This is a genomic window from Maritimimonas sp. 2205BS37-2 (genome assembly GCF_056591755.1).
The window spans coordinates 288358-346028 of record NZ_JBWQOI010000003.1 but is presented as its reverse complement, the minus strand read 5'-3'; the positions used below and the strand labels follow the sequence as shown (position 1 = coordinate 346028).

The window sequence follows — 57671 nt, the reverse complement described above, 5'->3', positions numbered from 1 at the left end:
GCGAAAAGGTGGTTCGGTAAATTTTAATAATATTCGTTTTAATCCACATGCACACGGAACCCATACTGAATGTGTTGGCCACATTACAAATGAATTTCATTCTATCAATCAAAATCTCAAACAATTTTTCTTTTTATCAGAATTGATTACGGTTGCGCCAGAAAAGAATAATGAAGACTTTGTAATATCAAAAAAGCAAGTTCAGTTTGCGTTAGGTAATAAGAAAAGAGAAGCAATTATTATTAGAACGATTCCGAATACAAAAGAAAAATTAAGTAAAAAATACTCGAATACGAACTGGCCATATTTGTTGGAGGATGCAGCAATCTATTTACGAGAAAAAGGAATAAAGCATTTACTAATAGACTTACCTAGTGTAGATAAAGAAAAAGATGACGGAAAATTAGCCTCACATAACGCTTTTTGGAATACTAAAGGTAAACTACGGAAAGATGCCACTATTACTGAGCTTATCTATGTTCCTAATAGTATAAAAGATGGTATTTACTTTTTAAACTTGCAAATTGCTCCATTTGAAAATGATGCCTCCCCAAGCAAACCAATTCTTTATAAAATAGAGAATTAATATGATAGAAATATCAATTGATAAAGAGCGACTTGATCTTGAGGTAATCCATGCTTTTTTAACCAAATCTTATTGGGCAAAGGGAAGAACATTAAGTGATGTAAAAAAAACAGTTAACAGTTGTCTTTGTTTTGGAGTTTATTTAGAAAATAAGCAAATTGGTTTTGCTAGAGTTCTAACGGATTATGCTGTTTTTGCATACTTAATGGATGTTTTTATTTTACCAGAACATCGCGGTAAAGGATATTCGAAACAATTGATGAAAGCAATGATGGAGAATGAAGATATAAAGACCTGCAAATGGATGCTAAAAACCAGCGATGCACATGGCTTATATGAACAATTTGGATTTAAGTTAGCACAGCAGCCTGAAATAGTGATGGAAAGAAATTGAAAATGAATATAGAAGAACTTCGAGATTATTGTTTAAGTAAAAAAGCTGCATCTGAAGATTTTCCTTTTGATGAGGAAACATTGGTCTTAAGAGTATTAGGTAAAATATTTGCTATTATTCCGCTAGAACGAACACCTGCTCAAATAAATTTGAAATGCGATCCGGAAAGAGCTGTCCAACTTCGTGAAGAGTATGACGGACTTATTTATGGTGGTTATCATATGAATAAAAAACATTGGAATACTGTTGAAATCCCTCAGTTATCACCTCAATTGATTAAAGACCTCGTAGATCACTCATATGATTTAATTGTTGAAAAGATGCCTAAGAAAATGAAAGAACAGCTTATTTAAAGATTCTATTTTCTGGCTTTTCTAAACTGCTGTGGTGTTATACCTTTAAATTTTTTAAAAAATCGATTAAAATTCGAGATATTATTAAAACCTGATTGTTCTGCAATTTCAACAATAGACTGTTCCTTATTTGAACTTAATAATTTGCATGCATTCTCAACACGTAGCTCAGTTAAAAAACTCACATAAGTTTTATTGGTTCTCTTTTTAAAATATTTACAGAATGCATTTTTGGTCATATTAGCAACTGAAGCTATTTCATTTAAAGTAATTTGTTGGCTGTAGTTATTTACGGTAAACTCCATTATATTACTCATGCGCTTCCCCTCATTATCTGAATATTGTTTTTTATAAATAAAAGAAGATAAAGATTCATAATTACTTTCAGATATGATTTTTAAAATCTTAAGAAATGTAATAAATCGCTCATATTTGCTTTGGGTTTTCAAAACCAGAAAAAGAGATTTCAGCTCCCCATTTTTGGAAATGACTTTGCATCCATTTATAGACCACTTAAAGAATGATTGAATTGATTTCATTTCTTCTAATTCGAAAAAATGATCTCCAAAAGAATTTTTAGTAAAAAATAATGTTAGCATTAACGATTTCGAATGTGACGCTTCGCTTTTAAAAACATGAGGTAGGTTACTACCTATAATCAATAAGTCACCTTCTTTATAGTCATTTATGCTGTCTCCAACGATTAAAGTGCCTCTACCACTTGAAATGTAGCTCAATTGAATTTCTTCATGTTGGTGATACTTATTATAGAATACAAATTCATGATCTTCTTGATAAACCAGCGCATCATCGTTGGGCTTCGGAATTTTGAATGGAAATACCTTCATGGTATAAAATTACGCAATTATGAGATAAAATATATAAAATAGGATAATTTAATATCATTATTGGATAAAACACTATCTGTCTTTTAATATACCCTTATCTAATTTTGCAATATAAAAATGTAATTATGAGTATAACTTGGAAAGGCGTTATGCCTGCAGTAACCACAAAGTTTAATAACGATGATACCTTAGACCTTAAGATGTTTGAGGTAAATATTAAGGCACAATTAGAAGCGGGTGTACATGGTATTGTTTTAGGCGGAACCTTAGGCGAGGCCAGTACTTTGAACGATGATGAAAAACGAATATTAACAAAAACAACTGTTAACTTAGTAGATGGTAGTGTTCCAGTATTGATAAATATTGCCGAACAAACGACCAAAGGTGCTATTGAAGCGGCCCAAAAAGCCGAAGAAGATGGAGCGAAGGGATTAATGATGTTACCTCCAATGCGCTATAAAGCTGGAGATCATGAAACTGTTGAATACTTTAAAGCTGTAGCAAATAATACTTCACTACCGATAATGGTCTATAATAATCCGGTTGATTATAAAATAGAAGTAACTCTTGATATGTTTGATGAACTATTAAAATGTGATAACATAGAGGCTGTTAAAGAATCTACACGAGATATTTCTAATGTAACACGTATTAAAAATCGTTTTGGTGATCGATTAAAGATTATGACTGGTGTAGATACATTGGCTTTAGAAAGCTTACTAATGGGTGCAGACGGTTGGATTGCCGGATTGGTTTGTGCTTTTCCTGCTGAAACAGTTGCGATATATGAATTGCAAAAAGTGGGTAGAATAAAAGAAGCCTTGGAAATTTATCGATGGTTTTTACCATTGCTTGAATTAGATATAAACCCTAAATTAGTACAAAATATCAAACTAGCTGAGGTAGCTACGGGTATTGGCACCGAAAATGTTAGAGCTCCAAGATTGCCTTTACATGGTAAGGAGAGAGCACATGTTTTAAATGTAATAGAAGAAGGCTTAAGAAATCGCCCAAACTTACCAGACTATAAAAACTTAAAATGATTACAGGAAAAAATTATATAGGAAATCACTTATCTGCAAAAGGCAGTAGAACATATAAAACATTTAATCCCCAATTGAATATTGAAAATCAAAATGAGTTTCATGAAGCAACAGAAGAGGAGATAAATGATGCAGTACATTTAGCATCTGTAGCATTTAAAACGTTTAGATCAATATCTGGAAAACAAAAAGCCAAATTTTTAAATGCCATAGCCGATGAAATAGAAGCTTTAGATGATGAGCTGATTGAAGTGTATTGCTCTGAAACAGGCTTACCCGAAGGGCGTGCAAAAGGAGAACGTGGGCGCACCATATTTCAATTAAGATCATTTGCTGAATTGGTAGAAGAAGGATCCTGGGTTGAAGCAACTATAGACACTGCGATTCCTGATAGACAACCAATTCCAAAACCAGACTTGCGGAAGATGATGACACCGCTTGGGCCTGTTGTGGTATTTGGAGCAAGTAATTTCCCTTTAGCATATTCAACTGCAGGTGGTGACACAGCAGCGGCATTAGCAGCCGGTTGTCCAGTTATTGTTAAATCACACCCAATGCATGCCGGAACAGGAGAGTTGGTGGCTTGGGCAATAATTAAAGCCGCCAAAGAAACAAATATGCCTAATGGCGTTTTTTCTAACCTTAATAGCGCTGGAATTGAGGTTGGTGTTCATTTGGTAAAACATTCAGAAGTAAAGGCTGTAGGTTTTACCGGAAGTATCAACGGCGGAAGAGCATTATTCGATTTGGCATCAAAAAGAGACGAGCCGATTCCGGTATTCGCAGAAATGGGAAGTGTAAACCCGGTAGTACTGTTGCCAAATGCATTAGCTAACAAGGTTGATTCTTTAGCAAAAACATATGCAAAATCAATTACTTTAGGTACGGGGCAATTTTGCACCAATCCGGGATTAATATTAGGGATTAAAGGCGCTGAATTGAATCGCTTTATTTCGAAGATTTCAGAAGAAATTCTGCTGCTAGAACCTTCATGTATGTTGCATCCAAATATTATTGGAGCGTACGAGAAAAATAAAGCAAACGCGATTTCACAATCAGGATTAGAAGTAGTTGTTGACTATGAAAATGAAGTTAAAAACAACTATGCTAAGCAAACGATAACAACCACTGATGGGAGCACATTTTTAGAAAACTCATCCTTACATCAAGAGGTTTTTGGCCCATTTTCAATGGTGGTTCAATGTGATGATGCAGCGCAATTAGAAGCGGTAATTTCTCAATTAGAAGGGCAACTAACAGGTACAGTGATTTCTGATAATTCAGAAGCATTAGAATATAATGGAGTCTTAGAAGCTTTAAAGAATAGAGTAGGGCGTATTATTTTTAATGGCGTGCCAACAGGTGTGGAAGTAAGCCCTTCAATGTTACATGGAGGCCCGTACCCTGCTTCAACCGATAGTCGATTTACAGCGGTAGGTATACATTCAATAAAAAGATGGGTGCGGCCATTTAGCTATCAAGATTGGCCAAATGAGTTACTTCCTAATGAATTAAAGAATGAAAACCCATTGCATATTTCGAGACTCGTAAATGGAAAACAAACGAATTCAAAAATTTAAATTATGAATTGTAAAAAGTTCTTCTTCGGAGTTCTTATTTTGACTTTATTGTTGTCATGTCAACAAGAAGAATCAAATGCCGAAAAACTCCAAAACATAATTGAAAATTATCAAGACCACGAAGGTTATGATAAAAAAGAGTATCCTTTAGGGTTACCTACTAAAGAATATTATAAAGGTGAAGCAGATTTTGCTAAATCAAAACTAGAAGAACTTTCAGAAGTTAATTTAGAAGGCCTGACCGAAACAGAAAGAATTTCGTTAGACCTTTTAAAGTTTGTCTTACAAGATAAAGTTGATTTTTATGAATTTGAGCGGTATTTAAACCCGTTATTATCTGATTCAGGCTTTCATAGTAGTTTGAACTATATGGTGCGCCCATTAACTAGCTATGATAAAACAATAGAATATTTAAATAAACTGAACGCACTTCCTGCTTTTGTGGATCAACATTTTGTGAATTTACGCGAAGGATTAGCTAAAGGAGTTTCGCAACCTCTGGTGATTTTTAAAGGGTACGAATCTACTTATAATGATCATATAGTAGATGACTATTCAAAGAGCTATTTTTATACACCTTTTACTAATTTACCACAAACTTTAACTCAAACCCAAAAGGATTCTGTATTAGAAGCAGCTAAAAATGTCATAGAAGAAAAAGTTGTACCTCAATTTACAAGAATAAAAGAATTTTTTGAAAATGAATATTATGCTAAAACAAGAAAAACTTTGGGTGTTTCAGAAACTCCTAATGGTAAAGACTACTATCAAAATAGGATAAACTTTTATACAACAAGTACTAAATATACGGCTGATGATATTCATAAAATTGGTTTGCAAGAAGTAGCGCGAATTAAGTCAGAAATGGAAAAGATCATTGCAGAATTAAACTTTCAAGGCAGCTTTGATGATTTTTTCAAATTTCTAAGAACAGATGAACAATTTTATGCTAAATCGGGAGAAGAATTGCTAATGATCGCGCGTGATATGGCAAAGCGCGCAGATGCACAGTTGCCTCGCTTTTTTAAAACATTACCTCGTAAACCTTATGGTGTAGCACCTGTACCAGATGCAATAGCTCCAAAATATACTACTGGGAGGTATATAGGTACAGAAAAAAATAGTACAGACCCTGGATTCTATTGGGTGAATACCTATGATCTACCAAGTAGAACATTATATACAATGCCTGCTTTAACAGTACATGAAGCTGTGCCCGGCCACCACCTGCAAGGAGCTCTAAATAATGAGTTAGGCGATAGTATTCCTAAGTTTAGAAAAAACTTATACCTATCGGCTTATGGTGAAGGTTGGGGTTTGTATACAGAATTTTTGGCTGATGAAATGGGAATGTATACTACGCCTTATGAAAAATTCGGACAGCTAACTTATGAGATGTGGAGAGCTTGTAGATTAGTAGTTGATACAGGTATACATGCCAAAGGTTGGACAAGAGACGAGGTTGTTGATTTTATGGCTAAAAATACTGCGCTGTCTTTGCATGAAATCAATACAGAAACCGATCGCTATATTTCTTGGCCAGGCCAAGCTTTATCGTATAAAATTGGAGAATTGAAAATTAGAGAATTGCGTAAAAAAGCAGAGGAAGAATTAGGGTCAAAATTTAATATCCGAGATTTTCATGAAGTTATATTAGAGCAAGGCACGGTAACACTTGCTATTCTAGAAGAAAGAATCAATAATTATATAGAAAAAATAAAGAATGCCTCGTAGTATTTTTAAATGCATTGATGGTCATACATGTGGAAATCCTGTACGAGTAGTGAAAGAAGGAGCTCCGCGTTTGAATGGCGCTAGTATGAGCGAAAAACGACAGCATTTTTTAAAGGAATATGATTGGATCCGTAAAGGACTCATGTTTGAACCCAGAGGGCACGATATGATGAGTGGGAGTTTTATCTATCCGCCGCACGATCCTAAAAATGATTTTGCCATTTTGTTTATAGAAACATCTGGTTGTTTACCTATGTGCGGACACGGAACCATAGGAACCATAACAATTGGTATTGAAGAAGGGTTGATTCAACCGAAAATACCCGGAAGAATACGAATGGAAGCCCCCGCTGGATTAGTAGAAATAGAATACAAACAGACGAGAAATAAAGTAGACTGGGTAAAACTTACCAATGTTAAAAGTTATCTCGCTGCTGAAGGTCTTTTAATTGATTGCCCAGAATTAGGAGAGATTGCCTTTGACGTAGCTTATGGAGGGAATTTTTATGCGATTGTCGATCCACAAAGTAATTTTTCGGGAATACAAGATTATACAGCCAGTAAAATTATCCAATACTCACAAGTGGTTCGAAAAAGGATTAACGAAAAATATCCCGAATTATTTGTTCACCCTGAAAATGAAACTATTAGAGACGTTTCTCATATGCTTTGGACAGGAAGTACCTTAGATGCAAAGTCTTCGGGAAGAAACGCGGTTTTTTATGGAGATAAGGCGATAGATCGCTCACCATGTGGCACAGGCACGTCTGCGCGTTTAGCCCAATTACATGCAAAAGGGAAACTGAAAAAAAAGGAAGAGTTTATTCACGAAAGCTATATTGGCAGTAAGTTCATTGGACAAGTTGAAGAAGAAACAACAATTGGAAACCTAAAAGCTATTATACCAAGTGTTAGAGGCTGGGCAAAAGTATATGGATATAATACAATTATTATTGATGATGAAGATGATCCATATGCACATGGATTTCAAGTAATCTAACCTAAAGAACTAATGAAAGTAAAATATCGTATGAGACATTTTTTATATTTAGTGTTTGTCCTATTCATTGGATACAATCAAATACACTCCCAGAAAATAAGCCTAGACAATTATAAACGCGCCGTTGGTTTTATGTATAATAATTACAATAATAAAACAGTGTTTAATTTTCATACAGATGCGCATTGGTTTAAGGACAATTCTGGACTATGGTATACTAATTTTGATGAATCGGGTAAAACATTTAAAACAGTTGATTTTAAGGGTAAAAATCCCAAAGATTTATTTGATCATGTAAAATTAACTGGAGCACTTAATCAAATACTAAAAGATAGTTTAGATGCAAATGAATTGCCTATTTCTGCTATTGAAAAAAGAAAAGATGGCTATCTAACGATTGAAATAAAAGATAAAAAATACAATCTCAACCTTTCATCATATTCATTAGATCAAATCAAGAAAGAAGATAAAAAAGAGAATCCTCATGAAACAAAATCTCCAGATGGTAATTGGATAGCATTCACAAAAGATTATAACCTATTCATAAAATCAACTAAAACAAATGAAGAGTTTCAGTTGAGTAAAAATGGGGTCAAAGGTTATGAATATGGGTCATGGTACGGATGGTATGACAAAATGGAAGGTGAAAATGGAGAACGCCCAAAACGATTTTATGTGAGTTGGTCTAAAGACAGTAAGTGGATAGCAACAAGTGTTGTAGACACTAGAACTGCTGAAAAGATGTATCTGTTAGATTATAGTATAGATACGTTGTATAAGCCCAAACTGCTTTCTTATTATAGAGGATCGCCGGGTGACACCACCATGGTACATATTGAGCCAGTTTTTTACAATATAGCTGGTAAAAATGAGGTGAAAACAAAGCTTCCGAGAGGGACTCATATTAATTCTGTTTCAGTACAATGGTCAGAAACCTCAGGAGTTCTATTTGCTAATTATTCTGAAAGAGGATATCAAAAAGAAGTAGTAGAACGAGTAAACCTAAATACCAATACTCAACAAACATTAGTTGACATTAGAAGTAAAACAAATATTGATAATTTTTGGTACAAACCGATAAAGGGTTCTCAAAAAATAATATACTTATCTGAAGAAGATGGATGGAGGCAACTATATATGTTAGACATAGATACTAACAAAAAAAAGCGTCTAACATCTGGCGGATATTATATAAATAATGTAGTGCATACCGATGATAAAAACGGAATACTTTATTATATGGCTTCAGGTAGGGATGCTAGCATGAATCCTTATCACCAACAGCTCTATAAGGTAGATTTTAATGGAAAAGAAACACTATTAACAAGCGAAAAAAAACATCATCGAATTTCATTTTCAAAAAGTGGAAAATATTTTGTTGATAATATGTCAACCATTAATATACCCACAAAAACGGTATTGAGAGCAGCTAAAAATGGAAAAACCTTAGCATTATTGACCGAGGCGAAAATATCGAATGCCATTCCTAAAGGGTGGGAAGCACCAGAAGTATTTGAACTCACAGCTAATGATGGAAAAACAACCATTTATGGGGCTTTATGGAAACCCACAGATTTTGATGAAAATAAAAGGTATCCAATAATTGATGCCACTTATACAGGGCCACATACTCAAGTGTTTCCTAAATCTTATGATGCTATATTTTATAACCAATCTTTAGCAGAATTTGGATTTATAGTAATGAGAGTAGATGGTCTTGGAACTTCGGGTCGTTCTAAGGAGTTTCACAATCATTCCTATAAAAATATGGGAAATAACCTTCAAGATCATGTATTAGCAATTAAACATTTAGCTCAAAATTATTCTTGGATTGATGCCAATAAGGTTGGGATTTATGGACATTCTGCCGGAGGTTTTGATACCGGAAGAGCATTACTCGCATTTCCAGATTTTTATAAAGTGGGGGTTGCAAGTTCTGCTGATCATGATTTTAGAATGGAAAAAGCATGGTGGCCAGAAATGTATCAAGGTTGGCCCGTAGATTCTACATATCATAAAGTGTCAAATATTACCAATGCGAAAAATCTAAAAGGAAAATTGCTAATCACTCATGGCGGAATGGATGATAATGTAAATCCGTCCGCTACTTTTAAACTAGCAGAAGCACTAATAAGAGCTGATAAAAATTTTGACTTACTTATTTTACCAAGTCAGCGTCATGGTTACAGAAATGATCATCGAAAATATTTTATTAAAAAACGCTGGAATTACTTTATTGAACATCTTTTAGAAGCTCAACCCATATGGAACTTTAAATGGCAGTAACTATGAAACGAAAAATTGCACATATTACTTTGGTAGTAAAAGATTATGATGAGGCCATAGATTTTTATATAAATAAATTACAATTTAAACTAATTGAAGATACGCAGCTTACAGAAAATAAGCGATGGGTTTTGGTATCTCCATCTGGAGATAACTCTTGTAATTTACTGCTTGCGAAGGCTGCTAATAAAAATCAAGAGATAAGTATTGGAAACCAAACAGGAGGAAGAGTTTTCCTCTTTTTATATACTGATAATTTTGAAAGAGATTATAATAACTTAATAGCCCAAAAAGTTACTATTGTAAGAAGTCCGAAAAAAGAGGAATACGGCAAAGTGTTAGTTTTTAAAGACCTTTACGGTAATCTTTGGGACTTAATAGAACCCAGATAAATTTATTATTTTTAATAATACTTAAGCATAAGTGAAAGTTTTAGTAAGAATATTGATCTAAGTAGTATAGTGACAATATGAACAAAGAGATTATCATAATTGGTGGAGGTATTATAGGCTTGTGTTCAGCATACTATCTTCAAAAAGAAGGTCATAGTGTAACAATTATTGATCAATCTAATATGGATGCCGGAGCGTCTTATGTTAATGCCGGATATTTGTCACCCAGTCATATTATTCCTTTATCGGCCCCGGGAGTTATGAAAAAAGGGTTGAAATGGATGTTTAATTCCTCAAGCCCTTTATATATTAAACCCCGTTTGGATATTGATTTTTTAAAATGGACATGGGCATTCAATAAATCTTGTAATGCAAAACATGTTGAAAAATCCATTCCTGTTATTAAAGACATTGCTGTTTTAAGTCAAGAACTTTATGATGAAATTAAGGCTTCGAAAGATTTTAGGTTTCATTATGATAAGAAGGGCCTTTTGATGCTTTGCCAAACTGAGAAATCTCTTAACGAAGAAATTAAAGTTGCTAACTTGGCTATAGATCAGGGTTTAGAAGTTGAAGTGTTAGATAAAAAAGAGCTAAAACATTTAGAACCTAAGGTACATATAAATTCTATTGGGGCAACGTATTATAAATGTGACTCACATACCACACCTAACGAATTTATGGAAGATATGAAGTCGTACTTGCGTAGCGTTGGGGTTAAGTTTCTAATAAATGAGAGCGTAGAGAATATAGAAATATCTTCTTTAAAGATTAAATCGCTTATCACAGATAAGCGAAGTTTAAAGGCTGATGAATTTGTATTGGCAGCAGGCTCATGGAGTCCTATTTTAAGTAAAAAATTAGGTTTAAATATGCTTTTACAAGCTGGGAAGGGTTATCGCATAAATTCAAAAATTGAGCATGGCATAACAATTCCAGCAATTTTAGCTGAAGCCAAAGTTGCTGTTACTCCAATGAATGGATTCACACGCTTCGCGGGTACCATGGAAATAGCAGGAATTAATCATCAAATAAATAAAGTACGAGTAAAGGCTATTGCGGACGCTACGAAAGAATACTATCCAGATGTTATGTTATCTCAAAAGGAAAAAGACGAAGCTGCGTGTGGATTACGCCCAGTTACACCCGATGGTTTGCCTTATATTGGGAAATCGTATAAATGTAATAACCTAACGATTGCTACAGGTCATGCAATGATGGGCTGGAGTATGGCAACGGCCACCGGTAAGCTAGTGCAACAAACTATTGATGTGCAAAAACCTTCACTGAATATCAATATGTTTAACCCAGATAGAAAATTTTAGATCATGCGTTACGATCAAATCTCGAGCTCACTTTTTGCAAATAACAGAAAGAATTTTGTCAAAAAAATGAAGCCAAATACGATTGCGATTCTTACTTCTAATGATGTAAAACATAATAATGCCGATGATGTAATGGGATTTTCCCAAAATAATGACTTGTTTTATCTAACAGGGATAGATCAAGAGGAAACGATTTTAGTATTATATCCAGATGCTTATAAAGAAGAGAATAAAGAAATCTTATTTATTAAGGAAACAAATGAGCACATTAGAATTTGGGATGGTGATAAATTAACAAAAGAAGATGCAATTAAAGTTTCACAAATAGAAAGGGTTGAATGGGTTCATGATTTTGAAATGTTATTACAATATATGGCTTTTGAAGCAGATGGCTTTTATTTAGGCCATAATGAACATATGAAGCGGGTAACAAAAGATCAGGAAACACGTCAAGATCGAATGATACAATGGTGTAAACAAAAGTATCCACTTCATAATTATTATAGAGCTGCGAAGATTACGAGAGAATTACGCCAAGTAAAGTCAAAAGAAGAAATTGAGCTTATACAAAAGGCGGCAAACATTAGTGTTTTATCATTTAAAAAAGTTCTACATGCTTGCGAACCAAACATTAAAGAATATGAGCTGGAGGCAGAGCTGATTTATAATTTAACAAAACTAGGAGCTACACGCCATGCATTTAAGCCTATAGTTGCTTCAGGAAAAAATGCATGTGCCTTACATTATAATACTAACGATGCTGTTTGCCAAGATGGTGATATGATCTTGTTAGACTTTGGTGTTTGTTATGCAAATTATAACAGTGATACCACAAGATGTTTTCCTGTAAATGGGAAGTTTACAAATAGGCAGAAAGAAGTTTATAGTGCCGTTTTAAATTGCTTAAAAGAAGGGAGCAAGTTTTTAAAACCCGGTGTGGCCCATGCCGATTACGAAAAGAACATGGCAAATTTGGTAGAACATGAACTTATAAAACTTGGATTATTAGATAAGGGAGAGGTGGCTAAACAAGATCCGAATAATCCGTTGTATAAAAAGTATTTTATGCATGGTACAGCACATCATATCGGATTGGATGTTCATGATGTAGGGCTATATTCAAGAACAATCCAAGAAGGAATGGTCTTTACTTGTGAACCCGGAATTTACATTCGAGAAGAGGGTATTGGTTGTAGATTGGAAAACGATTATTTAATTACAAGTACTGGAAATATCAATTTAACCGCTGCCATGCCGATTGAAATTGATGAGATTGAAGCTCTAATGCTATAATTATCTAAGTATAAATCCATTTTTCATTGGATCGCTCGGGTCAATCACGAATGTATTCATTCCCGTGATATGTGCAGTGCCAGATACCTGCGGGATAACAGCGGTATAAGAGCCATAATTTTCCTCAGCGATTACTGAGCCTTTAAAAACAGAGCCGGTTATACTTTCTATACTCATTTCTTCACCAAAATCAATTTCGTTTCTTGTTTTATGAATAGCCATTCGTCCAGAAACTCCAGATCCGGTTGGGCAACGGTCAACTTCACCTTCAGCAAAGATGCACACATTTTTGCTGTCGTTTCCAGATGGCTGTATTTTATTATCTATAAAAATAGTTCCGTAAAGAAAACTTAGATCTTTTTCATAAGGATGCAAAATATCTTTATCAAACTGCATTACTGCATGTTTTATATCCATCCCTGCTTTTATAAGTTGTCTATATGAATTTGAGCTCAAATCAAAATCAAAGGTGTTTTTAGAAATATCTACGTAAGCATAAAATGCTCCGCCATAGGCTAGATCATAAGTAACTTCTCCGAACCCCTGAATATGTGCCGTTTTGTCTAAACCTACAACAAAACTTGGCACACAATGAAAACGTACTTCATTGACTTCTCCGTTTATCACATTTGTAAATGACGTAATTCTACCGCACGGAGCATCAATCTTTAAAACATTATCACCTTCTTTAACATCAATCCACTTCATTTTTACCGCTAACGTAGAAATAGCAATAATTGCATGGCCGCACATGGTTGAATAGCCTTCATTGTGTAAAAAAAGAATGCCGAAATCTCCTTCGCTATCATTTGGGGGTACTAAAATGCAACCATACATATCTGCATGCCCTCTAGGCTCAAACATTAATGCTGTTCTTAAAAAATCAAAGTGCTCTTTACAAAATCTCCTGTAGTCTAAAACAGAATTACCTTCAAGTTTTGGAAATCCATCAATAATTACACGTAAGGGTTCACCACCGGTGTGCATGTCAATGGTTCTTATTTGAAGCCAATTTTCATTTGGGATGTACGCCGTTTTCTCTAGAATATTTCGATACGTTGATTTATTCATTTATATATTTTTTATAAAAATAATTTGCGGCAACAAGATCTTCTAAGGCATGACCTACTGATTTAAAAACTGTAATTTCTTTGGGGTTTTCACGACCTTTCTTTAAACCGCTGCATAAATCGAATAAATCTGCTTTGATGTCGCTTTCTTCAATAATACCTTCTTTAAGCGGAATAGCGATATCACCACTTTCTTTTAGCCCACCCTGAAAAGTGTCTAAAAAAACAGATGCTTTCAAAATGGTTTCGTTGTCTGCTTCTCTCATAGTAACTTTATAAGAACCTACAAGATCAATATGTTGTCCTGGGCTTAAATTGGCACCTAAAATTAAAGGGGAAACAGAGAGTGTAGCGCTTGAAATTATGTCGACTTCAGAAATTTTTTCGTTAATACTTTCTGTTGCGGTGACATTAAAATTTTCATTCTTTAGTTGCTTGCAAATTGCCTGGGCCTTTTTAAAGTTTCTTCCCCAAACAAAAACATTCTCAATAGGTCTAACTTCTGCATGGGCCCTTATAAGATTGGTTGAAAGTGCTCCTGTACCAATCATTAGTAGAGATGAAGCATCTTTTTTAGATAAAAATGAAGATGCTAATGCTGAAGTGGCAGCTGTACGCTTTGCAGTTAAACTTTTTGCTTCTAAAATTGCTTTTACTGTTCCGGTTTTAGTATCTAGATGTATATATACTCCATTAATAGATGGTAGATTATAGGTGTCATTTTCCGGACTAACACTTACAATTTTTACACCAGCGGTTTCACCAGCCTGCCACGCAGGCATTAATAATAGGGTTGAATTGGTGTGGTGTGGTGGATTAGGAAAATCATGATGATGTCGTGTTGGAACAATGATTTCATTATCAGAAAATGCCTTTCTTAACGCATGAACTAGATGAAAATAGTTGACATTGGTTTCTATAAAATGTTCATCTATTTGTAAAATTTCTTTCACTTTATAGTAATTATCGTTTAAAAATAATGGTTTAAAGTTTAATTGAGCTTCTTTAAGAAAGCAATTTAAAAAGATAAGACTTTAAATAAGTATTTTAAATGCAATAACCTTATTAAATCTTCAGAATTTCTTTAGAATTTCTTCATATTTTTACAGGTAATCATAGCAAAAAATAATTAAAAATATATTTAAATTCTTGATTTTCAGCATTGTATGTAAAAATTCAAAAACTCCCTGAAAACCATGAATTTTAAAAATCACCAAATCTGCTATTGACTTGAGTACGTTTAGCAGATATGTTTGTACCGTAAGTTTTTAGTAAAATTTATAGCTATTTAAAAATAGTTAACAAATTAGGGGAGAAAGGAGAAAAGTCACAGTTTTCATAGCATTTATAATCTTCAAAGTTACTTTTCTCCTTATTTTTTTACAATAGATTGCAAAAAATAGAGTTTAATAGTTAGGAGTTTTTGATACTTAATTGTTTTAGAAGTGTACTAACCTAAATAAGTAAACAATATGAATCATAATTTTAAAATCGGTGAAGTAGTAGTTTGTGTAAACGCTAAAAGAAGATGGTATAAATTAGGAGGCCTAAAAAAAGGCGACTTATATACTATTGTCGGTTTTAATCCTTATGATGGAGGTTTAGTTTTAGAAGAAGCAAAATCACCCCGCAGTGGTTACAATGCATATAAGGCAGATCGTTTTAGAAAAGTTGATTATGCTTTCGCAGAAAATATTCTTAATAATATTCAACCACAAGTTCAAGAAAAAGAAACAATTCATATAAAAGAGCGCGATTTTTCAATTGCTGCGATATTGAATTAATTCAACCACCCTTCCGTTTTCTTGCTTAATAAGCAGTAAATATTTCAGTTTTATTCTTTGTACATTAGCTATAAATAATAGCTAAATGTACATTAAAGGTAATATTGTTGATATCTTAAATCGACGAATTTTTAAAGGAGAAATTGAAGTTTCTAATGGAAAAATCTCCGCCATTAGAGAAAGTAGCCATTCAAATGAACAATATATACTTCCCGGATTTGTAGATGCTCATATCCATATAGAGAGCTCGATGCTCGTGCCCTCTGAATTTGCTCGAATTGCCGTTTTGCATGGTACAGTAGCCACGGTTTCAGACCCACATGAAATTGCCAATGTTTTAGGAGTAAATGGTGTAGATTTTATGATAGATAATGGTAAAAAAGTACCCTTGAAATTCAATTTTGGAGCTCCATCTTGCGTACCAGCTACGTCATTTGAAAGTGCCGGTGCCATCATTGATGCCAATGAGATCAAAAAAATGATGGAAAATGATGATATTAAGTATCTAGCTGAAATGATGAACTATCCCGGTGTAATTTATGAAGATAAAGAAGTGCTTCAGAAAATTGCATGGGCAAAATATTATAATAAACCTATTGATGGGCATGCCCCAGGATTACGAGGTGATGATATCACGAAATACATTGCTGCAGGAATTTCTACCGACCATGAATGTTTTACATACGAGGAAGCATTAGAAAAGCTCAAAAAAGGGATGAAAATCATAATTCGAGAGGGTAGTGCCGCTAAAAACTTTGAGGCACTTATTGATCTGCTTCCATCTCATTTTGAGAATATGATGTTTTGTTCAGATGATAAACATCCTGATGATTTATTAGTGGGTCATATAAATCAATTATGTGAGCGAGCCGTAGCGAAGGGAATAGATGTTTTTAAAATATTACAAGTGGCATGTGTGAATGCCGTTGAACACTATAATTTGGATGTAGGACTCTTAAAAGAAGGCGACTTTGCAGATTTTATTGTAGTGGAAGATCTAGAAAAGTTTAAAGTAATTCAGACGTACATTAATGGTGAATTGGTGGCTGATTCCGGAAAATCATTTGTAAAACCGGTAGAATTTAAAGTATTGAATAATTTCAATGTAGATAAAAAACGAACTTCTGATTTCGAATTTCACTCTGCTTCAGATAAAATAAGGGTGATTGAGGCATTAGATGGTGAGCTAGTAACGAATACGATTGAAGTTGAAAGCTTAATAAAAGAAGGCAATTTAATTTCTAATGTTGAAAAAGATATCTTAAAAATAACAGTTGTGAATCGTTATAAAAATAGTGATCCTTCAATTGCTTTTATTAAGAATTTTGGATTAAAAGAAGGAGCGATTGCAAGTTCTGTAGGACACGATTCTCATAACATTATAGCTATTGGTGTTTCTGATGAGGCCATTTGTAAGGCAGTAAATCTTTTGATAGAAAACAAAGGCGGAATTTGTGCCGTTTCAGATACTAATGAAAAGGTGGTAGCTTTGCCTGTTGCAGGCATAATGAGTGATCAATCAGCAGAAGCCATTGGTAAGGCCTATGCGCAATTAGATCAAATGGCTAAGCAAATGGGAAGCCAATTAAATGCACCTTATATGACACTATCATTTATGGCTCTTTTGGTAATACCTTCTTTAAAATTAAGTGATAAAGGTTTGTTTGATGGTGAAAAATTTCAATTTACCTCATTGGAAGTTAAATAAATGAAGAAATGAGTTAAACGAAAGAATTTAGAATGGAAAGCATAGCGTCTAGCAACTAAGTAGAGAATAAACAGATCTCTTTAGTTTCGTCTGGTAGAAGAACCATCTTTTCAAAATGTAAACCAAGCCGTTCTAACAGTTGATGTGACTTTTTGTTATCGACATTTGCAATTCCAAGAATAGGGTTAAGCTTTAATTCTTCTTTGGCATATTCTAATATGGCTTTTGTACTTTCATATGCATAGCCTTTACCTCTTCCCTTAGGTAAAAAAGCAAATCCAACATCTACATGATCCAAAGCATCTCTATCTACTAATCCCGAAATTCCAATAGGAGTATTACTGTTTTTGAGTGTAACTTTATAAAAACCAAATCCCCAGTTTTTATAGCTAGGTATAATCCTTTCAGATAAATAGTTTTCCGCATCTTTTACGGTTAAAATATTTCTGTCGCCAATAAACCTTTTCCAATCGGGGTCATTTACCAATTCGAAGAAAAATGGAGCGTCTTCTAAACATAATTCTGTAATGTTTAGCCTTTCAGTTTTTAAAATCATAGTGGTAAATGTAGTATTTTTAGCGCATCTAAAAATGAAAGATGGGTTTATTTGAAGAATTGAAAGAAAGAAGTGCAAGCCAGTGCGAATTATGTGGAGATAAAAATAATTTAGACGTTTATGAGGTGCCTCCTGTTTCTATAGGTGGTATTGATGGAAGCTTATTGGCATGTAAGACTTGTATCGATCAGATTAATGATGTAGCAAAAATGGATGTTAATCACTGGAGGTGTTTAAACGAAAGTATGTGGAGTGAACACAAGACTGTTCAGATAGTGGCTTGGAGAATGCTGTCTAGATTAAAAAGCGAAGGATGGCCACAAGATTTACTTGATCTATTGTACTTAGATGACGAAACATTAAAGCTGGCAAAAGCTACTGGGGAAGGACTAAGTGAAAGTGAAAAAATAATCCATAAAGATGTTAATGGGGTACCTCTTAAATCTGGAGATTCGGTGGTATTAATTAAAGACCTTAAAGTAAAAGGATCGAGTATGGTAGCCAAACAGGGAACCGCAGTTCGTAGAATTTCTTTGGATCAAGATAATGCTGAATATATTGAAGGAAAAGTAGATGGTCAGCATATTGTCATTCTCACCAAATACGTTAAGAGGTTGTAATTTTTTAAGAAGCTAATTTATAGTAATGAGCAAACTTCAGTTATTATATATTTTATTGGCGCTACTAATATGGTGTATTGGGTATTTTCATAACGGTAAATTTGTAAGACCCAAATGGAAGATTCCGGGGAAATTTATTTTTTATATAAGCCTTTCAGCAATTTTCGCATATTATTTTAGAGCTTATAGTTTGCTTTTTATTATAGGCCACCCCCTTTTAGGTTTTTTATTCCATTTAAAAGTTTGTAAAAAGCACCATATAAACTGGCGTACTTGCGAGCCAAAAGAAAAATACTTGGCATTACAAGAGAAATGGGCTAAAGGAGATTTCTAGAGAAATGGCTTTACAATAAATCAGTTTGTTTTTTATAAAAAGCATCTGATTGTTTTCTAAATAATTCTTTCGCCTTTTGTTTTTTATAAGCATATACTTCTTGATCTTCGGCAACATCGTAATACACTTTTTCATTTAATGTGGTATCAGTGGCCAGTACAGCGGCTCTCTGATTTTTTTGTTGCGCTACCCAAACTGCTAAGGCACTTTCTTGTTCTTCTAGCTTGAGGTCATAAGCACCCTTTGGTGCCATTATCTTTGCGAAAACCGGAGCAGTTTCAATCGCCAAAAAGAGAAGTAAAATAAAAAACGAAGGAAACCATGCTAACTCTCCTAAGGCATTTATCCGAGCCATAAGGCCGTCGAAACCATCTATAATTGGTTGGCTTACGATCACTTGATTATCTTGCTTGGCTCTTAAGGAGGCTATTGTTGATTCTTTTTCTGTAATCTTCGTTTTACTTTCTTGTTTTAATTGTTGCAGCTCTTGCAAAAGGACATCGTGTTTTTCACGCTTCTCTTTATAAACGGGGCCTTTACCAATTAGCAATGTTCCTTTACGACCTTCTGCTTCGGCAATATATGTTTCGTACAAATCATTTACTTCTTTTTCCTTAGCATCTACGGTATTTTTAATAGCTGTTATTTCTGATTGAATTCTATCGATCTCTGGAGTGAATTGTTGCGCAATCTGATTTTGATTCTCTAAAGTCAATTCATTTTTTTGCGCTAACAAAACCTGATCAATTTCTTTTTCGAAAATTTTCATCTCTAATGGCTTTGAAATAACTACGGCAATAATCACAGCTAGAATAATTCTTGGCGAAGCTTGAATCAGTTCTTTCCATATAGAATCCCTTTTTTTAATTGTAGATACAATAAATCGATCTAAATTGAATATAAGCAAGCCCCAAATAAGTCCAAAGGCGATAGCCATATAGACATTGTCAAAAACGGTATATAAGGCATAAGATCCAGATATAAAAGCCATGATAGCAGTAAAGAAAACAGTGCCGCCTATACCGGCATACTTAATTTGTTCAGACTTTGGGCTATCGTTAAGTACATCAGGGTCTGCGCCAGAGCACATCCAAAAGAAATTTTTTAGCATGGTAAAAAGGAGTATATTATAATTTAACGCTAAATTGGTTGAAATGTTACGATTAAAAAGTTAAAATTATGTTTATAAGATGCTATTTAGAATTATTATTTTTGTTTGTAACCTTAATTTGAGTCTATGCATTTTAGAAAGTGGTTTTTTTTGATTTTTGTTAGTGGTGGAATTTTTACTGCTTTTTCACAACAAAAGTTTGAAAGGGAATATCGTGTTGGAGCAGATGAGGTTCCTGCAAAAGCAAAAGCGTTTATTCAGAAATGTAATTTTTCAAGAAATGTAAAGTGGTATATAGAAGAAAGTCAAGATGGTAAAACTTACGAGGCAAAATCAACCAAAGATACCTATAAGTTTAGTATTGAATTCGATTTAAAAGGTGCTATTATTGACGTTGAAAAAACGATAAGGTTCTCTGAAATACCAAAGGATGAATTTGATAAAATAATAGTAACGCTTGAGAAGAAATTTATAAAATATCGCGTTAAAAAAACGCAAATACAGTGGAAAGCTAGTGAGGCTGAATTGATTGGTCTCATTAAGGGAAATGTAAAAATGAGTAAGGCTCATTTATACGAAATAGTCTTAAAAGGGAAAAACCAAAGGAGTTATAAAATGTATGAACTTTTACTAGATCCTCAGGGTGTAGTATTAAAGGATTTGGAAATTGTTCCTGCAAATTCTGATAATCTTCAGTTTTAATTATGAGATTTATAGTCTGGACTTTTATATTATGTAGCTTCTATAGCTTTTCTCAATCATCTTTCAATACTGGATGGTTGCCTAAAATAAATACAACCGTAAAGGTTTCAGAAACTATAAAATGGGTAAATAGTGTTGAGGCTAGAGAAGTTATATATAAGGAAGACTTTATTTTTGAGCATAGCCTAGTCGATATTGCTTCTATTCTTTCATTTAAAACTTCACTTAATCAATCATTAAATATTGGTTACTTAATTCGCTTTAGAGAGAATGGAGATATAGTTCATCGATTTTTACAACATTATAATTTGGTGAACAATTTTAACACGGTGCGGGTTGGGCATAGAATTGGATTTGAACAGTTTTTTCAGGCTAATGTAAATCCAGAGTTTAGAACGCGCTATAGAATCACACTTCAGAAAGCCCTAAGTGGTGAGAAAGTTGACATAAGAGAATTTTATTTAAAAATAGGGAATGAGTATTTATGGAATTTCACTCATGAGGATTTTGAAGCTCGCTTGGCACCTTATTTAGGATATAGAATTAGTAAAAAAGATAAGTTAGAATTCGGTTTTGATTATCGATTAGGAGAATTTTTGAACTCAAATCCTAAGCATCGATTATGGTTTCGGACTACTTGGTATATTACTTTTTAATTTTTATTGAAAAAAAGGTAGGAGTTTTTGCTTTTAAGTTGTTGTTATTTCGAAGAACAAACCTAAACACACAAAATGTCAACAAAAAAAAATCAAAGAATTAAAGCGGAAATTTTCAAATTAACAACACTAAGTAAAATCACGAGTTACTTAGAAAAGAATCATAACAGACCCTCAAAAAGATTGTCATCGGCAATTAAAAATGATGAGTTGGGCTATTTTAATCAGTTAGAAAATCTATAATTCATTAGTATTACATTTCGCTAAAATATTTATAAAACCAGGGTATAGTTTCTATACCCTTTAGATAGTTCCATACGCCAAAGTGTTCATTTGGCGAATGTATGGCATCACTGTCTAAACCAAAACCCATCAAAATCGTTTTACTTTTAAGCTCTTTCTCAAAAAGTGAAACTATTGGGATACTACCACCACTTCTTTGAGGAATTGGCTTTTTACCAAAAGTTTCTTCATAAGCTTTACTTGCTGCTCGATATCCTTTAGAATCAATTGGTGTTACATAACCTTGTCCCCCATGATGAGGCTTTACATCAACGTGTACACTTTTAGGGGCTATGCTTTCAAAATGTTGCTTGAAAAGTTGTGTAATTTCTTCCCAATCTTGATTTGGTACTAAGCGCATTGAAATTTTGGCATAGGCTTTACTTGCAATAACAGTTTTTGCGCCTTCACCGATATAACCTCCCCAGATTCCATTAACATCTAAGGTTGGTCGGATAGAATTACGCTCATTAGTGGTGTAACCTTCTTCACCATATATATCATCAATAGCCAGAGCTTCTTTATATTTAGCTAATGAAAAAGGGGCTTTTGCCATTTCATTACGTTCTTCTTTGGAAAGCTCTTCAACCTTGTCATAAAACCCCGGGATTGTTATGTGGTTATTTTCATCATGCAAAGAAGCAATCATTTTTGTTAATACATTAATAGGATTGGCCACGGCACCACCATATAACCCTGAATGTAAATCACGATTCGGTCCGGTTACTTCTACCTCCACGTAACTCAAACCACGTAAACCTGTAGTAATAGAAGGTGTGTCATTTGCTATCATGCCGGTATCTGAAATCAAAATTACGTCGTTAGCTAATTTTTCTTTGTTTCTAGGAACAAACCAAGCTAGACTTTCAGACCCAACCTCTTCTTCGCCTTCTATCATAAATTTAACATTACATGGAAGTTGATTAGTACTCGTTAAATATTCTAAAGCCTTAACATGCATGTATAATTGTCCTTTGTCATCGCATGCTCCCCTTGCAAAAATGGCTCCTTCAGGATGTTTATCTGTTGTTTTAATAACTGGCTCAAAAGGAGGGGAGTCCCATAAATCTAATGGGTCTGGTGGTTGCACATCATAGTGTCCATAAACCAAAACGGTGGGTAAATCTTTATTGATAATCTTTTCTCCAAATACAATTGGATAACCTGGTGTTTCACAAATTTCCACAAAATCACATCCAGCCTGTTCTAGAGATTTTTTAATAACTTCTGCTGTAGCGATCACATCTTTTTTATAGGCCGAATCTGCCGAAATAGAAGGGATTTTTAAAAGCTCAATGAGTTCATCTAAAAAACGATCTTTATGTCGGCTTATGTATGATTTTATACTATTCATTGCTTAGAATTTATTCAAAATCAAAAGTAGTAAAAATATAGATGAGTAGCTTTGCAGTTTAGTAGGATTGCTTATATTTGCACCCACAATTCTGCGGATGTGGTGGAATTGGTAGACACGCTAGACTTAGGATCTAGTGCCGCGAGGCGTGGGGGTTCGACTCCCTTCATCCGCACTTAAAGCTCTCAAATTGTTGAGAGCTTTTTTATTATAATAACTAATCCAAATTAATAAATCGAAAATATATTAACTTCTTTAAGTTTCCCTTTTAATAATACTTTTCCTAAAAAAGTAGTTTGAAAACCTAAATCAGAGTTTAGATGACTAAGAAGTGATTCAGAAATTAGCAAAGGAGCCTTATAAGTATTGCATTCTGCTTGTATACGTGCAGTAGTATTGATAACATCGCCATGATAGGCTAATTCCTTCTTTAATGTGCCTACTTCAGCAACTATTAATTTCCCTCCATGCAATCCGGCTTTAAATTCTGGAATTTCACCAAAACGATCGTTGTAATTCTTAGCTTTTTTAAGCAATTTTTCTTGGAAGGCAAAGTATAACTCAACACAATTATTATTTGCAAGTCCTTTGGTGTATGGCCAGGTGAGAACCGCTTCATCGCCTACATATTGGTAAATTTCGGCGTCGAATCTCGGAACGACCTCGTTCAAATCAAAAAAACACTCTTGTATAAACTCACTATATTTAAAATGCCCTAATTTTTCAGCAATCGTAGTAGAATCCTTTAAATCTAAAAACATAAAAATGCGTTTTTCTTCCTTAGGCTTTTTATAAGTGCCAAGTAACATTTTCAGGAAGTTGTTTTTGCCAAATTTTTCAATAGCAATTTTTATAAATGAAAAATTTAACGATGCTAATACAAAGAAAAAAACCGTTACCCAAAAACCTTTGTTGGCATGCCACCATCCTCTATATACTACTGCTTCTTTAACATTATTTTCATAAGCATAAAACCATCTAATAAAAGAAACAGAGGCTATTAAAAGAACAAAGTAAATAAACGTTTTTATAAGCAGCTGTTGCCATAACTTAGCTCGTTTAGATAAATGTTTGTCAAATAAAAATTCTATTACTGAGTAAAATAGTCCAATAAAAACACCAATAATTAAAAGGTATTCAAGAACCTTAAAACTTGATAACTCTGCTATATCGTTTTTTGGGGTGTAGTTTTCTTCTATACCTATATAACGCAATAGGTAAAAAGCTAAAAATGCAACAACCCAAAATAGTATTGATTGCCAAAGTAAGTTGAGATAGGTTTTTAAATTCTTATTCATAATGATTGAATACTAAAAGAAAAATGATGAATTAAGAAGCGATGCCATTTTTAACATTAATAAATGAAGCTTGGGGTAATTTATCTTGAAGTATTTGAATTGCAGCGCTACTTCTAACTCCAGATTTACAATAAACTGCAATGCTTTTTGAAGTATCAATTTCATCAAAACGTTTAGAAACCTCTCCTAAAGGAATATGTTGACCACCGATATGGTGTAAATCTCGCTCCCATTGTTCTCTTACATCCAATAAATTGTACTCATTTATAATATGCTTTAATTCACTTAAAGTTATTTCATTTTCTATCGCTTTTATTCCACAAAATAAATCATAGTCTTCTTCTAGTACTGTTATGTGCGCATTATCAGTTTTTTGAAAATTCAATAACATTTGACGCATACTTAGAACATCAAGGATTAATAATTTATTGAATAAAATAGTACCTATTCCGCATATGATCTTAATTACTTCCGTGGCCTGCATGCTTCCAATAATTCCGGGTAATACTCCTAAAACGCCTATTTGTGAGCAATTCGGTGATTCTTCAGGCTTTGGAGGAATAGGGTATAAACATCTATAAGTTGCGCTTGCGTTATAATTAAATACGCTTACCTGCCCTTCAAATTTAAAGATGGCTCCGTAAACCAATGGTTTGTCAGTAATAACCGATGCGTCATTGGTTAAATAGCGTGTTGAGAAATTATCGCTGCCATCAACAATGATATCATATTTTTGAAACAAGGGAATCGCATTATGTATAGTTAATTTTTCGGCATAAGCGTTAAACTGAGTAAATGGATTTAGTTTTGATAACCGTTTAACGGCAATTTCAGATTTTGACTTCCCAATATCATCAATTGTGAACAGCACTTGACGTTGTAAGTTACTTTGATCTACCACATCGTTATCTATAACTCCTATGGTACCAACACCAGCAGCAGTTAAATACTGTAATATCGGACATCCTAAACCACCAGCTCCAATAACTAAAACTTTAGCCTGCTTAAGTTTTAACTGTCCTTCTATACCTATTTTGTCTAAAATAAGATGACGGTTATATTGTTGTTGTTCTTGTTTTGTTAAGTTCATGGTTTAAACCTCTCTGCAATAATAGTCAATTTCCTCTTTGTTAAATAAATCCTTTTTCACGAGCAACATAAAGTAACTCTTTATCATCGGAGGTAGAAACATTAAAAGCTTGCTTGATGTGACGTTTACGTTTTTCAAGTGCAGCAATAGATAAAGGAATAATATTGGGAAGATCTTTCATTCTAGTGCCAATGGATAATTCATACAGCATTTTTCTATCAATATCATCAAGTAAAAAATGACTTGAAACCTCTTTTCGCAAGAGTTTTATAATAGATTTACTATAATAAGGAGGATCGTTTATTATAGTATCTATAGCAGTTACTAATTCTTTTGGAGTAATATCATTTTTAGTTAAAAACCCATCCGGATTAATGTTTTTAAAGATACTATGTATCCTATAATTATCATTAAAAGTAGTAGCAACTATAATTTTAGTACTTGGGAATAATTCATTAATTCTTAATCCAAGATCTTCTCCTGATAGTATTTCACCATCTTTTGACGGAGGTAGTTTTATATCTAGAAATACAATGTCTAATGGTATTCGGTTTTCCGAAAACTCTAAAATCTTATTATAAGCATCATCGCAATTATGTGCAACACTAATCTTAAAAATAATATTGTTGCCTTGTTTACTATAATGATTAAACGCGCTTTTGTAGGCCTCAGAAATTAGAGGGTGATCATCTATAATGAAGACTTTATATTCACTGCTGGCCATTCTGTTTACTAATTAGTTCAATTAAAGTTATAATATAATAATTTAAATAGTTTTTACTGGAATTGAAATGTGAATGATTGTTCCTTTACCAATATTGGATTCTATATTAAAAAACCCATTTAGTTTTTGAATTCTTGAATCCATATTTTTAATACCTATTCCTTTTTTATTCTTTTTAACATTAAACCCGTTCCCATCGTCACTGATCTTAACATATAATTTTTCGTCTTCTGCAGTAAAGTTGATGTTCACATGTTTGGCCTGCGCGTATTTAATGCTATTTTGTAAGGCTTCTTGAATTATTCTGTATAGGTTGACTCTGGTTTTTTCATTAATAATATTCCAGTTTATTTGTTCTTCAGAGTTTATACTATACTCAAAGCTTCCAATTTTGCTTTTACTTTTAAGCAAAGCTTCTATTAATGTTATAAAGTCAGCATTAGAATCGCTAAAATTTGCTTGTAATTTGTGAGAAACATCTCTTATTTCTTTTTCTATTTTTTGCAGTTCTTCCAAGAAAGTCTCATGCTTTTTTAAAGTCTCATTACTACCTTTAATGTCTAAAAAACCTAGGTCAACTCGAATTCCAAAAAGTTTGCCTAAAATACCATCATGTAATTCTTCTGATATTCTATTGCGTTCTTTGGTTTTTTCTTCTTCTAACCTGGTTTGCTGTCGAAGTCGTAAAATATATAATTTCTCATTTGCTTGCTGTTGCTTTGACTCTAATATTAGCTTCTCATTTCTAGTTTTTTGAATCCTTAGAAAATATATTAGAGAAATGATCAATATAATGGCCAACCCAATTAAAAGCATTAAGATTTTTTGTTGTGAAAGGCGCTTTGTTTCTTCAATATACTCATCTGTTTCAAAAGCTATTCTAGCGAATTTATTTTGAATACTTCGTTCTGCCTCTAATAAACTATCATTAAACGTTATGTATTCGTTTAAATATTTTTCACTGTTTTTTTTATCTAAAACAGATAAGTGTTTTAATGAAGTTAAATAATCTCGATTAAATTGTATTTGTTCAGCTAGTGCATTTGCTTCTTTTGCAAAAAGTGTTGCTTTAATAGTGTCTCCTAAATAACTATAATATTCTGAGAGGTGTAGTTTATTAATTAGTACACCCCCTTTACTATTAAGGCTATCTCTAATACGTAAAGCTTTTAAAAGACTTTTTTCAATTTGAGAAGTATCGTTATTGTGAAGTTGACTGTAAGCTCTATTGTCAAGAAGTGTTGAGTAGAGCTTGGGGTCTTTAATTCTAAGGTTTTTATTTTCTAAAGCTTCATTAAAATATGTTATCGCCTTGGAATAATTATCACTATAATGATGAACTAATCCGATATCATTAAGGCTACTTTCTCTATACGTCTTTTTGTTTTTTACTTTTTTCAAGGCTTCCAACGCTTTTTCATGATAAAAGAGTGCCTTATCATATGCTCTTAATTCTTTTTGAAGTATAGCTAAATGATAATAAGAAATATAAAGAGACTTATATTTTTTTAAGGTTTTGTATTTTGAAATTGCTTGAATAATTAGTTCTTCACTTCCCGTATAATCTCTATAACGCCCTTTTATAAAACTCATATTATACAGCATTTTAGCGGTATAATTCTCATGATTAATTTCATTAAAAGCTTTATAAGCTTCATTATAATGATAATAAGCACTATCAAATTTTAGTTTGTTGATATAATGATATGCGTAGTTCCACTGTACCATACCTAATGTATAAGTATCACCAATGGTTAATGCAATATCTTGTGCTTCCTTATTTATAGGTTTGAAGCTTAAAGTATCTTTTAGTTCTAAATATTGATAGGCTATGTTAGTTAAATATTTACCGGTTACTGTGTCTGTTTTTTTTGAAATAGCTAAATCATATGCATTTCTTAAAAACGTCTTTCGTTGCTTTTTTGAATAAGATTCCTTTTTAGCTGAATCAATCCAAATAGAAATTTCATCGCTATTTGAATTAGCTTGAGGTATAGGCTCATTTTTAGAAGTACAGCTTTTAAGGGTTATAGCTAATAGTATAAAAATGAAGACAATTTTATGTAGTGTTTTAAACTTCAACTTTCTTTTTCCTAATAACAAATCTAAAAAAAGCCTTTAACAAAAGCTTGTTAAAGGCTTTTGATAAGAGAGGTATATCTTAATCTCCATCATCATCTCGCTCATTATCAGGTTCTGAACCACTGTCTCCTCCAGTGGCTTGTGTGTCTGCTTTTGTGCTTATTTTAGTTTCTTCAATAATATCATCAGATGTGCACGAATAGGTTGCTACTGTTAAAATTATGAGTATCAAAAAATTTCGTAATATTTTCATAATGCAATAGTTTAAGTTTGATAATAGGTTTTATAAACCAATATGTGGTTATGTGTTAAATTTTATGTGACAAAGTGTTTATTGACTTTGACATTTTAGTGAAGCTTCAAGACAAATTTATGTTGAGAATCCCATTTTATACAGTTAGTTTGTAGTATTTTAGTGAATACTATTGTTTTGAGAGTGAAACCTATGAGTTTGATAGCGAACATTAATTAATTGCCATATAAGAATTACCAGCTAATGCCGTATTTATCAACTCTATGTTGCCTGCAAAAGTTTTAGTAAAAGGTACCTTATAGGCTTTATTCTTCATTACACAGATACCTTTTCCGTAATGAATTCGAGAAACTAAATCACTATTGACGATATAACTTTTATGTATTCTTAAAAAATTTCGAGGTAATAAATTTTCAAATGTTTTAAGAGTTTTAAATGCACCTACCACAGAATCATCACTCATATAAAAATCTGTGGTATTGTTATCTGCTTTTAAAAAAAGAATATCGTCGAGACCCAGGTAATGATAATCTTTATGTGATTTTAAACAGATCGTTTTCCCTGACTCTTCAAAGTGTCTTTTTTGATATCTCATAATGCATTTTCTTATGGATAGTTCTGATAAGGGTGTAAGGAGGTAATCAAAGAAGTCATATTTGTACGCCTTATACGCTTGATCTTTAGTATTAGATAGGGCAATTAAGATTGGTTGTTTGATGCTAAAATGGCGAGTGTCTAATAAAAATTCGGAGAGGTTTTCAATGACGCCATCAATATTAATAAATATAAGATCAGGACTCGTTTTTAGAATTAAATTTAGTGCTTCATCGTGTTCTTTTGAAGTGCCCTCATATCTCATGCCTTCAATACCGTCAAGTATCGTTTTGATATAATTTGTTGCATGAATTTCTTTGTCAATTATTACATATTTTTTCAAAACACTTCGATTAAAAATACACCACAAGTTATAGATTACCTATAATATTACGGTGAGGTTTGTCCTTGAAAAAAGTAAGGTTCATTATGCCTTAACATGTTTCAAATGAATATCTTCGACACTATAAGTAAAATGTATACATGATTCGGTAAAATGTATATAATCAGTATTTTGTCTAGGCTTAATTTTGTCGTGTAAAATTTATGAAAACAAATAAAATGAATAAAACAGCATTAATAACTGGAGCCAGTAGTGGCATTGGAAAGGAACTCGCTAGAATTCATGCAGAAAAAGGCGGTGATATGGTTATTGTCGCCCGAAGACAAGAAAAATTAAATGAACTTAAAGTAGAATTAGAACAGAAATTTGGTGTTACTGTTGTTGCTATGGTTAAAGATTTAAGCAAATCTGGTACTGCTAAAGAGTTATATAATGAAATAAAAAGTGCAGGTATAGAGATAGAATATTTGTGCAATAATGCAGGCTTTGGTTTACGAGGAAAGTTTCATGAGCTCTCTTGGGAGCGCCAACAACAAATGATCAATTTGAATATGATAGCGCTAACCGAATTAATGTATTTGTTTTTACCAGATATGGTTAAAAGGGATAGCGGTAAAATTTTAAATACTTCATCAACGGCAAGTTTTATGCCTGGGCCTTTACAGGCAGTTTATTTTGCATCAAAAGCCTATGTAACTTATTTAAGTAATGCCATTACTGAAGAATTACACGATACTAATGTGACAATTACTAACTTAATGCCAGGCGCAACGGAAACGGAATTTGCAAAAATTGCAGATATGGAACGAACAGGATTATTCGAAAAAGCATTCTCGGCACGCTCAGTTGCTGAAGATGGATATACAGCAATGTTAAAAGGAAAAATGGACGTAATTTCTGGCTTAACCTTCGGGCAAAATTTAATGATGAAAGCTATTCCGTTTACTCCAAAAAAAATGGTTCTAAAACAAATAAGAGAAATGCAGGAGGTTAAAAATTAAGTATTTATTTGGTAAATGAACATATTTTATCCCTCTGTTTTAAAGAACTGTATTGATTATGATTAATATATATTAAGCGCATGAATGAAATTATCCATATAAAATCTATCACTGAAGCTAACAAATTATTTGGTGTTCACTCGCCAAAACATCCTTTGATTACTATAATGTGGGCTAAAGAAATGCCAGACTTTAGTCAATATTTTGGTATTAAATATAATACAGACCTATTTACAATTTCATTGAAGGATGGCATTGAAGGTACGTTGGGTTATGGACGCAATAGCTATGATTTTGAAGATGGAACATTGGTGTTTTCAAAACCGAATCAGGTGCTTTCTATAGAAGAGAAAACTATTGTGGAAGGTGCTAAAGGATGGGCATTAATATTTCATCCTGATTTAATCAGGAAATCTGAATTAGGTAAAACCATAGGCACTTATACTTTTTTTGATTATGAAGTGCATGAAGCCTTACATATATCTGAAGACGAAAAAGCTACCTTAACCGATCTAGTAAAAAAAATTGAGATTGAAATTAATCAGAATATAGATAAGCACAGTCAGAAATTAATTATTTCTACAATTGAACTCATTTTAGACTATTGCAATCGCTATTACGATCGACAATTTTATATACGAACTAATTTACACCAAGATCATGTTTCAGAATTTGAGCGATTTTTAAAAGACTACTACAATTCAGAAAAGCCATCAGAATTAGGATTGCCATCCGTAAAATATTGTGGCGAAAAATTGAATATGTCTCCTAATTATCTAAGTGACCTCTTAAAAAAGGAAACAGGTATAAGTGCTAAAGACCATATTTATGCTTTTATAGTAAATAGGGCTAAGAATAAATTATTAGGAACTACTAATTCGATAAGCGAGATTGCTTATGATTTAGGGTTTGAATATCCACAACATTTTAGTAAGCTTTTTAAAAAGCAAACAGGAATGAGTCCTGCAAAATATAGAATAGGTAATTAATGAAAAAAGTGATTATTACAGGCTCAACGGGAATGGTTGGTAAAGGTGTATTATTAGAGTGCTTAGATAGTGCCAAGGTTGAAAAAGTATTAGTAATTAATAGAAATTCTTTAGCATTAGAGCATCCTAAACTGCAAGAAGTGATACTTAAAGATTTTACGAAGGTAACTTCAATTAAAGATGATCTTATTGATTATGATGCATGTTTTTATTGCATGGGAGTTTCTGCAGTTGGATTGAGCGAAGAAACGTATACTGCTTTGACCTATAATACTGCAAAAGCATTTGCCGATACTTTAATAAATACAAATCCAGAAATGATTTTCAACTATGTTTCGGGTGCAGGAACTAATAGTTCCCAGAAAGGTGCTTCAATGTGGGCAAGGGTAAAAGGTAAAACCGAAAATTATATCATTAATAAAGGTTTTAAAGATAGCTACATGTTTAGACCAGGTATTATAATTCCAGAAAGAGGAATTAAATCAAGAACAAATTGGTACAGTATAATTTATGCGATTTTGTATCCTTTCTTTGGAATAATGAAAAGATCTAAAAATATAACAACCACTACAAAAATTGGCCTAGCAATGGTTAATTCGCTGTTTCACTCTCAAAATCTAAAGCATTTAGAAAATAAAGACATTAATCAACTTGCTATAAAATAAATTTCTCTTGAAAAAACTTATAAAAATATTCAAACGCATGCTTATTTATTTAGGATTATTAGTAGTAATACTTATTATTGCTTACCAAGCTTTTGTTAACTTTTACCCTTCATTTGGTGGTGATGTTTCAAATGAACGTAAGGCGCAATATGAAACATCAAAGCAATTTAAGAATGGAAGTTTTGCGAATGTAAAAGATGTGCCCAAAGACTTGAGTTTTTCAGAGACGATGTCTATTGCTCGTAAATTCTTTTTCACGAAGATTGAAAACGGAACCCCAAATAGTGATTTAAAAGTTGAAAAAATTGATTCTATAACTATCGCAGACCATGATAAGGAAACCCGTTTGATTTGGTTTGGGCATTCAGCTTTTTTATTACAAATAGAGCATAAGAATATTTTAATAGATCCGATGTTCGAAGCGGTTCCTGCACCACATCCATTATTAGGGAGTAGTCGTTTTAGTAAGGAACTACCCATAGAAATTAAAAAATTACCTAAGATAGACGCCGTATTGATTTCACATGATCACTATGATCACCTTGACTATGAATCAATTAAAAAATTAAAAGGAAAGGTTTCACAATTTTATGTACCACTAGGAGTAGGTGTGCATTTACAGGCCTGGGGAGTTGTTGATAGTCAAATTACAGAATTAGACTGGTGGCAAGAAACTTCTTTTAAAGGCTTACAATTTGTTTGTACACCGGCACAGCATTTTTCTGGGCGCAAATTCAATAATCGCCAAAGTACATTATGGAGTTCTTGGGTGATTAATTCAAATAAAGAACGAATATTTTTTAGTGGAGACAGTGGTTATGCACCTCACTTCAAAGAAATTGGTGAAAAATATGGGCCTTTTGATTTTGCAATGTTAGAATGTGGTCAATACAATAAGTTATGGCCAGATGTACACATGTTTCCAGAAGAAACAGCCCAAGCTGGGATAGATGTTAAGGCTAAAGTAATAATGCCAATACATTGGGGAGCATTTAAGTTAGCATTGCACTCATGGACAGACCCAATAGAGCGAGTTACCAAAAAAGCAAAAGAGTTAAATGTACCTATTGTCACTCCAAAAATAGGTGAACCTATCTTGCTAAGTCATTTGCCTGAGCCGAAGGCTAATTGGTGGGCCAAGTACTAACCTTATATACTCTTGAGTTTTTGACTGTTAGAAGATATTCCCTTATAAAAATCTAGGTGATCAATATTGATCACCTAGATTTTTTATTGATACAAAATTGAATGAATTGGATGTTTCTTGCGCAATTTTGTGAGGGTGATTTGGCGGGTAGGATATTGTTTCTCAATAATATAAGCAAACAAATTCCCTTTAAAATAATTTTGTAAATTTATATGACCAACCTAAGTAAAATGAAAAAACAACTACTAATCTTCGTTTTCTTTATTATTTCAACTTTAATTTTCGCACAAAAGAAAAGCTATAATATTGGTATTCTCATCGATAATAGAACTGAAGAAATTGATCCTTTATTATTACAATTACAAAACCAAATAAAAGCGGTAGTGGGTGAAGATGCCGAAGTCAATTTCCCTAAAGGAAATATTCTGGTAAACAATTATAATCTTGAAAAAGCAGCGCAAAATTATAATCAATTACTGGGCAACGAAACTGATATTATTTTAGCATTTGGCGTTGTAAATAATAAAATAGTAAGTAGTCAAAAAGAATATATAAAACCTACTATTTTATTCGGAGCTGTAAATCGAGACTTTAATAATATAGACCTAAGTAAAGAAACTTCAGGGATTAATAATTTAACTTATTTAGTTGAGTCAGAATCTTTTTTAGCAGATTTCAAGAAGTTTCAAGAGCTAACAAATTTTAAAACCTTAGGAATTGTTATTGAGAAGCCTTTTCTAGACATTCTTCCGCTAAAAGAAACATTCGATGAAGAATTTAAAATACTAAAAGCCAATTATAAACTAATTCCCTTTGAATCGGTTACCGATATTACATCTAATCTTGATAATATTGATGCCGTTTATTTAGCAGGAGGGTTCTTTTTGAAAAATGATGAGATAAAACAATTAGCTCAAACCTTTATAGAAAAGAAATTACCATCTTTTACAGCACTTGGAGTAGATGCGGTTCAGAATGGAGTTATGGCCACTAATCAGGCAGAAGATAATTTCGATCAGTTTTTGCGCCGTATCTCCTTGTCAATTGAAGGTTATATTAATGGCACTCCACTTGCCGAAATGCCTGTTTATATTGAATATAGTCCGCGATTAACAATGAATTATAACACCGCCGAACTTGTAGGCGTACCTATAAAATATAGTTTGATTAATAATACTGATTTCATAGGTGAGATGAAGAATGCACTATCGAATAAAACCTATAACCTTCTCGAAGTAATTGATGAGGTTTTACAACAAAACTTATCGCTGCAATCGCAGAAGAAAGATGTAGACTTAAGCACTCAAGATGTGAAAACAGCAAAAAGTAATTATTTACCGAGTCTTACAGCCTCTGGAAGTGGAACCTATATTGATCCAGATTTGGCCGAAATTAGTAATGGGCAAAATCCTGAGTTTTCTACTGCCGGAAATATTACTTTACAACAAACCGTTTTTTCAGAAGCAGCTAATGCAAATATTACCGTTCAGAAAAAGTTACAGCAAGCGCAGCAAGAAAATTTTAATGCTGCTCAATTAGATGCCATTTTTGATGGTATTAATGCCTATTTTAATGTGCTCGTTTTAAAGGCAAATATGCAAATTCAACTTCGTAATCTTCAGTTAACGAAGCGTAATTTGCAAATAGCAAATCAAAATTTTGAAGCAGGACAATCGGGTAAATCAGATATGCTTCGTTTTCGTAGCCAAATGGCTCAGAATACGCAAACAATGGTTGAAGCCGCTAATCAATTAGAGCAAAGTTTTGTGCAACTCAATCAGCTGTTGAATAATCCTGTAAATAGTGAAATAGATGTTGAAGATGTTGCTTTAGACGAAGGTATTTTTAAGCAATATAATTACGAACAGTTTTCAGAAATACTTGATGATCCAACTTCAAGGGAGCCCTTTATAGAATTTATCATTGAAGAAGCTAAAAATAATGCGCCCGAACTTAAAGCACTAGCTTATAATTTAGAGGCTATTGAGCGTAATTTAAAGCTTAATTCAGGAGGGCGGTTTTTACCAACAATTGCTTTACAGGGGCAGTACAACAGAACCTTCAATAGAAGTGGTGCAGGAAGCACCGCTCCACAAGGATTTACATTATTAGACGATAATTATAATGTAGGTGTTAATGTGTCAATTCCCATTTTAAATCAAAATAGAACGAATATTAATAGGCAAACGGCAGTGATACAAAAAGATCAGCTCAATATCAATAAAGAAAATACCGAGTTGGCCATAGCAAGCAATATTCGAACGTCAGTATTAAATGTGATTAATCAAATTTCTAACATAGAACTGTCAAAAGTATCAGAAGAAACCGCTCAAGAAGCTCTGGAGCTTACACAAGCATCGTATGCTAGTGGTGCAGTTAATATTATTCAGCTAATAGACGCTCAGAATAATTACCTCAATGCACAGTTAGCTCGTACAAATGCAATCTATAACTTTTTGATTAATGGATTACAACTTGAGCGCTTTTTAGGATACTATTTCTTGTTAAATACACAAGAAGAGAATGATAAATTCACACAGCGATTTTTAGAATTTTTAAGTAAAAGAAATTAAGCCAAACTAGATAAACTAAATACAATGAAACCAATAGTAAAGATTTTTAGTATAGCCGCCGTCATTGCCGGATTATTAATATCATGTTCTGAAGAGAAAAAAGCGGCAGAAAAATTTGTACGCCCAGTTAAATATGAAGAGGTAGGATATCTTGGAGGTGAAAAAATAAGATCTTTTAGTGGAACGGCCCGAACAGATAAGATTATCAATTTAAGTTTTCGAAACTCGGGTATCATCACACAATTTAATATCAAGCTTGGGCAAAAAGTTAAAAAAGGGCAGTTACTAGCTAAGCTAGATAATGTAGCCTCTCGCTTATCATATGAACAAGCAGTGACACAATTAAATAGCGCAGAATCGCAAATGAATACGGCTAAATTAAGTTTAAATCGCGTCCGTTCATTGTACGAAAAAGGGAGCACATCCTTAAGTGATTTTGAATCTGCTAAGAATGCCTATAAAACTGCTCAAGAAAGTTATCAATCAGCCAAAAGAGGTGTGGGTATTCAGAGAGAACAAGTTCGATACGGATATCTTTATGCATCAGAAGATGGTGTGATTGCCGCAGTGAATGCTGAAGTAGATGAAAACGTTAGTCCTGGTCAGGCAGTGGCAACATTAAATGCAGGAGCAGATATGGAAATCACATTAGGGATTCCAGAAAGTGTTATTAATGGAGTTAAAGATAATATGATGGTTGATGTTGATTTTTCATCATTACCCGATAAAAAATTTAAGGCTAGAGTAACCGAAGTGGCTCCGGCAGTTGATGCTAATACAGCAACATATCCTGTACGCGTTACCGTTACCAATCCTAGTGACGATATTAAAAGTGGTATGGCTGCTAATGTAACTTTTGATTTTGGCGATCATAAAAATGATAATACCATCTTAGTAGTTCCTGCAAACGCGGTTGGTGAAGATAGTAATGGCCATTTTGTTTTCCTGATCGAAGAAAGTGATGCGATAAAAGTTAAAAAGCAACAAGTAAATATTGGCAATTTAACGGGCGAAGGATTTGAAATAACAGCCGGTTTATCGGCAGGACAGAAAATTGCTACCGCCGGGCTGCAAACTTTATTGGACGGGCAAGAAGTAAGACTTCAATAACAATCAAACTTACTAACCAAATGAATTTAGCACAATTTTCTATAGAAAAAAACCGCATAACCTTTATGGTGCTTGGTACCATAATACTCATGGGTTTAATGATGTACTCAGGTTTATCGCGTGATAGTATGCCACCTTATACCGTTCGAGTAGCAACGGTGGTTTCACAATTTCCGGGAGCTAGCCCAGAACGTGTTGAACAATTGGTGACTGATAAAATTGAAAAAATAGCACAAGAATTACCGGAATTAAAAGAAGTTTCAAGTACTTCTCGAACGGGCTTATCTATAGTAAGTGTTACTTTAAAAGATGAAGTGTCTCCAGAAAAAATGCAATCTGTTTGGGATAGGCTTCGTAGAAAACTTAATGCCTTGCAAGGTTTACCGCAAGGAGTACAACCTTCATTAAACGATGATGGTATTGGTGATGTATATGGTATTGTGATTGGTCTCACCTCTGATGGTTACTCGTATGCAGAGATGAAAGAATATGCAGACGATATCAAAGATGCGTTAATAAAATTACCAGATGCTGCGAAAGTAGAAATGGGAGGGCAACAAGAAGAACGCGTTTTTGTTGAATTTGATAATACGCGACTTAAAGAATATGGTCTTTCTGCATCTAAATTACAACAAACAATCTCTTCTACAAATATTTTAAATTCTGGAGGACAAGTAAATCTTGGTGATGAGCGTATTATTTTAGAACCTACAGGTAATTTTAATTCGGTTGATGATATTAGAAATATGCTAATTTCAGTGGGAAATAATAGCGGCACGCAGTTAGTCAAATTGGGCGATATTACAACAGTGACCAAAGGGTATATTGATCCACCAACCCAAAAAGTACGCATTAATGGCAAAGACGCCATCTCATTACATGTTAATCTAAAAGAGAATGCGAATGTTATTGCACTAGGTGAGGAGGTAAATAAGGTTGTTTATGAATGGCAGAAAAAATTGCCTGTAGGGTTAGAGTTAACCAGAGTATCATCCCTAGATACTTATATTGACTTTAAAGTTAGCGACTTTATAGTTAATCTAATGCAATCTATTAGTATTGTACTATTGGTAATGCTTATTTTTCTCGGTATAAGAACAGGTTTTGTTATTGCCAGTTTAATTCCTATCGTAACCATTATGACCTTAATGATAATGGGAGTTATCAAAATGGGATTGAATCAAGTGACGTTGGCTGCTTTAATTATGGCCTTGGGAATGTTGGTTGATAATGCTATTGTAGTTGCAGAAACCATTATGGTTAAAATGGAGCAAGGCATCGAAAGGAAAAAAGCGGCGATTGATGCATTTTCTGAGTTGTGGATGCCTTTACTAATATCTACATTGACAACCTCGGCAGCATTTTTGGCGTTCTATTTATCGCCTACAACCATGGGAGATATTGTAGGGCCAATTTTTGTAGTGATTACCATTGCACTGTTATCTTCATGGATCATTGCATTAACCGTAATAACGATGTTCTGTTACCTGTTCTTAAAAGTATCTCCAAAAGGAGAAAAAAAGCCAAGTTTTATAGATAGAGTTATTAATAAATTAAAGGAATATTATAAGGATCTTATCCTAATGGCTCTGGCTAACAAATGGAAAGTAATCATTGGTATTTTCTTGATCTTTTTTGCATCGTTATACGGTTTTACCAAAATACCTTTTGTTTTCTTTCCAGATAGTGATAGAAATATGATCACCATAGATATCAATTTGCCTCAAAGTAATAAGATTGAACGAACCACTGAAGTTGTAATGCGTATTGAACAATTTATGGCAGACTCACTTCAGATAAACGATAAGAGAGTAGATGGTATTTCTGATTGGTCATCATATATAGGAGAAGGACCAGAGTCTTATGATTTAGGATATTCGCCCGATGAGCCTAATTCTAATTATGCACATATTTTGGTGAATACATCATCATTTAATGAGAATAATAATATGATTAAAAAGCTCGATAAGTTCACCTTTAATAACTTTCCGAATGCCGATATTAAAGTTGGAGCTTTAGGAGCTGGTGGAGGAGGAACACCTATAGAAATTAAAATTTCGGGTAGTGCTCCCGATGAATTATCATTAATTGCCGAAGCAGTTAAGCTAAAATTATCGAGTATCGCCGGAACAAAAAACGTCAAAGATGATTGGGGGCCTAAGAGTAAAAAGTTTTTAATTGAAATTGATCAAAGCAGGGCACAGTCTGCTGGAGTAACAAGCCAAGATATTGCTACTTCTTTACAAACCGTGCTTGATGGATTTCAAACAGGAGAATATCGTGAAGATGATAAATCGATTCCTATTTTAATGCGAAGCGATGATAATCAACAGCAATCATTGGCATCTTTAGAAACGCTAAACGTATATTCACAAGGAACAGGTAGAAGTGTGCCTCTTTTACAGGTTGCATCAATTGTTCCGCAGTGGCAATATTCTAAAATTAAACGCTTTGATTTAATTAGAACGGTGAATGTCACCAGCGAATTACGTGAAGATGGAAATGCGTCTGCTATTACTAATGAGATTACACCTTGGTTGGAAGAACAGAAACAGAACTGGCCACAAGATTATACCTATGAATTTGGTGGAGATGCAAAGCAATCGGCAGAAAGTATGGGCTCTGTAATTAGCTACTTACCGATCTCAGGGTTTATTATAGTTCTGCTATTAATCATACAATTTAATTCTTTTAGAAAAATGGGAATGGTAGTACTAACAATTCCATTAGGGATTATAGGTGTTGTTATCGGGTTATTAACCTTTAGAGAGGCCTTTGGTTTTATGCCATTCTTAGGAGTGATTTCTTTAGCTGGAATTGTAATTAATAATGCAATTGTACTTATTGATAGAATGGAAATTGAACAACGAGATTTAGGTAGGAGTGAGCAAGATGCTGTTATAGCAGCATGTTTACAACGTTTCCGACCTATCTTGTTAGCTACTTTTACTACGGTTTTAGGTCTAATACCCTTGTATATTTCAGGAGGAGAAATGTGGGAAGGAATGGCAATTGGTATTATGGTTGGACTATTGTTTGGTACTGTAATTACACTATTATTTATTCCATCATTATACAGTGCTTTATTTAAAGTAAACTATAAACAATACGAGTTTAATGAGAAATTGTTGGAAGCTTAATGGTTAATAAATTATACAAACATCGCTTCGAAATATTTCTGGCAACGCAAATAGCGATACTATTCGGTTCGTTGTTATTTCCTCAAGATTTTTATGATTATACTTTATTACCTATTTTATACTTAGTAAGTATAGCAGCTGGTATTTTGATGATCTCTAAACGAAAAAAGATAATGTGGTTTTCTATTGCATTGTTCGTCGTTGCTGCTTTCATTTTTGGTTCTGACATGATTGCGAGATCTCAAAACACAGAGAATATTTTGATTCGATTATCAATTTATTTTATATTTCATTTAATAGTTACTTGGAATATCATTCAACAGGTTTGGAAAGCAAAACGTGTTACAAAAAATGTTATTATTGGCTTAATGAGTGGTTATATTTCTTTAGGCTTTTTAGCTTTTTTCTTGTTTATGTCTATAGAACTTGTCAATCCAGGTTCATTCCAAGGCGTATTAATGGAGAGTAATAATTTTGAAGTACGAGCAGACAATATCTTGTACTATGCTTACATTACATTATTAACTATTGGGTATGGTGAGATTATCCCAACTACGGCCATTGCACAAAAAGCAGCTGTCTTAGTAGGGCTTGTAGGTCAGTTTTATATGGTAATTATTACGGCAGTAGTTGTAGAAAAGTATATCAAACACTCTTCCAAAGAATAGATACTAACCAAATATGAGAAAATAATCGAAGCGTTATTCTTATAAATCTATGGACAACGATTGTTTGTTTATTGGCATAAATTCAAAATCAAAATTTTGATGATTCGCTTTAAAACCCTTAACCATTTTTTCAACTTTAATTAAATGAGCTTTTTGATGATCGGTTAGCTTATCTTTAGGATTTGCACTAAACCAAAAAGTGAAGGCTTGATCTACTTCAGAATTACTACTTTTTTCACTTGCATTCCCTCTTCTTGATTTAAAAATAACCTCCAGTACTTTTTCTTCTGGATTTGAGTGCGTTCCATTACCACAGAACACATAATGGTCAGCAGTAATCATTTTGCAAAATTTCTCATCTATATTGGCTGCAGCTCCATGGTGTTGAATTTTTAGAACATTAACATGTAAGGTCCCGTTCGAATCCAATTTTTTGTTTTTCTTCAGTCCTTTAAGTATATCATCTGAATGGCCATCGCCGGTCATAAGAATGGTTTTTCCGTCAGCTTCAGCTAAAAACATGATGGATGCCAAATTTGGGATACTTACATCATCACGATCTCCCAGCTTAGTAACTGAACCACTATTGATTAGAAGTTGCGATAACTGAGCGCTTGTGAATGGATGATTTAAAGCTGTTAAGCTTAAATCGGCGTAAAAATCTTTTAGCTCTTTATGATGCGCTTTTTCCCATTCAATCCAGTCTTTTTTTAAGGCGGTGAGGTCTGCAGAGAAGGGACCAATTACCGATAGATTAACGTTGCCAATTTTATGCTCGTTTTTATCAATAGAACGTTGGTTGCATTTTACAACATTACCATTGTATTGAGGGTTAAGTTCTATATTTAGTTGCTCAGGTTGAATGCGTTGAGATAATGTTATGCCTTTTTTGATACTTGTTGCTTTATGATTAACTTTTTCAAATAAGTTCACATTGGTAAAATCAGCAGTCATTTGCTCAATATTTTGAAGTGCACTTACTACTTGAGGTAAGGCCGCTCCTAAATTATAGGTTTTAGCAAAAGAATTGTGCCAAATGCTCTCAACTAAAGGCGGCTCAACAATTTTGGGTTTTTTAACATTAGCATTACTACCACTGCTATTGTGATGGTTGAAAACTCTCCATTCCGCCAATAATTCCATCAATGCAATAACGCCCACAATATGATCATCATCAATATGAGAAACGCATAATAGATCTAGAGTTTCATTTTTTTGTTTGATTTCTTTATTAAGATAAGGAGCTACAGATTCTTTAAAGCTAGTTTTCATTCCTCCATCTATAAGAATATGATTGCTTTTTCCATTTCCATTTGGATGAGAAATTAGAAGTGCATCACCTTTCGAAGAACGGAATATAATAAGTTTCATTTTTACTATTATTAATAATTAATTAAGATAATTAGATTGTTATGTCTTCAAATTCAATCAAGCTTAAGGCTTCTTCAATACAGGCGTTGATATTTATCATTCCAAACCCGGTATCGTTTTTCCAATCATAGTTTAAGCCTGTTATAGGAGTAGACGTCCTTTTCATAATACCCGCGATCTGCGCCGATGTTAATCGCGGATGAGCAGCGAGTAATAATCCTGCCACTCCGCATGCAAATGGACTTGCCATGCTAGTTCCGGTTTTGACTGTCCATAGCTCATTAGGGCCGCTAAACCCATTGGCTGCAACAATGTTAGTTCCGGGGGCAACAATTTCAGGTTTTTTGCGATTATCTCTTGAAGGGCCTTGACTACTAGATATGTTTATCTTATCGTTTTCAGTATCAAAATTACCTACACCGATAACGTTATGGCCGCAAGCTAAAGAATTGATTGATTTATTATCAACGTTTGTTGCTTCACTAAAAAAAGAAGGGAAATTCCAAAAATTCTGAACTCTTCTAATAGGATCATCTCTTTCTATCCAGGCATCAAAACTACCATCGCGGATTTCATCGCCTATGATTCTTACTTTCCAAACTCCAGCTTTTACGCCTACGATTTGTTGTGGATTTAAGTTCGGGCTTAAGTAAATAGCCATATAATTATTACCATTGGCCTCATGGTATATTTTATTATATATACTTAAAAAAGAAAGATCGTCTAATTGTTGATTTTCAATAAACTGCTGCGGTTTTACCGGGCCAATCCAGTCACTCCCAGGAGGTTTAACCATTACAGAAAAACGATCTTGCGGTTCATACCAAATTTCGAGTTCATTTTCTGAAACATCACTAATGCCGTTGCCTATAACGTGCCATTCAAGATCTACAGATAATCCTTTGTTTGGTATTTTACCAGAAGTATGTATACGCCCCATGATATATCCAAAATCACCGGGGGTTTGTTCTTTCTCTTGACCTGCATTCCCTGCTGCCACACAAACACAGCGTCCATCTAAGGTTAGCTGATAGTCGATCCATCGATTTACTGCAGCACTTCCATCATGGGCATGACCATTTGTTCCTAAACTAATATTTATTGAAATGGGTTTATTTTCCGCTTCTGCCAGCTTTAGTAAAAAGTCAACGGCATCAGAGATTCTAGATGAATCAGTAAAAGATTTACTTCGAACTTCATCTTCTGAAGGTAAAGAAATTAATACTCCGGCAATAGTGGCACCTGCACAAACGCCTGAATTTCCGGAGGCTATACTGGCTACATGAGTGGCATGTGATGACCGGAATTGTTGAGACTGAGGTTCTATAGTTTGTACTGGCGCTCCAATAGTCGGAGCAACATCTATTGCCTCATTCATATGATCTTTGGTGTGCAAACTCCCATAATTAAAATCATCAAAACCAGACCACGTTTCGTTGGGAGCCGGTCTGTGGTCGCCTCCCTGATCCCAAATAGCTAAAAACCGTGTTTTTCCGTTGGTATCGAGAAAATCGGGATGTGCAAAATCATACCCACCAACATCGATAATACCAATAATTACATTTTCAGTTTGAATATTAGTAACTTTTTTATTGAGTTTTAAACTTTTAGGTTTTCGATTTGAGGTGATTGAAACATGAGTAAGTGGAGGAGTTAGTACCGATTGAGAGCCTTCTATACCGACGATATGATTACTTGATGACCAAATTTTAAGGTCGTCAAGAATAATGGTGGCTTTCACAATTTTCCGACAATGCCTTATATTCTTAATACGTTTTTTAAGTGCGTCTTTTTTAATTTTTGGAAAAAGCTCATTGATAACATCATTCCATGTACTACTTGCTCTTAACTCTATAAATACGTTTGCCTCTACCAAGTTGGGAGGATCTTTATCTATTGATCCTTTTTTTAAACTGGCTTTAGAGGCCTTTTTCACTTTTTTATCGAATGTTGTTTCTATTGCCGCCGTTTCAGCTGCAAGTGAAAATTTCTGTGCTACTTGACTCGTTACATTGAATAAATCTTTTTGAGTCAATACTTGATCGCTTGTAGCGATACATTGATTTGTGATAGACCTTATCGCATTTACTTCGTTACTACCATTGGCAATCATTCTTAGTTTAGCATATATTTTGGAAGAATTTCCTAGTTCTTGCTTTGATTTCATTTTTTTAGACATTAGATGAAATGTTAACTACGGGTACTGGATAATATATAGACTTTGAACCTTAATAATGGCCGGCAAAGTAATTTTAAAGCACATCAGTATTGTGCTTACTAAGTTAAAAGAAAGAAAAGCTCTGGTCAATAGGAATTTTCCCTTTTCTTCTAGGTGTTTTTCCTGTAAGCTTATTGGTTTTAAACCAATTAATTGAAGAAGAGATGAAAATTGTTTTAAAATTACCAAGTAATCTTTGATTTAAGATTTTTTTAATAACTAAGTGCTTACAATATCTTATATTTGCCTTTCTAAAAATCAAACAGAATTGTCTAGAAAATACATTTCTCTTTTCTTTTCACTACTATTTTTGGTAAGTGTTATTTTACCAAGTGTTATGTACGCTTGTAATGATACCAAGAATGCAATTGTCTTATTAGACATTTCAGAAGAAGAAAATAAAGAGAGTGAAACGATTAAAGACGCTGAGCTTAAATTTTTAGAAATAATAAAACTTCATTCTGAAGAAGAATACTTTGATGCTTCGAATAAGAATCATCACTACTTAAGGTTGTATTCGCAATCATTTGGTGATAATACATCACCACCCCCTGAATTAGCTTAATCTTCGCTATTTTCAGTTTCAGAGTAATCAATTAACACATAACACATTTTAATTTATTTTAAATGAAAAATTTATTTTCAAACATAAAAGGCGATGCCTTTGGTGGTATAACAGCTGGTATTGTTGCTTTACCATTAGCATTGGCCTTTGGGGTTTCATCTGGTTTAGGGCCAAGTGCTGGTTTATATGGAGCCATATTTATAAGTTTCTTCGCAGCGCTATTTGGAGGAACAAATACACAGATATCAGGACCAACTGCTCCTATGACTGCGGTGAGTATGGTTATCATTGCCACGATTATTGCCGCTAATGATGGTGATGTTAATAAGGCTTTACCTGCCATTTTAACCGTATTTCTATTAGCTGGTTTAATGCAAATCGGCTTGGGTGCGATTGGCTTAGGTAAATATATTCGATACATTCCTTATCCGGTTGTATCAGGTTTTATGACCGCAATTGGGGTTATCATTTTAGTTACCCAGATTTTACCTATGTTGGGATATTATGCAAAAGAAGACTTGGAGTTTGTAAATCAATTTAAACCTCAGGCTGAAGAGATCATCTTAGAAAATATCCTTAAAGAAGAAGCAGGTGAGGGTATTTTAGTACTTGAGAATTTTCAAGAAACCATTAATAGAGCTGAGAAGATTACAGAGGCAGATATTTTAAAAGAATCAAAAACTTTGGCAGGTAAAGAAGCTTCGGGTGTTATAGGTGCATTTAAGGTATTACCAAGAGCTTTAAAGAATATTGATTGGTTAGAAATATTACTTGCGTTAGGTACCATTATTATTATTTATGGTTTCAAACGGATTACAACCGCGGTGCCAAGTACTTTAGTAGCTTTGCTGGTCATGTCTGCAATTGCGATTTTAGGAGGGCTAGACTATAGACCTATTCCTGAAATACCACAAGGACTTCCTAAGTTTAATACAGGTATTATTACCAATTTTAATTTAGGAAATGTAACGCCATATATTTTTACAGCATTAACCTTAGCACTTTTAGGAGCCATTGACTCCCTACTAACCTCGATTGTAGCTGATAATATGACAAAGACCAAGCATAAGCCTAATAAAGAATTAGTAGGGCAGGGTATTGGTAATAGTATAGCAGCACTTTTTGGAGGAATTCCTGGAGCGGGAGCAACAATTAGAACTGTAGTAAATATCAACTCAGGGGGTAAAACAAGGCTTTCGGGTATGATTGCAGGTGTTTTATTGTTTGTAATTTTATTGGCTGTAGCACCGCTAGCCTCAAAAATTCCGGCAGCCGTTTTAGCAGGAATCTTAATTACGGTTGGTATTGGAGTAATGGATTATAAAGGATTACGAGCAATTCCTGTATTACCAAAAGATGGTAAATTAGGTCCATTTAAATTTAGTACAGAGGTAGTTGTGATGCTAGTTGTATTAATTTTATCTACTTTTTGGAATTTAGTATATGCTGTAGGTATCGGTTTAGTTATTGCTTCTTTAATGTTTATGAAGAAGATTGGAGATTTAACAGCTGAACGATCAGATGTCAAAACCTTAAATAATGAAAAAGCATGGGCTGATGAATCTGAATTTCCAGAGAAATACAAAGAGAAGGTCTTTATAAAACATATTAAAGGTCCTTTATTCTTTGGTTCTACTAGTGATTTTCAAGCCTTGGCACAACAGATACCTGAATCAGCGAGTACAGCGGTGATTCGTTTAGACAGAATGCAGTATATGGACCAATCTGGCTTATACGCCATGGAGGATGTATTGCAAGATCTTAAAAAGAAAGATGTACAAACACTATTTGTAGGTTTATTACCACAGCCAAGATATATGATGGAAAGGATTGATATTATTCCTGATTTTATACCTTCAGAACGCATATTTGAAACGTTTGATGATTGCGTATCTTGGATTAAAGAAAATATTAACAACAATAAATAAGAAATTATGGCAGTAAAAAATATAGCAATAACAAAAGAGATGCAAAGTGCTTTAACTCCTTCGGCGGTTATGCAAGATCTAGTAGAAGGAAATAACAGATTTGTGAGTGGAGATTCACAGACTTTGGATAATGCAGCACTTGTTGGACAAACAACTGGAGGACAATTTCCAAAAGCAGTGATATTATCTTGTATTGATTCGCGTGTTCCTGTAGAAACGGTATTCGATCAAGCTATTGGAGATGTATTCGTTGCTCGAGTAGCTGGAAATTTTGAAAATACTGATATCTTGGGAAGTATGGAGTATTCATGTAAAGTTGCGGGTAGTAAGTTGGTACTTGTAATGGGGCATGAGGCTTGTGGTGCTGTAAAAGCCGCTTGTGACGGAGTTGAATTAGGAAACATTACAAGCATGTTGAACAATATATTACCGGCTGTAAAGAAATCTTCTGATGAGGTAGATGGTGAATTGAATTCTTCTAATAGTGAATTTGTTGCTAAAACTGTTGAAAACAACGTAAAGTTAACAATGGATAGAATTCGTGAAAGAAGCCCTATTTTAAAAGAGATGGAAGCTAATGGCGAAATTGAAATAGTAGGAGGTGTATATAGCTTACACACAGGAAAAGTAGAAATGCTATAAACGCTATTTATAATATAAAAAGCCGCCCAGAGGGCGGCTTTTTTGTTAATAAACCAAATTTACTAGGGTACAACTTTACCCACGTAAGATTTTAATTTAAATTGGTTTGATCCAAAGTAAATGCTTCCATTTTTCCTTTTCTTTTAAAACTAAAGCTATATTAATGATGAATAAACCTCCTGTTTGAAGTAACTCGCCAATTTCATCAGGCTCTAGAAATAAATGGAATAAAAAAATGTGCAAAGTAACAGGTAGTAAAAAAATTGCACCAACAAATCCGGTAAATTGGAGTAATAAAAGTACTCCAAATACTAATTCGCAAATACCTAGTACTTGCCAAAAATAGCCTGTTTGTTTGCTCCCACTTATATACAGTATTTTTTGTAGGGTGTTTTCCTTCTCAGGAGCTTTAAATTTTTGAGCTTTTTCTACAACTTCTATGGGTGTTGGTATAGGTTTTTGAAATTTTTGAACACCGCCATATATCATCATTCCACCTAAAACTAAACGGAAAATGATGAATGATAGATTGATTGATTTTTGCATGATTAAAAGGTTATTATTCCTTCGTTCGGGTTATATACATAGTTAAAAGTGAAATACCTACTTTCATCAGTAAAGGCATCCGGACTAGAAGGAGCATCTTTATAATAACTCAGAATTTCAACTTTGGCATACCTACCATCTCTGGTTCTAAATATTAAAATTTTACCTGCAGTTGGTATAATTAAGTGAGTTGGCGGACCAGCATATGTATACCACCCGTTATCTGAACCCGATGCTATTGCTAGCCCACTTGAACTATCTTGCTTTAATTCAGAAGCGTTGGCAGAAACTATAGATGCTAAGGTGCCAGATGCAACATAGGCTGCAGCATTACCATTTCTTATAGGTTCATCGATGAGACCTGATGAGGTTCCACCATTTACAATAATGGTAGTTCCTCTAAAAGCAATGTCCCAATCGGTCTCACTAGTGGTAACATCACCAGTTGAGAAATCAAATTTGGTAAAATCTCCGCCAACCGGTTGACCTTGTCCTCCAGTTTGCGGTGCGTATAAATTTGAAACAGATTTTGATTCAACTGCTAATAGGGATAGATCGTCGTCATTACAAGAAGTAAAGGCTAAGCATAAAAAGATTGCTAAAAAATAATTGATTTTTCTCATTGTTAATATTTATTAAATTTGAATATTTAGTTTTCCGTAAATTAATCTACCAGGTAAGTTTGAAATTGATAATCCATTAGCGCTAGCGTTCGGAACTTTTGTAAAGTCAAATACATTATCAATTCCAAAACTTATTTTGAACTTCTTCAAAAAAAGTTTATTAATGGCAAAATTCCATAGCGTATACCCTTCAATAAACTCGTCGAAGTCATCTAGATAGTTGTTGGAGTTGGTGTCAAATAAACCATATTTACTTCTATAGGTTCCTCTAATATTAGTATCGATTCCCCATTTTGGGATACTATAGAAGATCTTAAAGTTTGCCATATGCCTTGACCTATTATAAAGTCCGAAATAATTACCTTCTTTAAGTTGAAATGAAGGTGAAGAGGGAGACAATCTGGCAAAAACTTCACCATTTTCAAATGCACTTTCGGCACCCTTGTCTTTTGCAAAAAGTAACTGATAACCCCCTAATACTTTAAAATAGTTATTTGGTTTCCACATGGCATTAAGTTCTAACCCCTGTGTATAAGACTTATTGACGTTATAATAGCTGAATACATTTTGTCCGTTTGTTTTACTTGCAATAACTCGTGTATCTATTAAATTTTTTAAATCGTTTCTAAATAGGTTGAGCCCTAGTTTAAGTTGGGGGTTAATTTTAAGGTCAACTCCAAGATTATAACCGATGGAGGTTTCTGGTTTTATTTTGTTATTAAATTCAGAAAGTGGTATAACTAATGCGGCTATTTGCCCTTGTTCTTGTAATTGAGGTATGGAAGATTGTACAGTATTATATCCTAAAACCGTATATCCGACAGTTGAGTTGGTAAAGTCGAAATATAGCTGTCTAAATGCAGGTGTTTTATAAGCAAAACCTGCAGATCCTTTGATTGCGATGTTATCATTGAACTCATATCTTAGAGCTAACTTTGGATTAATTCTTGAAACATATTCATTATGGCTATCAAAACGTGCTCCGAAGATAACATTTAACCTCTCTATCAGGTTAGTGTCATATTGTGCGTAAATGTAAGGAGAGTTGAACTTTGGGTTTGTAGAAAACGAAGTTCTGTTAAGAGTTTCATGGGTTAGTCCTAAACCAAAAATAAAACTGTTCGTGTCATTTGGCACAAAGGTCATTCTTAATTCGGGCCTCATTAAAAGCTGATTGTAATAATTTTCACTATTTCTTGTGCCGTCTTGATTGTTTAAAAATTCTTTTGTTTTATAGCGTGTACTGTATAATTCTAGGTATCCAGTCCATTTATCATTGAAAGAATGATTTGCTTTAAAATGAGCCCCCCATTCATTTACCTGGCTTTCTCCACTTAAATTTTCTGTTGGAATATTATCTTGATTTTGGGTATAGAACCTACCTGATAAGAAGAATTTAGTGCTAGGAGATAGATCATAAGCCAACTTTGTGTTGAAGGTATAATTGCTAAAGGGATCAACGGTGCTACCAAAGGTTGTTTCATCAATGTCGTAGCCATCACTGGAGTACCTGTTAATGAAGGTGCTTATTCCGAATTTACGTTTCTTATAAGAAAGTGTAATATTCGAATCATAAATATTTAAGCTTGAAACACGTTGGTTTAGGTTTCCGTTGAAACCGAATTTCGGATTTTGTGTAATAATGTTTACCACACCGCCAATTGCTTCACTACCATATAAACTGGAAGAAGGCCCTTTAACTACTTCGATTTGTTTGGCATTGTCAACGGCGATCCGATTAATATCAAAAGTCCCAGCAAGACGGCCAATTAAAGGAACGCCATCAATAAGTATTAAGGTGTATTGCGAGTCTAAGCCCTGTAATTGAATGCCTTCACCTCCACCAAAATCAGGTACCGTTATCAAACCCGTTTGCTCATTTAAAATATTGCTTAACCTTAAAGAGTTTGAATGCTCAATATCTTTTCGACTAATCAACTGAACGGGTAGTGGTAATGTTGATAATTGTCTTAGCGTGCGCGTTGCAGTTATAACTACTTCTTCTAGTTTTTCAGACTTTATAGAATCGTTTTTTTCTTCATTCTCTTGAGAAAAAGCGAGGGTAACAAACAGAAATAAAAAATAAAATGAAATATTATTTTTATTTAGACTCATTCTACATAGATTTGTGGCAAATATATAATCTTATTTATAATAAGTCTAAATAAAAATAACAATTTAATCATGGAATCAATTAAAAAATTAAAAATGAGTAAGTTATCAATTGCTGTTTTGTTTGCACTCTCTGGTTTGTTAATTACAAGCGCTCAGAGCAAAAGGAAAAAAGATCTTTATGCCATTAAAAGTATGAGTGGATGTTATGAGGTTGGATTTAATTTTGCAGAGACTTTTGAATATGCTAAAGACTCAACATATATAGCTTCTAAGACGAAACGTGAGCGCGCGCTGGAGTGGGTACAATTAGTAGAAGATGATGCCGGTAAAATTATATTACAACATCTTTTAATTGTTGGAGGTCCTAATAATCCCCATATTATAAAACATTGGAGACAAGATTGGATTTATCAGAATACTGATTTTTATATGTATGATGTTGATAATAGATGGAAATATGTTGCTATTCCAAAAGGGAAAGTTAAAGGGCAATGGACTCAAAAAGTATATCAGGTTGATGACAGTCCGCGTTATGAAGGTACCGCAACTTGGACACATGTGGATGGGAAGAGTTTTTGGGAAAACAGAACTGACGCTCCCTTGCCCAGAAGAGAATACACTAAAAGAAACGATTATAACGTCACCGTTAGAGGGAATAGGCATGAGATTACTAAAGATGGGTGGATACACGATCAAAATAACGATAAAGTTATTCGCAAGACAGGTGTTAGAGATGTGCTCTTAGCACAAGAAAAAGGGTTCAATACCTATAAGAAAATTGCAAATGACAAATGTAAGGCTGCTCAAGATTGGTGGAAAATAAATCAAAATAAATGGGCAGTTGTTAGGAATAAATGGGGTCAAATTTTCTCAAAAAAAACAGATCTAGAATTAAAACATAAAGTTTCTGAAAAACGTCTTTATCAATATTTATTTGATAGTAAAATTAATAACAAACAAAAGGTAGATGAGGTAATTAATAACTTTGTAACTAAAAAATAAAAAAAGGGCTTCTTAATTAAGAAGCCCTTTTAATTTATTCATCTGAAGATTTTACTTTGCTGTATATCAAACTAGCTAAAGCACCCATTACTGCAAAAAATACTATATAAACAATAGCATTCACTAGCGTACCTTTTAGCCCAAGAATATTAGCTGTAGAATAATCGATTATTCCACTGCCAAGTCCTTTTAAAATACCCACCCAAATACCAAATTGAATGCCTTGTGAAATGCTATGCGCACCTCTTGTCCATTTTGAATAAATAGTGGTGAAAGCAAATGCCATTACTAAACAACCAATGGCCAACCACATGAAATCTGGCGCTTCCCGCATGGTGTCAGTAGTACGTGTTTGTGTTCTTAAATAGGGATCAGCAATAATGCCCCATAATAAATATCCTCCAAAAAAAGCCCAAAGGGCATTTACAACTGTTGCAATAATGTTCGTTTTTGAAAACATAGTTTAAGAGTTTAATTGGTTAGTGATCAGCAATTTAATAAAAATATTTTATGTAACGGCCGATATCTGTTTTGTAAACTGAGGATTAAAGTGAAGTTGAAAATAGAAAAACGTTAAAAACTCCAGTTTTTATAATCTGCATCTTCCTCCAATTCATCCTCTATGTGATCGGGTAATTCTGGAAAGAAATCTAATTTTGATAATGCCTCTATGGTATCAATGCTAACTACAAATTCGTAAAGCGGTCTTTTTGTTTCTTGATGAGGTATTAAAAAGGCAATAGCTTTAATTTCGGGTTGCGAATAATCTAATAATATCTTATAAAAGTGCTTCGGAACACTGACCTCTTCTCGACCAATCGTTTTTAAATCATCTTTTAAGATACCACCGGTGATAACATATAGGTGTCTTTCTTTACTAGCCCAATAACGTACTTTTTGCTCTAATCGGTTCCAAACACCAGCATTAAAATCATATTTCTGAGGTGAAATATTTGAGGTGAGAAAAGTTTCGTTGTACGCATCTTCAGAGAATCTTCGATCTCCGGCAGGCACTAAATGCCCTTTACTATAACCCGAGTTTTTGTAATTACCCCAATGAGCGGATTTTGTTTTTACTTTTTTATCTTGAAAAAATAAGGGGCGTTTTCTATTACTCTTTGAAAGGTGTTCTTTTTTCAATTCATAAGCGATCCACTCAGCCTGTTCATGGGGCTCACTGTATGAAAGTGTATAATATGAATGTTCTACAATTTGATTATTAGTGGTTGCAGGTAAATAATTAAATGAAATTTGACTTACCGGTTGCTTTGTACTAGAACTGTTTTTTTCGGAAGCAGGAAATAATAAATACAGAATTGCGGCTACAAAGAGAATTATTACAGGATAAGCCAGTGCCTTATTTTTCATCGATTTTTATTTCGATTTAATAGGAATCTCTTGATAATTCTCTGTTTTTTCCAGAGATGCAAAACAAGAAAGTATATCGGCTGGCGGAACCGTAAGTTTACGTTTTTTCATATCTATCCATGCGCCATAAACCCTTAATTCGGCTGCTAATTCACCATTTTGTCTAAAGATCTTGTGGTAGAGCTTAAATCGTTCAGCTTTAACAGATAAACCTTCTAAATATAGCTCTACAGTAATATCTTCTCCGAGTTTTATTTCTCTAAGAAATTTAGTTTCCTCACTAAATAAAATTGGGCCAAAACCTTCCTTTTCCCATCGATCTACTGTAAAGCCACTTTCATTAAAAAAACGCACTCTACATTCTGCCGCAAAATCATTATATGCCGAATGTCGCATATGTTTATTCGCGTCAAAATTTGCCCATAATGTAGGGAATGTCTTTTTATAACTCATTTAGTTAATCGCCTGCTTAATGCGTTTAAATGCTTCTTTTAATTCTTCTGTTGAAGCGGCATACGAGATTCTAATATTTTTCGGTGCGCCAAATGCATCTCCTGTAACTGTTGCCACATGTGCTTTTTCTAATAGAAATAATGAAAAATCGGTTGCATTGTTAATGCTATATCCATCGATGATTTTTCCGAAAAAAGAAGAGACATCTGGGAAAACATAAAAAGCTCCGTTCGGTATATTAGCAGACATGCCGTCAATCTCATTGATTAAATTCAATACCAGATTTCTACGTTCCTTAAACTCATCAATCATGTATTGAATTTTTGAAACAGGGGCGTCAAGTGCTGTTATGGTTGCTCTTTGTGCAATACAGTTGGCACCAGATGTAATTTGACCTTGCATTTTGGTACAGGCTTTGGCAATCCATGCAGGAGCACCAATATAACCTATTCTCCATCCTGTCATGGCAAAAGCCTTTGCCACACCATTTATGGTAATAGTGCGGTCATACATACTTTCTATTTTAGCAAAACTAAAAGTTGGCTCTCCGTAATTGATATGTTCATAAATCTCGTCAGAGAGAACATAAATATTGGGATGCTTTTCTAAAACCTCAGCTAAAGCTCTATATTCGGCTTCAGTATAAGATGATCCACTCGGATTGTTAGGCGAATTGAAAAAGATCATCTTAGTTTTTGATGTGATTGCCTCTTCTAACTGCTCGGGAGTAATTTTAAAATCTGTTTCAATCGAAGAAGGAATTTCAACAAAGGTAGCTTCAGATAAGGTAGCTATCGCTGAATAACTCACCCAATATGGAGCGGGTAACAAAACTTCATCACCAGGATTTAGTAATACTTGAGCTACATTGGCAATAGATTGCTTTGCTCCTGTAGAGACTACAACTTGACTCTCATTATATGTTAAGCCATTATCGCGTTTGAACTTTCTGCAAACAGCTTCTCGAAGTTCTAAATAACCATTAACTGGTGTGTACGAATTGTAATTATCATCGATGGCTTGCTTCGCTGCCTCTTTAATAAAATCAGGGGTATTAAAATCAGGCTCACCTAAACTTAAGCTGATGATATCTTTTCCTTCAGCTTTTAGTTCTCTGGCTTTAGCAGCCATTGCCAGCGTTTGAGAAACAGGTAAATTGTTAATTCTCTCAGAAAGTTGTTGTTGCAAGGTTATCATTACACAAATTTAAAGTGCAAAACTAACTATTAATGCACAATAAATATTCAATAAAAAAAGCTTTTTATTACAAAATGTTATGTTTACAACTAAATATTAGAAAATGTGTTATTATTCTATGCAATAGCAGGTTTTTTACCTAATTCTTTTAATTGTTGAAAGTGAGAAATAATAGCAGCCCTTGTGGTTTTATACTCATTATAAGGTAAATTGAATTCTAAGGCGGTTTTCTTTACAATTTTTGCTAACTCTTTATAATGTACATGGCTAATATGAGAAAATAAATGATGTTCAATCTGTCTGTTTAATCCACCGGTAAACCAACCTACAATCTTGTTTTTAGGTGCAAAATTTGCTGTAGTAAATAACTGATGGATAGCCCATGTGTTTTTCATATTACCTTCAGAATCTGGTAAAGGCATATCTGTGTTAGGCATCACATGTGCTAATTGAAAAACAACACTTAATATAATACCAGCAGTATAATGCATAATAAAAAAGCCAATTAGTACTTGCCACCATGTATATCCTATAATTAAGGGTAGCACAACCCAAAGTGAATAATACACAATTTTACCGATAATTAATTTCGTCCATTGAGTAGCGGGATGTGGCATTTTACCGTACGATAATTTACGTTTTAAATATAAATATGTTTGTTTAAAATCGGTTGTAATTGCCCAGTTTATAGTTAATAATCCGTATAAAAAAATTGAATAATATTGTTGGTATTTGTGCATTTTATGCCAATCTGCATGCCTGGAAAAACGAATCACTCTACCAGCATCTATATCTTCATCATGACCTGGAATATTTGTATAAGTATGGTGTAATACATTATGTTGTACTTTCCAGTTATAATCATTTCCTGCTAGAATATGGATACTACTACCCATTAATTTGTTGACCCACTTTTTACTAGAATATGATTCATGGTTGGCATCATGCATCACATTCATGCCTACGCCAGCAATTCCTATTCCCGTAATTACCATAAATAATATTTGAACCCAGCTAGGCAAATCTAAAGTAAGTAATAAAATAAAAGGTGCTAAGAGTAATGTAAACATCACAATTGTTTTAACATACAGTCTCCAATTACCTGTTTTTTTTATGTTTCTTTCTTTAAAGTAAGTGTTAATGCGCTTATTAAGAGTTCTGAAAAATTTGGTAGAATCTACTCTAGAAAATTTTACTGAGATATTATTTGACATAGTGAGTTGTTGTCTTTTTTACAGGGTACAATATTACGTCAATTTTGGTTTAAATGACGTTTAATGCTCTAAATTATTAAATTTTTAACAAGATAACGTAGTTTTGCAAGCAATATGAAATTGATCAACACCTATTTTATTGATTTGTCTGATAAACAGATTAAGCAATTTTCTGAACTAGAAGAACTCTATAAATACTGGAATGCTCAGATAAACGTGATTTCTCGCAAAGATATTGATGAGTTGTACCTACGCCATGTGTTACATTCTTTAGGGATTGCAAAAGTGCAAGCATTTAAAGAAGGTTCTAAAGTTTTAGATATTGGTACAGGTGGGGGGTTCCCCGGAATTCCATTGGCAATATTGTTTCCTAAAACCAATTTTTACTTGGTTGATTCTATTGGTAAAAAAATAAAAGTGGTAAATGAGGTTGTTGCTGCTTTAGGATTAAAAAATGTTAAAGCTGAACATCTACGCGCCGAAAAGGTAAAAGGTGAGTTTGATTTCATTATAAGTAGGGCAGTAACCAATATGAACGATTTTGTAAAGTGGACACGGAAGAAGATCGCTAAAAAACAAAACCATCAACTGGCAAACGGAATTCTATATTTAAAAGGAGGTGATCTTACAGAAGAGTTGATAAACTTTCCTAAAGCGACACTTTATAACTTACCCGATTTTTTTAAAGAAGACTTTTTCGAAACAAAAAAGGTGGTACACCTGCCATTAAAATATAAGCCCTAAAACATTTTTTAATTTTGGAGAACGGCAATTTTTTGCTCTAGAAGTTTTTTCTCTTGTTCAGAATGTGTTAAAGCTTTTGCATTCTTATAATATGTAATGGCCTTTATATTTTTACCAAGTTCTTGATAGATGGTTCCATAAACAGCATGATATAAATAATATCTATTCAATTTGTCATTCTCGATTTTTTGCAATTCTTCCAAAGCTTGTTCTGGACCATTTATTTGAAGAGAAATTAGGCATCTGTTAAGTGCTACCACTTGATTATTTCCAAACTTTAACAAGATATCATAATAACCTAAAATAGCCTCCCAATTAGTGTCGTTAAACGTCTTTGCTCTACAATGTTCGCGAACAATAGCGGCTTCAACGTGATATTGACTCAGTTTTTCTGTATTTGATGATTTGAGTAGATATTCATTTGCTAACTTGATAATATCTTGATCCCACATTGTACGATCTTGTTTTGATAGAACAATAATGTCTCCATTGGTAGTTAGCCTTCCTTTAAATCGAGCGGCATGATAATGCATCAATGCCATTAAAGCATAAACTTGCGGTGTTCTAGTTTTTTCGTTTTCTAGCATTGAATTGCAAAGCGAAATTGCTTGACGAATCAAATCTTCTCTAATAAGATCTTTAGAATGAGTAGCATTATAGCCCTCATTGAAGATCATATATATAGTACTTAATACCGAAGCTGTTTTGTTTTCTAGTTCATTATCTGAGGGAATAGATGGTCTTATTTTTTGTTTTCTAAAAAATTCTTTTGCACGATAAATTCTTTTAGAAATAGTGTCTTCTGAGCAGATATAGGCTTTTGCTATTTCTTTGGTACTAAATCCACATAATGATTTTAAAATAAATGCAGACTGACTATCTGTTGAGATCTTTGAATGACAACATGCATACATCATTCCTAAAAAATCATCTTTTATATTGTCTTCTTGCCAATAAATATTCATAGTAGTACTCAACGTATATTCTGATGTCAATA

54 protein-coding genes and 1 tRNA gene (2 of these 55 only partly in view) are annotated in these 57671 nt (G+C 33.6%); 32 read left to right on the top strand and 23 right to left on the bottom strand.

Features of this window, described 5'->3' with window-relative positions; translation table 11 throughout:
* The 3 genes in view from AC1EUU_RS14595 to AC1EUU_RS14585 are tightly spaced (at most 2 nt apart) and all read left to right on the top strand, a layout consistent with a single transcriptional unit that may run on beyond the window.
* A protein-coding gene (locus AC1EUU_RS14595) for a cyclase family protein (RefSeq protein ID WP_480202183.1) crosses the window boundary here: on the top strand, nucleotides 1-586 show its 3' portion. Its footprint begins 164 nt before the window's first position; 586 of the gene's 750 nt are visible here — the last part of the coding sequence; the start codon falls outside the window, past its left edge; it ends in the stop codon at nucleotides 584-586.
* 1 nt (nucleotide 587) lies between these two features.
* Entirely contained in the window at nucleotides 588-980 is a 393-nt protein-coding gene (locus AC1EUU_RS14590; RefSeq protein ID WP_480202182.1) for a GNAT family N-acetyltransferase, read from the top strand.
* A 2-nt stretch (nucleotides 981-982) separates the two neighbouring features.
* Nucleotides 983-1333 carry an MmcQ/YjbR family DNA-binding protein gene (locus tag AC1EUU_RS14585; RefSeq protein WP_480202181.1) on the top strand — a complete coding sequence of 117 codons (351 nt, stop codon included), beginning with the start codon at nucleotides 983-985 and terminating at the stop codon, nucleotides 1331-1333.
* 5 nt (nucleotides 1334-1338) lie between these two features.
* Here AC1EUU_RS14585 and AC1EUU_RS14580 read toward each other — a convergent pair whose 3' ends face one another.
* Nucleotides 1339-2181 (bottom strand): AraC family transcriptional regulator, encoded by an 843-nt coding sequence (locus AC1EUU_RS14580; protein ID WP_480202180.1) that lies wholly within the window; start codon nucleotides 2179-2181, stop codon nucleotides 1339-1341.
* Nucleotides 2182-2306: 125 nt separating this feature from the next.
* Here AC1EUU_RS14580 and AC1EUU_RS14575 point away from each other — a divergent pair, with 125 nt between their 5' ends.
* The 8 genes from AC1EUU_RS14575 (at nucleotide 2307) to AC1EUU_RS14540 (ending at nucleotide 12834) form a co-directional block, all read left to right on the top strand.
* A complete protein-coding gene (locus tag AC1EUU_RS14575; RefSeq protein WP_480202179.1) occupies nucleotides 2307-3224 on the top strand; it encodes a dihydrodipicolinate synthase family protein in 918 nt (305 codons plus the stop codon).
* Entirely contained in the window at nucleotides 3221-4804 is a 1584-nt protein-coding gene (locus tag AC1EUU_RS14570; protein WP_480202178.1) for an aldehyde dehydrogenase (NADP(+)), read from the top strand. The genes AC1EUU_RS14575 and AC1EUU_RS14570 overlap by 4 nt, the downstream gene beginning before the upstream one ends.
* Nucleotides 4805-4807: 3 nt before the next feature.
* Entirely contained in the window at nucleotides 4808-6538 is a 1731-nt protein-coding gene (locus tag AC1EUU_RS14565) for a DUF885 domain-containing protein (protein ID WP_480202177.1), read from the top strand.
* Nucleotides 6528-7538, top strand: a complete 1011-nt coding sequence (locus AC1EUU_RS14560; protein ID WP_480202176.1) for a 4-hydroxyproline epimerase — start codon at nucleotides 6528-6530, stop codon at nucleotides 7536-7538. The genes AC1EUU_RS14565 and AC1EUU_RS14560 overlap by 11 nt, the downstream gene beginning before the upstream one ends.
* Before the next feature lie 12 nt (nucleotides 7539-7550).
* Nucleotides 7551-9824: a S9 family peptidase gene (locus tag AC1EUU_RS14555; RefSeq protein ID WP_480202175.1), complete on the top strand. Its 2274-nt coding sequence runs from the start codon at nucleotides 7551-7553 to the stop codon at nucleotides 9822-9824.
* 2 nt (nucleotides 9825-9826) lie between these two features.
* A complete protein-coding gene (locus AC1EUU_RS14550) occupies nucleotides 9827-10216 on the top strand; it encodes a VOC family protein (protein ID WP_480202174.1) in 390 nt (129 codons plus the stop codon).
* Nucleotides 10217-10293: 77 nt separating this feature from the next.
* Complete coding sequence (locus AC1EUU_RS14545; RefSeq protein ID WP_480202173.1) at nucleotides 10294-11541, top strand: NAD(P)/FAD-dependent oxidoreductase; 1248 nt, start codon at nucleotides 10294-10296, stop codon at nucleotides 11539-11541.
* Between the two features lie 3 nt (nucleotides 11542-11544).
* A complete protein-coding gene (locus AC1EUU_RS14540; protein ID WP_480202172.1) occupies nucleotides 11545-12834 on the top strand; it encodes an aminopeptidase P N-terminal domain-containing protein in 1290 nt (429 codons plus the stop codon).
* Here the strand turns inward: AC1EUU_RS14540 and AC1EUU_RS14535 are convergent, their stop codons facing one another.
* A complete protein-coding gene (locus AC1EUU_RS14535) occupies nucleotides 12835-13905 on the bottom strand; it encodes a proline racemase family protein (RefSeq protein ID WP_480202171.1) in 1071 nt (356 codons plus the stop codon). It abuts the gene before it with no gap.
* On the bottom strand, nucleotides 13898-14857 hold the full coding sequence (gene lhpI / locus AC1EUU_RS14530; protein WP_480202170.1) for a bifunctional Delta(1)-pyrroline-2-carboxylate/Delta(1)-piperideine-2-carboxylate reductase: 960 nt from the start codon (nucleotides 14855-14857) through the stop codon (nucleotides 13898-13900). The genes AC1EUU_RS14535 and lhpI overlap by 8 nt, the downstream gene beginning before the upstream one ends.
* Nucleotides 14858-15376: 519 nt before the next feature.
* Between lhpI and AC1EUU_RS14525 the strand changes: the two genes are divergently transcribed.
* Complete coding sequence (locus AC1EUU_RS14525; protein ID WP_480202169.1) at nucleotides 15377-15688, top strand: hypothetical protein; 312 nt, start codon at nucleotides 15377-15379, stop codon at nucleotides 15686-15688.
* An 85-nt stretch (nucleotides 15689-15773) separates the two neighbouring features.
* On the top strand, nucleotides 15774-17396 hold the full coding sequence (ade, locus tag AC1EUU_RS14520) for an adenine deaminase (protein WP_480202168.1): 1623 nt from the start codon (nucleotides 15774-15776) through the stop codon (nucleotides 17394-17396).
* 55 nt (nucleotides 17397-17451) lie between these two features.
* Here ade and AC1EUU_RS14515 read toward each other — a convergent pair whose 3' ends face one another.
* Nucleotides 17452-17952 carry a GNAT family N-acetyltransferase gene (locus AC1EUU_RS14515; RefSeq protein WP_480202167.1) on the bottom strand — a complete coding sequence of 167 codons (501 nt, stop codon included), beginning with the start codon at nucleotides 17950-17952 and terminating at the stop codon, nucleotides 17452-17454.
* 41 nt (nucleotides 17953-17993) lie between these two features.
* Here AC1EUU_RS14515 and AC1EUU_RS14510 point away from each other — a divergent pair, with 41 nt between their 5' ends.
* Both AC1EUU_RS14510 and AC1EUU_RS14505 read left to right on the top strand, forming a co-directional pair.
* Nucleotides 17994-18572 (top strand): PhnA domain-containing protein, encoded by a 579-nt coding sequence (locus tag AC1EUU_RS14510; protein WP_480202166.1) that lies wholly within the window; start codon nucleotides 17994-17996, stop codon nucleotides 18570-18572.
* A gap of 25 nt (nucleotides 18573-18597) precedes the next feature.
* Entirely contained in the window at nucleotides 18598-18906 is a 309-nt protein-coding gene (locus tag AC1EUU_RS14505) for a hypothetical protein (RefSeq protein ID WP_480202165.1), read from the top strand.
* A gap of 10 nt (nucleotides 18907-18916) precedes the next feature.
* Here the strand turns inward: AC1EUU_RS14505 and AC1EUU_RS14500 are convergent, their stop codons facing one another.
* The gene (locus AC1EUU_RS14500) at nucleotides 18917-20017 is read right to left on the bottom strand and encodes a DUF4407 domain-containing protein (RefSeq protein ID WP_480202164.1); all 1101 of its coding nucleotides are present in this window, start codon (nucleotides 20015-20017) and stop codon (nucleotides 18917-18919) included.
* A gap of 126 nt (nucleotides 20018-20143) precedes the next feature.
* Here AC1EUU_RS14500 and AC1EUU_RS14495 point away from each other — a divergent pair, with 126 nt between their 5' ends.
* The 3 genes from AC1EUU_RS14495 (at nucleotide 20144) to AC1EUU_RS14485 (ending at nucleotide 21618) form a co-directional block, all read left to right on the top strand.
* A complete protein-coding gene (locus AC1EUU_RS14495) occupies nucleotides 20144-20719 on the top strand; it encodes a hypothetical protein (protein WP_480202163.1) in 576 nt (191 codons plus the stop codon).
* 2 nt (nucleotides 20720-20721) lie between these two features.
* The gene (locus tag AC1EUU_RS14490) at nucleotides 20722-21375 is read left to right on the top strand and encodes a DUF2490 domain-containing protein (RefSeq protein WP_480202162.1); all 654 of its coding nucleotides are present in this window, start codon (nucleotides 20722-20724) and stop codon (nucleotides 21373-21375) included.
* 75 nt (nucleotides 21376-21450) lie between these two features.
* Nucleotides 21451-21618 (top strand): hypothetical protein, encoded by a 168-nt coding sequence (locus AC1EUU_RS14485; RefSeq protein WP_480202161.1) that lies wholly within the window; start codon nucleotides 21451-21453, stop codon nucleotides 21616-21618.
* A gap of 10 nt (nucleotides 21619-21628) precedes the next feature.
* On the opposite strand, the gene AC1EUU_RS14480 is transcribed toward AC1EUU_RS14485, so the two are convergent.
* Nucleotides 21629-23011 (bottom strand): dipeptidase, encoded by a 1383-nt coding sequence (locus AC1EUU_RS14480; RefSeq protein WP_480202160.1) that lies wholly within the window; start codon nucleotides 23009-23011, stop codon nucleotides 21629-21631.
* Nucleotides 23012-23104: 93 nt separating this feature from the next.
* Here AC1EUU_RS14480 and AC1EUU_RS14475 point away from each other — a divergent pair.
* A tRNA-Leu gene (locus AC1EUU_RS14475) sits at nucleotides 23105-23186 on the top strand.
* A gap of 52 nt (nucleotides 23187-23238) precedes the next feature.
* Here the strand turns inward: AC1EUU_RS14475 and AC1EUU_RS14470 are convergent.
* From AC1EUU_RS14470 to AC1EUU_RS14445, 6 genes are all read right to left on the bottom strand, one after another.
* Nucleotides 23239-24309, bottom strand: a complete 1071-nt coding sequence (locus AC1EUU_RS14470; protein ID WP_480202159.1) for an adenylate/guanylate cyclase domain-containing protein — start codon at nucleotides 24307-24309, stop codon at nucleotides 23239-23241.
* 31 nt (nucleotides 24310-24340) lie between these two features.
* A complete protein-coding gene (locus AC1EUU_RS14465) occupies nucleotides 24341-25399 on the bottom strand; it encodes a ThiF family adenylyltransferase (protein ID WP_480202158.1) in 1059 nt (352 codons plus the stop codon).
* Nucleotides 25400-25439: 40 nt separating this feature from the next.
* Nucleotides 25440-26123 carry a response regulator gene (locus tag AC1EUU_RS14460; RefSeq protein ID WP_480202157.1) on the bottom strand — a complete coding sequence of 228 codons (684 nt, stop codon included), beginning with the start codon at nucleotides 26121-26123 and terminating at the stop codon, nucleotides 25440-25442.
* A gap of 42 nt (nucleotides 26124-26165) precedes the next feature.
* On the bottom strand, nucleotides 26166-28205 hold the full coding sequence (locus AC1EUU_RS14455) for a tetratricopeptide repeat-containing sensor histidine kinase (RefSeq protein WP_480202156.1): 2040 nt from the start codon (nucleotides 28203-28205) through the stop codon (nucleotides 26166-26168).
* A 79-nt stretch (nucleotides 28206-28284) separates the two neighbouring features.
* Complete coding sequence (locus AC1EUU_RS14450) at nucleotides 28285-28458, bottom strand: hypothetical protein (RefSeq protein WP_480202155.1); 174 nt, start codon at nucleotides 28456-28458, stop codon at nucleotides 28285-28287.
* Nucleotides 28459-28669: 211 nt separating this feature from the next.
* Nucleotides 28670-29395, bottom strand: coding sequence for a LytR/AlgR family response regulator transcription factor (locus AC1EUU_RS14445; RefSeq protein WP_480202154.1), 726 nt, complete (start codon nucleotides 29393-29395; stop codon nucleotides 28670-28672).
* Between the two features lie 203 nt (nucleotides 29396-29598).
* On the opposite strand from AC1EUU_RS14445, the gene AC1EUU_RS14440 reads away from it, so the two are divergent.
* From AC1EUU_RS14440 to AC1EUU_RS14405, 8 genes are all read left to right on the top strand, one after another.
* Complete coding sequence (locus AC1EUU_RS14440; RefSeq protein ID WP_480202153.1) at nucleotides 29599-30396, top strand: SDR family NAD(P)-dependent oxidoreductase; 798 nt, start codon at nucleotides 29599-29601, stop codon at nucleotides 30394-30396.
* An 80-nt stretch (nucleotides 30397-30476) separates the two neighbouring features.
* The gene (locus AC1EUU_RS14435; protein WP_480202152.1) at nucleotides 30477-31385 is read left to right on the top strand and encodes a helix-turn-helix domain-containing protein; all 909 of its coding nucleotides are present in this window, start codon (nucleotides 30477-30479) and stop codon (nucleotides 31383-31385) included.
* The gene (locus AC1EUU_RS14430; protein WP_480202151.1) at nucleotides 31385-32050 is read left to right on the top strand and encodes an NAD-dependent epimerase/dehydratase family protein; all 666 of its coding nucleotides are present in this window, start codon (nucleotides 31385-31387) and stop codon (nucleotides 32048-32050) included. Before AC1EUU_RS14435 ends, AC1EUU_RS14430 begins: the two co-directional genes overlap by 1 nt.
* A 7-nt stretch (nucleotides 32051-32057) precedes the next feature.
* The gene (locus AC1EUU_RS14425; protein ID WP_480202150.1) at nucleotides 32058-33197 is read left to right on the top strand and encodes an MBL fold metallo-hydrolase; all 1140 of its coding nucleotides are present in this window, start codon (nucleotides 32058-32060) and stop codon (nucleotides 33195-33197) included.
* 230 nt (nucleotides 33198-33427) lie between these two features.
* On the top strand, nucleotides 33428-35770 hold the full coding sequence (locus AC1EUU_RS14420) for a TolC family protein (protein ID WP_480202149.1): 2343 nt from the start codon (nucleotides 33428-33430) through the stop codon (nucleotides 35768-35770).
* Nucleotides 35771-35794: 24 nt separating this feature from the next.
* Nucleotides 35795-36880, top strand: a complete 1086-nt coding sequence (locus AC1EUU_RS14415; protein ID WP_480202148.1) for an efflux RND transporter periplasmic adaptor subunit — start codon at nucleotides 35795-35797, stop codon at nucleotides 36878-36880.
* 20 nt (nucleotides 36881-36900) lie between these two features.
* On the top strand, nucleotides 36901-40020 hold the full coding sequence (locus AC1EUU_RS14410; protein ID WP_480202147.1) for an efflux RND transporter permease subunit: 3120 nt from the start codon (nucleotides 36901-36903) through the stop codon (nucleotides 40018-40020).
* A complete protein-coding gene (locus AC1EUU_RS14405) occupies nucleotides 40020-40688 on the top strand; it encodes an ion channel (protein WP_480202146.1) in 669 nt (222 codons plus the stop codon). The genes AC1EUU_RS14410 and AC1EUU_RS14405 overlap by 1 nt, the downstream gene beginning before the upstream one ends.
* Nucleotides 40689-40727: 39 nt before the next feature.
* On the opposite strand, the gene AC1EUU_RS14400 is transcribed toward AC1EUU_RS14405, so the two are convergent.
* A complete protein-coding gene (locus AC1EUU_RS14400) occupies nucleotides 40728-42059 on the bottom strand; it encodes a hypothetical protein (protein ID WP_480202145.1) in 1332 nt (443 codons plus the stop codon).
* A gap of 31 nt (nucleotides 42060-42090) precedes the next feature.
* Entirely contained in the window at nucleotides 42091-44226 is a 2136-nt protein-coding gene (locus tag AC1EUU_RS14395; RefSeq protein ID WP_480202144.1) for a S8 family serine peptidase, read from the bottom strand.
* A 319-nt stretch (nucleotides 44227-44545) separates the two neighbouring features.
* Between AC1EUU_RS14395 and AC1EUU_RS14390 the strand changes: the two genes are divergently transcribed.
* The 3 genes from AC1EUU_RS14390 to AC1EUU_RS14380 all read left to right on the top strand — a co-directional run bounded on the left by AC1EUU_RS14390 (nucleotide 44546) and on the right by AC1EUU_RS14380 (nucleotide 47412).
* Nucleotides 44546-44842: a hypothetical protein gene (locus AC1EUU_RS14390; RefSeq protein ID WP_480202143.1), complete on the top strand. Its 297-nt coding sequence runs from the start codon at nucleotides 44546-44548 to the stop codon at nucleotides 44840-44842.
* 62 nt (nucleotides 44843-44904) lie between these two features.
* Entirely contained in the window at nucleotides 44905-46770 is a 1866-nt protein-coding gene (locus tag AC1EUU_RS14385; RefSeq protein ID WP_480202142.1) for a SulP family inorganic anion transporter, read from the top strand.
* 6 nt (nucleotides 46771-46776) lie between these two features.
* Nucleotides 46777-47412 (top strand): carbonic anhydrase family protein, encoded by a 636-nt coding sequence (locus AC1EUU_RS14380; protein WP_480202141.1) that lies wholly within the window; start codon nucleotides 46777-46779, stop codon nucleotides 47410-47412.
* A gap of 96 nt (nucleotides 47413-47508) precedes the next feature.
* Here AC1EUU_RS14380 and AC1EUU_RS14375 read toward each other — a convergent pair whose 3' ends face one another.
* Genes AC1EUU_RS14375 through AC1EUU_RS14365 form a run of 3 tightly spaced genes read right to left on the bottom strand, consistent with a single transcriptional unit; the run spans nucleotide 47509 to nucleotide 50696 of the window.
* Nucleotides 47509-47958 carry a DoxX family membrane protein gene (locus AC1EUU_RS14375; protein ID WP_480202140.1) on the bottom strand — a complete coding sequence of 150 codons (450 nt, stop codon included), beginning with the start codon at nucleotides 47956-47958 and terminating at the stop codon, nucleotides 47509-47511.
* 2 nt (nucleotides 47959-47960) lie between these two features.
* On the bottom strand, nucleotides 47961-48581 hold the full coding sequence (locus tag AC1EUU_RS14370) for an HmuY family protein (RefSeq protein ID WP_480202139.1): 621 nt from the start codon (nucleotides 48579-48581) through the stop codon (nucleotides 47961-47963).
* A 12-nt stretch (nucleotides 48582-48593) separates the two neighbouring features.
* The gene (locus AC1EUU_RS14365; RefSeq protein ID WP_480202138.1) at nucleotides 48594-50696 is read right to left on the bottom strand and encodes a TonB-dependent receptor plug domain-containing protein; all 2103 of its coding nucleotides are present in this window, start codon (nucleotides 50694-50696) and stop codon (nucleotides 48594-48596) included.
* A 93-nt stretch (nucleotides 50697-50789) separates the two neighbouring features.
* Here AC1EUU_RS14365 and AC1EUU_RS14360 point away from each other — a divergent pair, with 93 nt between their 5' ends.
* Complete coding sequence (locus tag AC1EUU_RS14360; RefSeq protein WP_480202137.1) at nucleotides 50790-51698, top strand: DUF6607 family protein; 909 nt, start codon at nucleotides 50790-50792, stop codon at nucleotides 51696-51698.
* 34 nt (nucleotides 51699-51732) lie between these two features.
* Here AC1EUU_RS14360 and AC1EUU_RS14355 read toward each other — a convergent pair whose 3' ends face one another.
* The 5 genes from AC1EUU_RS14355 to AC1EUU_RS14335 all read right to left on the bottom strand — a co-directional run bounded on the left by AC1EUU_RS14355 (nucleotide 51733) and on the right by AC1EUU_RS14335 (nucleotide 55930).
* A complete protein-coding gene (locus tag AC1EUU_RS14355) occupies nucleotides 51733-52158 on the bottom strand; it encodes a hypothetical protein (RefSeq protein WP_480202136.1) in 426 nt (141 codons plus the stop codon).
* A 113-nt stretch (nucleotides 52159-52271) separates the two neighbouring features.
* Nucleotides 52272-53066: a DNA/RNA non-specific endonuclease gene (locus AC1EUU_RS14350; RefSeq protein WP_480202135.1), complete on the bottom strand. Its 795-nt coding sequence runs from the start codon at nucleotides 53064-53066 to the stop codon at nucleotides 52272-52274.
* A gap of 6 nt (nucleotides 53067-53072) precedes the next feature.
* Nucleotides 53073-53519, bottom strand: coding sequence for an acyl-CoA thioesterase (locus AC1EUU_RS14345; protein WP_480202134.1), 447 nt, complete (start codon nucleotides 53517-53519; stop codon nucleotides 53073-53075).
* Nucleotides 53520-54716 (bottom strand): pyridoxal phosphate-dependent aminotransferase, encoded by a 1197-nt coding sequence (locus tag AC1EUU_RS14340; RefSeq protein WP_480202133.1) that lies wholly within the window; start codon nucleotides 54714-54716, stop codon nucleotides 53520-53522.
* 116 nt (nucleotides 54717-54832) lie between these two features.
* Entirely contained in the window at nucleotides 54833-55930 is a 1098-nt protein-coding gene (locus AC1EUU_RS14335; RefSeq protein WP_480202132.1) for a fatty acid desaturase family protein, read from the bottom strand.
* 114 nt (nucleotides 55931-56044) lie between these two features.
* On the opposite strand from AC1EUU_RS14335, the gene rsmG reads away from it, so the two are divergent.
* Complete coding sequence (gene rsmG / locus AC1EUU_RS14330; RefSeq protein WP_480202131.1) at nucleotides 56045-56674, top strand: 16S rRNA (guanine(527)-N(7))-methyltransferase RsmG; 630 nt, start codon at nucleotides 56045-56047, stop codon at nucleotides 56672-56674.
* Nucleotides 56675-56682: 8 nt separating this feature from the next.
* Here the strand turns inward: rsmG and AC1EUU_RS14325 are convergent, their stop codons facing one another.
* A protein-coding gene (locus tag AC1EUU_RS14325; RefSeq protein ID WP_480202130.1) for an RNA polymerase sigma factor crosses the window boundary here: on the bottom strand, nucleotides 56683-57671 show its 3' portion. 292 nt of this gene lie beyond the right edge of the window; the window shows 989 of its 1281 coding nt (coding positions 293-1281); its start codon lies beyond the right edge, outside the window — the gene reads right to left on this strand; the stop codon is at nucleotides 56683-56685.

Coding starts and splice junctions, on each gene's coding strand:
- AC1EUU_RS14590 (WP_480202182.1), top strand. CDS start 588: ATGATAGAAATATCAATTGATAAAGAGCGACTTGATCTTGAGGTAATC.
- AC1EUU_RS14585 (WP_480202181.1), top strand. CDS start 983: ATGAATATAGAAGAACTTCGAGATTATTGTTTAAGTAAAAAAGCTGCA.
- AC1EUU_RS14580 (WP_480202180.1), bottom strand. CDS start 2,181: ATGAAGGTATTTCCATTCAAAATTCCGAAGCCCAACGATGATGCGCTG.
- AC1EUU_RS14575 (WP_480202179.1), top strand. CDS start 2,307: ATGAGTATAACTTGGAAAGGCGTTATGCCTGCAGTAACCACAAAGTTT.
- AC1EUU_RS14570 (WP_480202178.1), top strand. CDS start 3,221: ATGATTACAGGAAAAAATTATATAGGAAATCACTTATCTGCAAAAGGC.
- AC1EUU_RS14565 (WP_480202177.1), top strand. CDS start 4,808: ATGAATTGTAAAAAGTTCTTCTTCGGAGTTCTTATTTTGACTTTATTG.
- AC1EUU_RS14560 (WP_480202176.1), top strand. CDS start 6,528: ATGCCTCGTAGTATTTTTAAATGCATTGATGGTCATACATGTGGAAAT.
- AC1EUU_RS14555 (WP_480202175.1), top strand. CDS start 7,551: ATGAAAGTAAAATATCGTATGAGACATTTTTTATATTTAGTGTTTGTC.
- AC1EUU_RS14550 (WP_480202174.1), top strand. CDS start 9,827: ATGAAACGAAAAATTGCACATATTACTTTGGTAGTAAAAGATTATGAT.
- AC1EUU_RS14545 (WP_480202173.1), top strand. CDS start 10,294: ATGAACAAAGAGATTATCATAATTGGTGGAGGTATTATAGGCTTGTGT.
- AC1EUU_RS14540 (WP_480202172.1), top strand. CDS start 11,545: ATGCGTTACGATCAAATCTCGAGCTCACTTTTTGCAAATAACAGAAAG.
- AC1EUU_RS14535 (WP_480202171.1), bottom strand. CDS start 13,905: ATGAATAAATCAACGTATCGAAATATTCTAGAGAAAACGGCGTACATC.
- AC1EUU_RS14525 (WP_480202169.1), top strand. CDS start 15,377: ATGAATCATAATTTTAAAATCGGTGAAGTAGTAGTTTGTGTAAACGCT.
- ade (WP_480202168.1), top strand. CDS start 15,774: ATGTACATTAAAGGTAATATTGTTGATATCTTAAATCGACGAATTTTT.
- AC1EUU_RS14515 (WP_480202167.1), bottom strand. CDS start 17,952: ATGATTTTAAAAACTGAAAGGCTAAACATTACAGAATTATGTTTAGAA.
- AC1EUU_RS14510 (WP_480202166.1), top strand. CDS start 17,994: ATGGGTTTATTTGAAGAATTGAAAGAAAGAAGTGCAAGCCAGTGCGAA.
- AC1EUU_RS14505 (WP_480202165.1), top strand. CDS start 18,598: ATGAGCAAACTTCAGTTATTATATATTTTATTGGCGCTACTAATATGG.
- AC1EUU_RS14500 (WP_480202164.1), bottom strand. CDS start 20,017: ATGCTAAAAAATTTCTTTTGGATGTGCTCTGGCGCAGACCCTGATGTA.
- AC1EUU_RS14495 (WP_480202163.1), top strand. CDS start 20,144: ATGCATTTTAGAAAGTGGTTTTTTTTGATTTTTGTTAGTGGTGGAATT.
- AC1EUU_RS14490 (WP_480202162.1), top strand. CDS start 20,722: ATGAGATTTATAGTCTGGACTTTTATATTATGTAGCTTCTATAGCTTT.
- AC1EUU_RS14485 (WP_480202161.1), top strand. CDS start 21,451: ATGTCAACAAAAAAAAATCAAAGAATTAAAGCGGAAATTTTCAAATTA.
- AC1EUU_RS14480 (WP_480202160.1), bottom strand. CDS start 23,011: ATGAATAGTATAAAATCATACATAAGCCGACATAAAGATCGTTTTTTA.
- AC1EUU_RS14470 (WP_480202159.1), bottom strand. CDS start 24,309: ATGAATAAGAATTTAAAAACCTATCTCAACTTACTTTGGCAATCAATA.
- AC1EUU_RS14465 (WP_480202158.1), bottom strand. CDS start 25,399: ATGAACTTAACAAAACAAGAACAACAACAATATAACCGTCATCTTATT.
- AC1EUU_RS14460 (WP_480202157.1), bottom strand. CDS start 26,123: ATGGCCAGCAGTGAATATAAAGTCTTCATTATAGATGATCACCCTCTA.
- AC1EUU_RS14450 (WP_480202155.1), bottom strand. CDS start 28,458: ATGAAAATATTACGAAATTTTTTGATACTCATAATTTTAACAGTAGCA.
- AC1EUU_RS14440 (WP_480202153.1), top strand. CDS start 29,599: ATGAAAACAAATAAAATGAATAAAACAGCATTAATAACTGGAGCCAGT.
- AC1EUU_RS14435 (WP_480202152.1), top strand. CDS start 30,477: ATGAATGAAATTATCCATATAAAATCTATCACTGAAGCTAACAAATTA.
- AC1EUU_RS14430 (WP_480202151.1), top strand. CDS start 31,385: ATGAAAAAAGTGATTATTACAGGCTCAACGGGAATGGTTGGTAAAGGT.
- AC1EUU_RS14420 (WP_480202149.1), top strand. CDS start 33,428: ATGAAAAAACAACTACTAATCTTCGTTTTCTTTATTATTTCAACTTTA.
- AC1EUU_RS14415 (WP_480202148.1), top strand. CDS start 35,795: ATGAAACCAATAGTAAAGATTTTTAGTATAGCCGCCGTCATTGCCGGA.
- AC1EUU_RS14410 (WP_480202147.1), top strand. CDS start 36,901: ATGAATTTAGCACAATTTTCTATAGAAAAAAACCGCATAACCTTTATG.
- AC1EUU_RS14405 (WP_480202146.1), top strand. CDS start 40,020: ATGGTTAATAAATTATACAAACATCGCTTCGAAATATTTCTGGCAACG.
- AC1EUU_RS14400 (WP_480202145.1), bottom strand. CDS start 42,059: ATGAAACTTATTATATTCCGTTCTTCGAAAGGTGATGCACTTCTAATT.
- AC1EUU_RS14395 (WP_480202144.1), bottom strand. CDS start 44,226: ATGAAATCAAAGCAAGAACTAGGAAATTCTTCCAAAATATATGCTAAA.
- AC1EUU_RS14385 (WP_480202142.1), top strand. CDS start 44,905: ATGAAAAATTTATTTTCAAACATAAAAGGCGATGCCTTTGGTGGTATA.
- AC1EUU_RS14380 (WP_480202141.1), top strand. CDS start 46,777: ATGGCAGTAAAAAATATAGCAATAACAAAAGAGATGCAAAGTGCTTTA.
- AC1EUU_RS14375 (WP_480202140.1), bottom strand. CDS start 47,958: ATGCAAAAATCAATCAATCTATCATTCATCATTTTCCGTTTAGTTTTA.
- AC1EUU_RS14370 (WP_480202139.1), bottom strand. CDS start 48,581: ATGAGAAAAATCAATTATTTTTTAGCAATCTTTTTATGCTTAGCCTTT.
- AC1EUU_RS14365 (WP_480202138.1), bottom strand. CDS start 50,696: ATGAGTCTAAATAAAAATAATATTTCATTTTATTTTTTATTTCTGTTT.
- AC1EUU_RS14360 (WP_480202137.1), top strand. CDS start 50,790: ATGAGTAAGTTATCAATTGCTGTTTTGTTTGCACTCTCTGGTTTGTTA.
- AC1EUU_RS14355 (WP_480202136.1), bottom strand. CDS start 52,158: ATGTTTTCAAAAACGAACATTATTGCAACAGTTGTAAATGCCCTTTGG.
- AC1EUU_RS14350 (WP_480202135.1), bottom strand. CDS start 53,066: ATGAAAAATAAGGCACTGGCTTATCCTGTAATAATTCTCTTTGTAGCC.
- AC1EUU_RS14345 (WP_480202134.1), bottom strand. CDS start 53,519: ATGAGTTATAAAAAGACATTCCCTACATTATGGGCAAATTTTGACGCG.
- AC1EUU_RS14340 (WP_480202133.1), bottom strand. CDS start 54,716: ATGATAACCTTGCAACAACAACTTTCTGAGAGAATTAACAATTTACCT.
- AC1EUU_RS14335 (WP_480202132.1), bottom strand. CDS start 55,930: ATGTCAAATAATATCTCAGTAAAATTTTCTAGAGTAGATTCTACCAAA.
- rsmG (WP_480202131.1), top strand. CDS start 56,045: ATGAAATTGATCAACACCTATTTTATTGATTTGTCTGATAAACAGATT.